General features: G+C 59.0%; 48 protein-coding genes (2 of these 48 running past the window's edge). 20 read left to right on the plus strand and 28 right to left on the minus strand.

The window, feature by feature from the left end:
* A protein-coding gene (locus GGD50_RS22620) for a GlxA family transcriptional regulator (protein ID WP_183939554.1) crosses the window boundary here: on the minus strand, window positions 1-648 show its 5' portion. Its footprint begins 303 nt before the window's first position; only the first 648 of its 951 coding nucleotides appear in the window; its start codon is at window positions 646-648; the stop codon falls past the left edge of the window.
* 86 nt (window positions 649-734) lie between these two features.
* Here GGD50_RS22620 and GGD50_RS22625 point away from each other — a divergent pair, with 86 nt between their 5' ends.
* The 3 genes from GGD50_RS22625 (at window position 735) to GGD50_RS22635 (ending at window position 3,257) form a co-directional block, all read left to right on the plus strand.
* Window positions 735-1,424 carry a DJ-1/PfpI family protein gene (locus GGD50_RS22625; protein ID WP_183939557.1) on the plus strand — a complete coding sequence of 230 codons (690 nt, stop codon included), beginning with the start codon at window positions 735-737 and terminating at the stop codon, window positions 1,422-1,424.
* Window positions 1,425-1,596: 172 nt separating this feature from the next.
* Window positions 1,597-2,013 carry a hypothetical protein gene (locus GGD50_RS22630; protein ID WP_183939560.1) on the plus strand — a complete coding sequence of 139 codons (417 nt, stop codon included), beginning with the start codon at window positions 1,597-1,599 and terminating at the stop codon, window positions 2,011-2,013.
* 230 nt (window positions 2,014-2,243) lie between these two features.
* On the plus strand, window positions 2,244-3,257 hold the full coding sequence (locus GGD50_RS22635; RefSeq protein ID WP_414125011.1) for an alpha/beta hydrolase: 1,014 nt from the start codon (window positions 2,244-2,246) through the stop codon (window positions 3,255-3,257).
* A gap of 125 nt (window positions 3,258-3,382) precedes the next feature.
* Here the strand turns inward: GGD50_RS22635 and GGD50_RS22640 are convergent, their stop codons facing one another.
* A complete protein-coding gene (locus tag GGD50_RS22640; protein WP_183939567.1) occupies window positions 3,383-3,670 on the minus strand; it encodes an Sf3a2-prov protein in 288 nt (95 codons plus the stop codon).
* A gap of 168 nt (window positions 3,671-3,838) precedes the next feature.
* Complete coding sequence (locus GGD50_RS22645) at window positions 3,839-4,012, minus strand: hypothetical protein (protein ID WP_183939570.1); 174 nt, start codon at window positions 4,010-4,012, stop codon at window positions 3,839-3,841.
* 224 nt (window positions 4,013-4,236) lie between these two features.
* Between GGD50_RS22645 and ku the strand changes: the two genes are divergently transcribed.
* Complete coding sequence (ku, locus tag GGD50_RS22650; RefSeq protein ID WP_183939573.1) at window positions 4,237-5,088, plus strand: non-homologous end joining protein Ku; 852 nt, start codon at window positions 4,237-4,239, stop codon at window positions 5,086-5,088.
* Window positions 5,089-5,091: 3 nt separating this feature from the next.
* Window positions 5,092-7,647 carry a DNA ligase D gene (ligD, locus tag GGD50_RS22655; protein ID WP_183939578.1) on the plus strand — a complete coding sequence of 852 codons (2,556 nt, stop codon included), beginning with the start codon at window positions 5,092-5,094 and terminating at the stop codon, window positions 7,645-7,647.
* Here the strand turns inward: ligD and GGD50_RS22660 are convergent.
* The 6 genes from GGD50_RS22660 to GGD50_RS22685 form a co-directional block, all read right to left on the minus strand.
* On the minus strand, window positions 7,631-8,206 hold the full coding sequence (locus GGD50_RS22660; protein WP_343070005.1) for a LysR substrate-binding domain-containing protein: 576 nt from the start codon (window positions 8,204-8,206) through the stop codon (window positions 7,631-7,633). The two genes, ligD and GGD50_RS22660, sit on opposite strands and share 17 nt — an antisense overlap.
* A gap of 195 nt (window positions 8,207-8,401) precedes the next feature.
* A complete protein-coding gene (locus GGD50_RS22665) occupies window positions 8,402-11,059 on the minus strand; it encodes a nitrate reductase (protein ID WP_183939584.1) in 2,658 nt (885 codons plus the stop codon).
* Window positions 11,060-11,105: 46 nt separating this feature from the next.
* A complete protein-coding gene (gene nirD / locus GGD50_RS22670; protein ID WP_183939587.1) occupies window positions 11,106-11,456 on the minus strand; it encodes a nitrite reductase small subunit NirD in 351 nt (116 codons plus the stop codon).
* 4 nt (window positions 11,457-11,460) lie between these two features.
* Entirely contained in the window at window positions 11,461-13,911 is a 2,451-nt protein-coding gene (gene nirB / locus GGD50_RS22675; protein WP_183939590.1) for a nitrite reductase large subunit NirB, read from the minus strand.
* Between the two features lie 19 nt (window positions 13,912-13,930).
* A complete protein-coding gene (locus tag GGD50_RS22680; protein WP_183939593.1) occupies window positions 13,931-15,202 on the minus strand; it encodes an MFS transporter in 1,272 nt (423 codons plus the stop codon).
* A 407-nt stretch (window positions 15,203-15,609) separates the two neighbouring features.
* The gene (locus tag GGD50_RS22685) at window positions 15,610-16,401 is read right to left on the minus strand and encodes a phenylalanine 4-monooxygenase (RefSeq protein ID WP_183939596.1); all 792 of its coding nucleotides are present in this window, start codon (window positions 16,399-16,401) and stop codon (window positions 15,610-15,612) included.
* Between the two features lie 121 nt (window positions 16,402-16,522).
* On the opposite strand from GGD50_RS22685, the gene GGD50_RS22690 reads away from it, so the two are divergent.
* A complete protein-coding gene (locus tag GGD50_RS22690) occupies window positions 16,523-16,984 on the plus strand; it encodes an Lrp/AsnC family transcriptional regulator (protein ID WP_183939599.1) in 462 nt (153 codons plus the stop codon).
* A gap of 34 nt (window positions 16,985-17,018) precedes the next feature.
* Here GGD50_RS22690 and GGD50_RS22695 read toward each other — a convergent pair whose 3' ends face one another.
* The gene (locus GGD50_RS22695) at window positions 17,019-17,519 is read right to left on the minus strand and encodes an Lrp/AsnC family transcriptional regulator (protein WP_028752075.1); all 501 of its coding nucleotides are present in this window, start codon (window positions 17,517-17,519) and stop codon (window positions 17,019-17,021) included.
* Window positions 17,520-17,651: 132 nt separating this feature from the next.
* On the opposite strand from GGD50_RS22695, the gene hppD reads away from it, so the two are divergent.
* The 5 genes from hppD to GGD50_RS22720 all read left to right on the plus strand — a co-directional run bounded on the left by hppD (window position 17,652) and on the right by GGD50_RS22720 (window position 29,456).
* Window positions 17,652-18,761, plus strand: coding sequence for a 4-hydroxyphenylpyruvate dioxygenase (gene hppD, locus GGD50_RS22700; protein ID WP_183939602.1), 1,110 nt, complete (start codon window positions 17,652-17,654; stop codon window positions 18,759-18,761).
* A gap of 59 nt (window positions 18,762-18,820) precedes the next feature.
* Window positions 18,821-20,182, plus strand: a complete 1,362-nt coding sequence (hmgA, locus tag GGD50_RS22705; RefSeq protein ID WP_183939604.1) for a homogentisate 1,2-dioxygenase — start codon at window positions 18,821-18,823, stop codon at window positions 20,180-20,182.
* 37 nt (window positions 20,183-20,219) lie between these two features.
* Window positions 20,220-21,245 carry a fumarylacetoacetate hydrolase family protein gene (locus GGD50_RS22710; RefSeq protein ID WP_183939607.1) on the plus strand — a complete coding sequence of 342 codons (1,026 nt, stop codon included), beginning with the start codon at window positions 20,220-20,222 and terminating at the stop codon, window positions 21,243-21,245.
* Window positions 21,242-21,874, plus strand: coding sequence for a maleylacetoacetate isomerase (maiA, locus tag GGD50_RS22715; RefSeq protein ID WP_183939610.1), 633 nt, complete (start codon window positions 21,242-21,244; stop codon window positions 21,872-21,874). Before GGD50_RS22710 ends, maiA begins: the two co-directional genes overlap by 4 nt.
* A gap of 307 nt (window positions 21,875-22,181) precedes the next feature.
* Window positions 22,182-29,456, plus strand: a complete 7,275-nt coding sequence (locus GGD50_RS22720) for a hypothetical protein (RefSeq protein ID WP_183939612.1) — start codon at window positions 22,182-22,184, stop codon at window positions 29,454-29,456.
* A gap of 69 nt (window positions 29,457-29,525) precedes the next feature.
* Here GGD50_RS22720 and GGD50_RS22725 read toward each other — a convergent pair whose 3' ends face one another.
* The 13 genes from GGD50_RS22725 to GGD50_RS22785 form a co-directional block, all read right to left on the minus strand.
* Window positions 29,526-30,509 carry a Tim44 domain-containing protein gene (locus tag GGD50_RS22725; RefSeq protein ID WP_183939615.1) on the minus strand — a complete coding sequence of 328 codons (984 nt, stop codon included), beginning with the start codon at window positions 30,507-30,509 and terminating at the stop codon, window positions 29,526-29,528.
* 476 nt (window positions 30,510-30,985) lie between these two features.
* The gene (locus GGD50_RS22730; protein ID WP_183939617.1) at window positions 30,986-31,774 is read right to left on the minus strand and encodes an ABC transporter ATP-binding protein; all 789 of its coding nucleotides are present in this window, start codon (window positions 31,772-31,774) and stop codon (window positions 30,986-30,988) included.
* A gap of 7 nt (window positions 31,775-31,781) precedes the next feature.
* Complete coding sequence (locus GGD50_RS22735) at window positions 31,782-32,816, minus strand: FecCD family ABC transporter permease (protein WP_183939619.1); 1,035 nt, start codon at window positions 32,814-32,816, stop codon at window positions 31,782-31,784.
* 2 nt (window positions 32,817-32,818) lie between these two features.
* Window positions 32,819-33,796: a FecCD family ABC transporter permease gene (locus GGD50_RS22740; protein WP_183939621.1), complete on the minus strand. Its 978-nt coding sequence runs from the start codon at window positions 33,794-33,796 to the stop codon at window positions 32,819-32,821.
* Window positions 33,797-33,846: 50 nt separating this feature from the next.
* Entirely contained in the window at window positions 33,847-34,767 is a 921-nt protein-coding gene (locus tag GGD50_RS22745) for an ABC transporter substrate-binding protein (protein ID WP_414125012.1), read from the minus strand.
* Between the two features lie 250 nt (window positions 34,768-35,017).
* The gene (locus tag GGD50_RS22750) at window positions 35,018-36,421 is read right to left on the minus strand and encodes an MATE family efflux transporter (protein ID WP_183939807.1); all 1,404 of its coding nucleotides are present in this window, start codon (window positions 36,419-36,421) and stop codon (window positions 35,018-35,020) included.
* Between the two features lie 13 nt (window positions 36,422-36,434).
* Window positions 36,435-37,502, minus strand: coding sequence for a PLP-dependent cysteine synthase family protein (locus GGD50_RS22755; protein WP_183939625.1), 1,068 nt, complete (start codon window positions 37,500-37,502; stop codon window positions 36,435-36,437).
* Window positions 37,499-38,833 (minus strand): type III PLP-dependent enzyme domain-containing protein, encoded by a 1,335-nt coding sequence (locus tag GGD50_RS22760; RefSeq protein WP_183939627.1) that lies wholly within the window; start codon window positions 38,831-38,833, stop codon window positions 37,499-37,501. The genes GGD50_RS22755 and GGD50_RS22760 overlap by 4 nt, the downstream gene beginning before the upstream one ends.
* Window positions 38,824-39,819 (minus strand): ornithine cyclodeaminase, encoded by a 996-nt coding sequence (locus GGD50_RS22765; RefSeq protein ID WP_210318944.1) that lies wholly within the window; start codon window positions 39,817-39,819, stop codon window positions 38,824-38,826. Before GGD50_RS22765 ends, GGD50_RS22760 begins: the two co-directional genes overlap by 10 nt.
* 129 nt (window positions 39,820-39,948) lie before the next feature.
* Entirely contained in the window at window positions 39,949-40,389 is a 441-nt protein-coding gene (locus tag GGD50_RS22770; RefSeq protein ID WP_183939629.1) for a ParB N-terminal domain-containing protein, read from the minus strand.
* 337 nt (window positions 40,390-40,726) lie between these two features.
* The gene (locus tag GGD50_RS22775) at window positions 40,727-41,614 is read right to left on the minus strand and encodes a DUF3313 domain-containing protein (RefSeq protein ID WP_414124971.1); all 888 of its coding nucleotides are present in this window, start codon (window positions 41,612-41,614) and stop codon (window positions 40,727-40,729) included.
* Between the two features lie 144 nt (window positions 41,615-41,758).
* On the minus strand, window positions 41,759-43,096 hold the full coding sequence (locus GGD50_RS22780) for a sensor histidine kinase (protein WP_183939631.1): 1,338 nt from the start codon (window positions 43,094-43,096) through the stop codon (window positions 41,759-41,761).
* Window positions 43,096-43,767, minus strand: a complete 672-nt coding sequence (locus GGD50_RS22785; RefSeq protein ID WP_183939813.1) for a response regulator transcription factor — start codon at window positions 43,765-43,767, stop codon at window positions 43,096-43,098. Before GGD50_RS22785 ends, GGD50_RS22780 begins: the two co-directional genes overlap by 1 nt.
* A 429-nt stretch (window positions 43,768-44,196) precedes the next feature.
* On the opposite strand from GGD50_RS22785, the gene GGD50_RS22790 reads away from it, so the two are divergent.
* Complete coding sequence (locus GGD50_RS22790; RefSeq protein WP_183939633.1) at window positions 44,197-45,186, plus strand: potassium channel beta subunit family protein; 990 nt, start codon at window positions 44,197-44,199, stop codon at window positions 45,184-45,186.
* A 188-nt stretch (window positions 45,187-45,374) separates the two neighbouring features.
* The gene (locus tag GGD50_RS22795; protein ID WP_414124973.1) at window positions 45,375-45,701 is read left to right on the plus strand and encodes a hypothetical protein; all 327 of its coding nucleotides are present in this window, start codon (window positions 45,375-45,377) and stop codon (window positions 45,699-45,701) included.
* Window positions 45,702-45,907: 206 nt separating this feature from the next.
* Here GGD50_RS22795 and GGD50_RS22800 read toward each other — a convergent pair whose 3' ends face one another.
* A complete protein-coding gene (locus GGD50_RS22800) occupies window positions 45,908-46,153 on the minus strand; it encodes an SMc00767 family acetate metabolism repressor (protein WP_183939637.1) in 246 nt (81 codons plus the stop codon).
* Window positions 46,154-46,176: 23 nt separating this feature from the next.
* On the minus strand, window positions 46,177-47,466 hold the full coding sequence (gene aceA, locus GGD50_RS22805; RefSeq protein ID WP_183939639.1) for an isocitrate lyase: 1,290 nt from the start codon (window positions 47,464-47,466) through the stop codon (window positions 46,177-46,179).
* 195 nt (window positions 47,467-47,661) lie between these two features.
* Here aceA and GGD50_RS22810 point away from each other — a divergent pair, with 195 nt between their 5' ends.
* Window positions 47,662-49,074, plus strand: coding sequence for a helix-turn-helix domain-containing protein (locus GGD50_RS22810; RefSeq protein ID WP_183939641.1), 1,413 nt, complete (start codon window positions 47,662-47,664; stop codon window positions 49,072-49,074).
* Between the two features lie 75 nt (window positions 49,075-49,149).
* On the opposite strand, the gene GGD50_RS22815 is transcribed toward GGD50_RS22810, so the two are convergent.
* Window positions 49,150-49,926 carry a DUF899 domain-containing protein gene (locus GGD50_RS22815; RefSeq protein ID WP_183939643.1) on the minus strand — a complete coding sequence of 259 codons (777 nt, stop codon included), beginning with the start codon at window positions 49,924-49,926 and terminating at the stop codon, window positions 49,150-49,152.
* Between the two features lie 321 nt (window positions 49,927-50,247).
* On the opposite strand from GGD50_RS22815, the gene GGD50_RS22820 reads away from it, so the two are divergent.
* Complete coding sequence (locus tag GGD50_RS22820) at window positions 50,248-51,081, plus strand: universal stress protein (RefSeq protein WP_183939645.1); 834 nt, start codon at window positions 50,248-50,250, stop codon at window positions 51,079-51,081.
* Between the two features lie 39 nt (window positions 51,082-51,120).
* Here GGD50_RS22820 and GGD50_RS22825 read toward each other — a convergent pair whose 3' ends face one another.
* Window positions 51,121-51,846, minus strand: coding sequence for a response regulator (locus GGD50_RS22825; protein ID WP_183939647.1), 726 nt, complete (start codon window positions 51,844-51,846; stop codon window positions 51,121-51,123).
* A 217-nt stretch (window positions 51,847-52,063) separates the two neighbouring features.
* Here GGD50_RS22825 and GGD50_RS22830 point away from each other — a divergent pair, with 217 nt between their 5' ends.
* From GGD50_RS22830 to GGD50_RS22840, 3 genes are all read left to right on the plus strand, one after another.
* The gene (locus GGD50_RS22830) at window positions 52,064-52,363 is read left to right on the plus strand and encodes a hypothetical protein (protein WP_183939649.1); all 300 of its coding nucleotides are present in this window, start codon (window positions 52,064-52,066) and stop codon (window positions 52,361-52,363) included.
* A gap of 8 nt (window positions 52,364-52,371) precedes the next feature.
* On the plus strand, window positions 52,372-52,797 hold the full coding sequence (locus GGD50_RS22835) for a universal stress protein (protein WP_183939651.1): 426 nt from the start codon (window positions 52,372-52,374) through the stop codon (window positions 52,795-52,797).
* A gap of 326 nt (window positions 52,798-53,123) precedes the next feature.
* Window positions 53,124-53,480, plus strand: a complete 357-nt coding sequence (locus tag GGD50_RS22840; RefSeq protein ID WP_183939653.1) for a hypothetical protein — start codon at window positions 53,124-53,126, stop codon at window positions 53,478-53,480.
* Between the two features lie 733 nt (window positions 53,481-54,213).
* On the opposite strand, the gene GGD50_RS22845 is transcribed toward GGD50_RS22840, so the two are convergent.
* On the minus strand, window positions 54,214-54,726 hold the full coding sequence (locus GGD50_RS22845; protein ID WP_183939655.1) for a DUF995 domain-containing protein: 513 nt from the start codon (window positions 54,724-54,726) through the stop codon (window positions 54,214-54,216).
* A gap of 602 nt (window positions 54,727-55,328) precedes the next feature.
* Here GGD50_RS22845 and GGD50_RS22850 point away from each other — a divergent pair.
* Window positions 55,329-56,516: a helix-turn-helix domain-containing protein gene (locus GGD50_RS22850; RefSeq protein ID WP_246451443.1), complete on the plus strand. Its 1,188-nt coding sequence runs from the start codon at window positions 55,329-55,331 to the stop codon at window positions 56,514-56,516.
* A gap of 373 nt (window positions 56,517-56,889) precedes the next feature.
* Window positions 56,890-57,671: the 5' portion of a UDP-glucuronic acid decarboxylase family protein gene (locus GGD50_RS22855; protein WP_425503994.1), read on the plus strand. 232 nt of this gene lie beyond the right edge of the window; the window shows 782 of its 1,014 coding nt (coding positions 1-782); its start codon is at window positions 56,890-56,892; its stop codon lies beyond the right edge, outside the window.

Genomic DNA, 57,671 nt, shown 5'->3' on the forward strand with positions numbered 1-57,671 from the left:
AAAACGATCGCCGCTTTCCTGCAGCGAGAGCATCGTACTGAACTGAGCCTGGCCGCCCGGTCGCTTCAGAAAGACGACGAGTTCGCGGGCAACAGCGAGCGCCAATTTGCGGCCGAGATCCGCCTCGACCAGCGCGAGTGCCAGATCGATGCCGGCAGTGACGCCTGCCGACGTCCATATGTTGCCGTCCTGGATAAAGATCGGATCGGGTTCCAACCGCACATTCGGGAAGCGCTTGGAAAACTCCTTGCATCGGTGCCAATGCGTTACCGCGCGCCGCCCATCCAAAAGTCCGGCTTCCGCAAGAAGAAAGGCGCCGCTGCAGACGGAAGCGATCCGCCTTGCCCTGGCTGACCGCCGGCGGATCCAGTCGACAAGGGCCGTATCCTCACACGCCTTATTGACGCCGATGCCGCCTACGACCATCAGGGTATCGATCGGCTCATCGTCATCGGGCAGCAACGCCGTCGCAAGCGACAAGCCCGAGGTCGTTCCGGTCTGCTCGCTCCTTGCAACTGCGATCGCGTCATAGGGCTTCGGCTGACCGGCTGCGAGCGCCTCTTCGTTGGCGCTCGTAAACACCTGCAATGGCCCGGTTATATCGAGCAGTTGGGCATTTTCGAAGGCGAGGATTTCAATACGGCGCATGGTTGGCTCAAAACGAGGGGACTTTGGCAAATACGCCAGATAGTGATCGCGTAGGCTTGCCGGAGTCAACCATTTGGAGATGCACCATGACCATTCGCTTCGGACTGCTCGTCTTTCCCGGTATTCAGCAACTCGATCTGACAGGCCCCTATGAGATCTTTGCCTCGGCGGAGGGCGCGGAGGTCCATCTGATCTGGAAGGACACTTCGCCCGTCATTTCTGCAACGAAATTGGTCCTTCAGCCGACAACGACGTTCGACGAATGCCCTCAGCTCGATGTCATCTGCGTGCCCGGCGGTGGCGGCATCAATCCATTGCTTGAGGATGAGATCGTACTGTCTTTCATTCGCGCACAGGCAGCGCAGGCGCGCTTCATCACCTCGGTCTGCACCGGCTCTCTGGTGCTGGGCGCCGCCGGCTTGCTCAAGGGCAGGAAGGCGACGACGCACTGGAATGCCCACGATTTTCTCGCAAGCTTCGGTGCTGTCCCGACCACGGGCCGCATCGTCCGGGACGGCAATCTCATCACCGCCGGCGGTGTGACGGCCGGCATCGATTTCGGGCTGGCGGTCGTTGCGGCCCTTTTAGGCCAAGAGGAAGCGGAGACGGTTCAGCTTTCGTTGGAATATGCGCCCACGCCACCGTTCCATTCGGGCACACCCGAGGAGGCGACGGCCGATGTGATCGCGAGGACGAAGCGGCGTCTTGCCGGTTCACGGACGGCGCGAGAGGCCGTCATCGCCCGCCTGATGGCCTCGCAGCGCGAGCCGGTGTAGGCGCGCATCCGCAAAACCACCCGAGAACAATCTCGGCTTGCCGCGTCGCCGGCGGCTTCCTCCCTTCGATTGGAAGGTTCGAAGCCGCTGGCGATGTCACCTGGATGCAATGGATTGCAGATAATGATCGGGCAGGACAATTGATTTTCCAGACACGTTTATCGAGGTTGCGATGAGTATTCGGGCAAACAAGATACTTCCCCACCATCGGTTTTCACATTCACTCGGCGCACCCCTGGCTCGGGTTCAAGGTGTAATAGCGCATGTGTTCGAGGCTCCGGAGAACCACCACGGTGCAAACCACCAGCATTTCACGGTGAAGATTGAAACGGTTCTGAAGTTCGACGGCGGCGATGATGATATCACCGGCCAGACCGTCTTCGTTGCCGTGCGTTTCGGCGACAATGAAGGGCTCGACCACGAGATCCCCGACCTGAAGGCAGGGGAAGCAATCGAGCTGCTGGGCGAGTATATTTCCGTCGCGTCAGCCTATCCCACCGAAGACAACAGTAACCCGGTATTGCCGGTCCTCCACTTCACGCACCATCCAGTAGGCTATGTGCTGTATGAAGGTGTGCACTATAGCTGAGCATCGAATTCAGGGTTTTACCGCGCTTTTAAGCCCGGAATTTGCTGCACTCATAGGGCTGGAAGTTCGGGAACGGGCTATCCAGCCGCTGCAGTTTCCAGGAGCCCCTTGGCCGACTTTCCTACTCTACCCGCCATGCTTGACTCAGACATCAATTCTGCGACGGTGAGACGTCTGGTCTCCACGGCAGAAAGGCTAATCGTATGAACGGATTTTGGTTTTTTCGCTTCATGCGCCTTTTTGCGACGGCGTCGGTGGCCACCGTCGCCCTTGCTGTTTCGCCGGCGCTGCCGGTATCAACGGCCTATGCGCTTGATGCCGCTTCGCAGACGAAAGCCTCGAACAATCAGATCGACAAACTCATCGAGGCCCTGCGTCCGACCTATGCCGCTCAGGACCTTCGCCAACGGCGCGCCGCTTTCGAAAGGCTTATGGCGTCAACTCCGGATCCCACACGCGTTCAGATCCGCCATGTCGATGCCAACGGGGTTGATGCCGACCTGATATGGCCCGCCCGACTGCACCATCCGATCGGCAGGCGCGTGATACTCTATCTCCATGGAGGCGGGTTCTACAGCGGCTCCCTCAGGACGCATCGGAATATAGCGGGTTCCCTTGCGAAGGCTGCGTCTGCCGATGTTCTCCTGGTCGACTACCGCCTGCTGCCGGAGAATAGGGTTCCGGCGCAGATCGATGACACTCTGGCCGCCTATCGTTGGCTGCTGGCCTCAGGATACAGGCCTGAGAACGTGGTGATCGTCGGAGAGTCCGTGGGTGGCACTCTGGCCATCGAAGCGACCCTCAATCAGCTTCGGATCAAGGGACCTTTGCCGGCGGCCGTGGTCGCGATGAGCCCGGTGACTGATTTTGCCGCAACCGGTGAATCCATTACCACGAATGCTGACAATGATCCGTTCATGGGCAAGGCCGAGCTGGAGGTGATCCGCAACATCTATATCGGCGACAAATCTCCGGTTGAACCCGCGCGGTCGCCGCTTTACGCCGATCTGACCGGTTTTCCGCCCCTGCTCTTGCAGGTCGGCTCGCGTGAGACGCTGCTCGACGACACACGCCGGCTGGAAGACAAAGCACGCAAGGCCGGTGTCGATGTTACCGCTGAGGTTTGGCCGGGCATGATCCATCAGTGGCAGATCTTCCCCTTCTGGATCGAGGATGCGCGCAAATCGAATAGAAAGGTCGCCGAGTTTGCTGTCTCTCACTTTGCCGACAGGCCCGAGGAATAGGCAAATCAATGGCTGACCGGCGACGCTGCCTTATGGGACGTCGCTGAAATACAATGCGACCTAAATCGGGCCGCAACATGCTGTTCGGCCCGTGGCGTCCACGAAAATCGTTTAAGGGTGCGATTTCAATGCGGCGGCTTGTCGTCGCTCCTTATCTTCTGCCCATCCAGATAGCCGTGCTCATAGGACTTGGCGAGACTGCTTCCCTCGGGATAGGGATTTTTCTCGGCCTCAGTCTCCCTTTTGCCGGCTTCGACGCCGCGCGCATACGCGGCTTCATCATCGTCTTCTGCGCCAGTACCATTTCCCACATTATCTATTTTGGGTGGTTCTGCCGATTGCGGCTGTATGGGATTGGGAAGCCCCGTTTCAGGAGCCGGGACCGGGGGTGATGTTGGATCATATTTTGCCATGGCATTGTCCTCCGATGAGAGAACGCCATCACCCCCTCGCGGTTCCCCGAGCGATCCCAATTCCGCTTGGCTATACTGCCACTCGTTCGGCCTAAAGGCAGCTTACGTCGCGGATATCCATCATCGCAGAGGCAACCGGCTTAAATGTCCTGATCGCCCATCGCGGCATCATCGATCCAAGTTGAGGGAAAGCTGCACAGCGCGCGGCAAGGGCGGTAACGGTCGGCTGATATCGACGCGGCGCTTCCAGGCGGCGCGCCGTTCCTGTTCGCGTTCGCGCAGCGCTTTCGAGACTGCGACAAAGGTCATGGCTCGTTCTATGACTTGTTCGGTTTTCGTCATGGATACCTCCATTTGTTCACTATATGTTCTCATGATTGACCGAAGTAGTCAAGCCGTTGGCAAAGTCTGGCGGAAATGGAAGCCCGCCTGTTGATTGGATTGCATTGCGTTTGCGCCGCCATCTCTTTTGAAGGGAAGGCGCTGGCGAGCAAAATTAACTGACCTGCCGGAACAAAGCCCGCCAGATATCGTTCAATTCCATTGATTCACCGGAGATTTGTCGGATGTCGCCGCGTGCGCAGTGGAAAGGCTATTTGCAATTCGGTTTGGTGACTTGCCCCGTTGCGCTTTATACCGCGACGTCGACGTCCGAGCGTGTCTCTTTTCACACCATTAATCGAGCCACGGGCAATCGCGTCCGGCGTGAATTCGTGGATAGCAGCACCGGAAAACCCGTGGGGCGCGAGGATCAGGTCAAGGGCTACGAAGTCGGCAAGGACGACTATGTGATCTTTGAGCCCGACGAAATCGCCGCCGCAGTCCCTGGAAGCGACAAGACCCTTCATCTCCAGGCGTTCGTCGCATCTTCGGATATCGACGACGTTTATTTCGACAAGCCCTACTATCTCTCCCCGAGCGATCGTGGCGGCGAAGGGGCCTTTGCGCTGATCCGCGACGGTATGCAGAAAAAGAAGGTCGCGGCCATCGCGCGGACCGTGCTTTTCCGGCGTTTGCGGACCTTGTTGATCCGTCCCTACGATAAGGGCTTGCTCGCGACGACGCTGAACTTCGACTACGAGGTCCGCTCTGCGGACAAGGCTTTCGAGGATATACCAGACATCAAGATCAAGGGCGAAATGCTTGATCTTGCAAAACATATCATCACCACGAAAAGCGGTACGTTCGACGCCCAGACATTTGATGATCGCTACGAAGCAGCCCTCACCGAGCTGATCAAGGCAAAGCTCGAAGGCCGCAAGATTACCGTGCGCAAGGAGCGCAAGCCGGAAAAGGTCGTCGATCTCATGGAAGCACTTCGCCAGAGCGCCGGCGTCCAAACCGGTATCAAGGGCGAAAAGAAGCAGACGCCGAAACGAGCCGCCTCCAATGCCTCCCGGCAGCGAAAGGCAGGCTGATCCATGGCGCTTGAGACCTATCGCGAAAAGCGGGATTTTTCGAAGACATCCGAACCCAGGGGACGCACGCGCAAGACTGCCGGGCATAACAGCTTCGTCATCCAGAAGCATGCAGCCAGCCATCTGCACTATGATTTTCGCCTGGAACTTGACGGCGTTTTGAAGAGCTGGGCGGTTGCAAAGGGTCCAAGCCTTGTTCCGAGCGACAAACGTCTGGCAGTCCAAGTGGAAGACCATCCGCTCGACTATGGCGATTTCGAAGGCACTATTCCCAAGGGCGAATATGGCGGCGGCTCGGTGATCGTCTGGGATCGCGGCACCTGGGAGCCGGATGGCGATCCGCACAAGGGCTTCCAAAAGGGGCACATCGAACTCGAGCTGCATGGCGAGAAGCTTCACGGCCGCTGGCATCTGGTCCGCATGGCAAGACGTGCCCGAGAAAAGCGGGACAATTGGCTGCTTATCAAAAGCGACGATGAGGCGGCCCGTCCCGAGGGTGCGGATGACATTCTCGAGGAGCGACCAGAATCCGTAAAGACCGGCCGGTTGATCGAAGAGCTTGAAGGAGAAAAGCCCGGATGGTCCTCGAAGACGGGCAAGATCAAACAACCGTCGGGCAGGGGTAGGCAATCCCGACCGTCCGCACTGAAAATTCAGGTTGATCCCTCGTCCGTGAAGAAGGCTAGAAAATCGGCTTTGCCCGATTTCGTGCCGCCGACATTGGCGACACTGACAAAGACGCCGCCGAGCGGGAAGCAATGGCTCCACGAGATCAAGTTCGACGGCTATCGCCTGCAGGCCCGCATCGAGGATGGGCACGTCAAGTTGCTGACGCGCAGCGGCCTCGACTGGTCTGACAAGTTCGGGAAAACGCTTCTGGCCGAATTGGCCGCTCTTCCGGTCAAAACGGCGCTTGTGGACGGCGAACTGGTGGTCGAGACCAGTTCCGGTGCATCGGATTTCTCAGCCCTGCAAGCCGATCTCAGCGATGGCAGGGGCGATCGTTTCGTCTTCTACACCTTCGATCTCCTCTATCTCGACGGATATGATCTTCGCGACGTGCCGCTGGTGGAACGAAAGAAAATACTGGAGAAATTCATCCCCTCGGGGAATGGCAAACTCCGCTTCAGCAGCGATTTCGATGCCGATGGCGAGCTGATGCTGGAGCATGCCTGCCGCCTGAGTCTGGAAGGTATCGTGTCGAAACGCGCTGACGAACCTTATCGCTCCGGCCGCGGCAAAGGTTGGCTGAAATCGAAGTGTTCCTTCCGGCAGGAGTTCGTGATTGCAGGCTATGTACCGTCATCGACGGCGCGCAAGGCGATCGGTTCCCTCGTTCTCGGCATTTTCGACAAAGGCAGGCTAAAACATGTCGGTCGCGTCGGCACCGGGTTTACCAACAAAGTCGCCGAAGATCTCTATTCTCAACTCGAAGGCATGCGGGCCGATGACAGCCCGTTCGACAAACGTCTTGCCGCCGACGAAGCGCGCGGCGTTCGTTTCGTTCGTCCGGAACTGGTTGCCGAAATCGAGTTCCGAACTTGGACGGGGGATGGACTCTTACGGCACGCAGCATTCCGAGGTCTGCGCGAAGACAAGCCGGCGACCGAAATCGTCCGAGAGACCTCAGCCGCTTCGGCTACGGAAGCCGAGCAGCCGAAGCGGACTGTTGTTCTCACGCATCCCGACCGCATCTACTGGCCTGATGAGGGCGTTACCAAGGAAGGTCTCGCCGATTATTACACCGATGTCTGGAAATACATGGCGCGCTTCGTCGTCCAGCGGCCATTGGCGCTGCTACGCTGTCCCGATGGCATCAACGGCCAGAGCTTTTTCCAAAAGCATGCGTGGAAAGGCCTGAACAAGAACATCGTCCTCATCCATGATCCGAAGGAAAGGGATGAGGAGCCGCTGGTCAGTATCGATGATCTCGATGGCTTGCTTGGTCTCGTGCAGGCTGGATCGCTGGAACTCCACCCCTGGGGCATCACGGTCGCCGATTGGGAGCATCCCGATATGATCATCATGGATCTCGATCCCGGCCCCGGCGTGCCCTGGGAGCGGGTGATCGAAGCGGCGGAAGAAACGCGCGATCGCATGAAAGAGGCTGGGCTGGAGGCCTTCATCAAGACGTCGGGCGGCAAGGGGCTGCATGTCGTGTCGCCATTGAAACCATCGGCAGATTGGCCGGCCGTCAAAGCCTTCACAAAATCCATTGCCGATCAGATGGCAGCCGACAGCCCCGAGCGCTACGTTTCCACCATCACGAAATCGAAGCGCCACGGCAAAATCCTGATCGACTATCTGCGCAATCAGCGCGGTTCGACGGCAGTGGCCCCCTATTCGACGCGAGCGCGGCCGGGCGCCGCAGTCTCGATGCCGCTCGCCTGGGAGGAACTTAGCCCCGCGATCGGGCCAGCCTATTTCACCGTCAACAATACGCCCACCCGTCTCGCCGCACTTCGCTCCGACCCTTGGGCAGATTTTCGAACAGCCGCGGCACCTTTGGAAAAAGCAAAATGCAAAAGGAGCAGAGTGCGCGCTAAAGCCGAGCCTTGATGTAATCGCGGAATGCCTTTGTGCGCGCGGTCATCTGCCGTCCGGGCGCGCTGATCGCGTGGAGTGTCAGACCGGACCAACTCCAATCGGGCAGGACGCGGACGAGCCTGCCGGCCGACATCGAATTGGCAACGATAATTTCGGGAAGAGGTGCTATCCCAGCGCCTGCCTCGGCGAGTTTCAATACGCATGCGAAATCGCTTGCTCGCACGTCGGCTCGCAGGGAAACTTTCTCTTCTCGCGCGCCATTGGAGAGCGCGAGGTACGCAACGCCCGGTCGCTCGCGCGGCAGAACCAGCGCATGTCGCTCGAGATCAGCCGGAACCTCGATCGGACCGCTCCCTTGCAGATAGGATGGCGCCGCGAACATGCCGACTCTCATTTCCGCGATGGGAAACGCCTGAAACTGCATGTCGGGCATTTGCGCCAAACCCACTCTCAGTGCGAGAGAGCTGGGGATCAAGCATCTTCGCATTCTGATCGATCCGAGCGCGTCGCTCACGCAGTCGCGAGCATCCGCTGAAGCGCCGCTGCCGCTATACGGCAGATCGTGTCCCATGGAGTGGTGTAGCTTAGACGACCACGGCTCATCCCAGAGTGCCGGATGAGTGTCAGCTTGCTGCTGGCAGGCTGACGAGCGAGAGTTTGAGATAACCTTTCCAGAAGGAACGCGGCGCCATCTATCGATCTCCCGATTCCAACACGAACGGGAGGCATGACGCTTTGTTCCATGCCCGGCTGCTCTTTGAGCCGTTTATTCGGCCGCGGTCGCAAGGCACCCATCGATGATCCCGCGGATTTCGGCGCGGCAGGAGCCGCAATTGGTTCCGGCGTTCAGCGCTTTTCCGACGGCCTCGACGCTGTGGCAGCCATTGCGAACCGCACCGACGATCTGGTTGACGCCGACGCCGAAACACGAGCAGACGGTTGCACCGGGATCAGGCGTATTGGCGCCCGGCCGGCCGGCGACGAGGGCAAAGCGTTTGCGCATGTTGCCGTGCGATGCGGACAGTTGCGCGATTGCCCAGTTGCGGGCGACGGCCACCGGCTGGCGGGCCAGAAATAGCGCCGCGAGAAGCCTGTCTCCGTCGAAGAAGGCCAGGCGCAGATCACCGGAGGTTTGATCGGCATAGCCGAGCGGCTCGACATCTGGAGGAATGTCGAAGGTGGCGCGGCACCAGTCCGCCCAATCTTCCACGGCATCGTCGAATGCCAGTTCCATCCGCCATCCGCCATCGGCCTTGGCGAGAGCCCAGTAGGCGGCTTCCAGATGCTGTGGCTTTGCCACGGAAACGGCAAAGCCATAATACGATGCCTTGAAAGGACGTGCGGCAACAGCGACATTTTTCGAGGCTGGCTGGCCGGAGAAGGGATCGGTCACGGGCGCGACGACGGTATCGATGCGCGCCTTGGCGGCGAAGCTGTCATTCCAATGCATCGGCACGAACAGGCTGCTGCGCGCCTGTCGTTCCGTCACCAATGCTCGAACGATCACCTTGCCTTGCGGGCTTTCGATCTCGATCAGGCTGGCATCGCTGACGCCGATTTCGATCGCATCGCGGGGATGGATTTCGGCAAAGGGCTCGGCAATATGCGATGATAGCCTGGCGCTTTTGCCGGTGCGGGTCATCGTATGCCACTGGTCGCGGATACGGCCCGTATTGAGCGTGAACGGGAATTCCGCACTCGTGCGGTCCGAAACCGGCATCTTGATGGCCACGAAACGGGCCTTGCCGTCGGCGTGAAAAAATCCGCCTTTGGCGAAGAAGCGCGTCGTCTGCGGCGCGGTTCCCGCAGGCTGCGGCCATTGGAACGGCGAAAGCGTTTCATAGTCTTCGGCCGCTATCTGCGAGCAGGCGCCGATATCGAAATCCCGGCTGCCGATATTTTCAAAGCTGGAAAGGGCAGCATGTTCGGCAAAAATGCCGGCTGGCGAGTGGAAGGAGAAGGCCTCAGTGAAGCCCATCCGACGACCAACTTCGGCCATCTGCCACCAGTCCGGTTTCGCCTCGCCGGGCGAGGGGAGAAAGCCGCGTTGCCGGGAAATCCGGCGTTCGGAATTGGTGACGGTGCCATCTTTCTCGGCCCAGCCGATAGAGGGTAGCAACACGTCCGCATGTCGTGCCGTATCCGTCTGTTTCAGGACGTCGGAAACGACGACGAACGGACAGGCCTTGATCGCTGCTTCGACGGCATCCGCATCCGGCATCGAGACCACTGGATTGGTCGCCATGATCCACAGGGCTTTGACGCGGCCATCGGCAACGGCGCGAAACATGTCGACGGCCTTCAGCCCTGGTCGCTCGGCGATGACGGGGGATTTCCAGAAGCGCTGCACACGATCCCGATCGTCCGCGTTCTCGATCGCCATATGGGCGGCAAGCATATTGGCGAGCCCACCGACCTCGCGTCCGCCCATGGCATTGGGTTGGCCGGTCAGGGAGAAAGGCCCCATGCCGGGACGGCCGATGCGTCCCGTAGCGAGATGGCAATTGAGGATGGCGTTGACCTTGTCGGTACCGGAGGACGACTGGTTGACGCCCTGGCTATAGCAGGTCACGACCTTTTCCGTCGTTTCGAACAGGCGGAAGAACTCGCGCAGTTGCATCGCCGGCAGACCGGTCTTGTCGAGCAGATCGCTGAAGCTTAGCGCCGAGGCTTCAGCGAAAGCGTCCGAGAAGCCTTCGGTATGGGTCGCGATGAAATTCTGGTCGATGGCGGAGCCCTGGGCCAGGCGGGCAAGCAGACCCGTGAATAGAGCGACATCGCCATCGGGACGGATTGCCAGATGCAGGTCGGCGATATCGGAGGTCATCGTACGGCGCGGATCGATGACGACCACTTTCATTCCCGGACGTTCGGCCTTGGCGGCAGCGAGGCGCTGGTAGAGGACCGGGTGACACCAGGCGAGATTGGAGCCGGTGAGGATCACCAGATCGGCCAGCTCGATGTCCTCATAGGTGCCGGGCACCGTGTCCGAACCGAAGGCGCGGCGGTGGCCCGCAACCGAGGATGACATGCAGAGGCGCGAATTGGTATCGATGTTGGCCGAGCCGATAAAGCCCTTCATCAGTTTGTTGGCGAGGTAATAATCTTCGGTCAAAAGCTGACCGGAAACGTAGAAGGCGACCGAATCCGGGCCATGCGCGGCCACGGTTTCGGAAAAACGCCTTGCCACCAGATCGAGGGTTTCGTCCCAGCTCGCACGTTCACCGCCGACTTCCGGATAGAGAAGGCGGTCGTCAAGATCGATCGTCTCCGCCAGCGCCGACCCCTTGGAACAGAGCCGCCCGTAATTGGAGGGATGATCGGGATCGCCTTTGACGGAAACCTTGCCGTCATCATCGATGCTGGCGATGACGCCGCAGCCGACGCCGCAATAGGGGCACGTCGTTTTGGTCTCAGCGGACATCGAGCTGCCCTCCAAGAGCCGAAGATAGAGCCGGGTGCAAAACCATCTATTCCGCCGCCATCATGAGGCTATCGAGCCCGATCGACAGCACTCCGTCCTCATTGCGTACCGGGATGGTCCGAACCGAACCTTCATCCGCTCCGAGTGCCTTACCGGTCTCAAGCGAGATGACCCAATTGTGCAGCGGGCAGGTGACGGCGGCGCCGTGCACGATCCCTTGCGAAAGCGGTCCGCCCTTGTGCGGGCAATGATCCTCGATGGCGAAGACTTCGTTTTCGGCGGTACGGAAGACCGCGATCTTGCCCTGCGGGGTCTTCACGCAGCGTGCGCCGCGCAGAGGGATGTCCGAGATGTCGCCGATTGGATGCCAGTTTTCATTGGGCCAGTTCATGTCCATCTCCTTACTCGGCGGCCTGCGGGTAGCCGATCGTCGCCATCGGCTTGAACTCATGCTTGTCCTTGCCGGAGACGCGCTCCGACCAGGGATCGACCTGGGCGAATTTCTGGCTGAAGACGAAGCGTTCGTAGAAAGCCTTGCGCTTTTCGCCGTCGTCCACGATCTGGCGGCGGATCTCGTCGAGGCCAATGCGCTTCGCCCATTTGTAGATGCGCTCGAGGTAACGGGCCTGCTCGCGGTACATCTGCGTCAGCGCCACGATATGCTCCAGCGCCTCGTCCTCGGTCTTGACGAGGCCGAGCACTTCCGTGCCCTTGATGTCGAGACCGGCAGCGCCTGCGAAATGGATTTCGAAGCCGCTGTCGACACAGATGACGCCGATGTCCTTGCAGGTCGCCTCAGCGCAATTGCGCGGACAGCCGGAAACCGCCATCTTGAGCTTTGCCGGGGTCCAAGAGCCCCACATGAACTTCTCGATGCGGATGCCGAGGCCGGTGGAATCCTGCGTGCCGAAGCGGCACCAGTCCGAACCGACGCAGGTCTTCACCGTGCGCAGGCCCTTGGCATAGGCCTGGCCGGAGATGAAGCCCGCCTTGCCGAGATCGGCCCAGACAGCGGGCAGGTCTTCCTTCTGCACACCGAGAAGGTCGATGCGCTGACCGCCGGTCACCTTGACCATCGGGATCTCGAATTTGTCGACGACATCGGCGATGGCGCGCAGCTCGTTCGAACTGGTCACGCCGCCCCACATGCGCGGCACGACCGAATAGGTGCCGTCCTTCTGAATATTGGCGTGAACGCGCTCGTTGATGAAACGCGACTGATAATCGTCGGCATATTCATCCGGCCAGTCGCAGACGAGGTAATAGTTCAACGCCGGCCGGCATTTGGCGCAGCCGCAGGAGGTCTTCCATTCCAGCTCCTGCATGATGGCGGGGATGGTCTTCAGCCCCTTGGCCTTGATCAGCCGGCGCACATCGTCATGGCCAAGCTCGGTGCAGGCGCACATCGGCTGGACGGCGGCCGGGTTATAGCTTTCGCCAAGCGTGATCGACATCAGTTGTTCGACGAGCCCTGTACAGGAGCCGCACGAGGCGGATGCCTTGGTATGGGCGCGCACCTCGTCCAGGGATGTCAGGCCCTTGGACGTGATTGTCGAGGTGATTTTGCCCTTACAGACGCCGTTGCAGCCGCAGATTTCCGCATCATCCGGCAAGGCTGCAACGGCCGCCATAGGGTCCAGCGGGGACCCTCCCTGGTAGGCCTGGCCGAAGATGAGCGTCTCGCGCATCTCCGAAATATCGGTCGCCTTCTTCTTCAGATCGTTGAACCATGCGCCGTCAGCCGTTTCACCATAAAGCACGGTGCCGATGATGCGATTGTCCTTCAGGATCACGCGCTTGTAGACGCCGGCTGCGGCATCACGCAGCACGATTTCCTCGCGATCGTCGCCGTCTGCGAAGTCGCCGATCGAAAAGAGGTCGATGCCGGTGACCTTGAGCTTGGTCGGCGTGTCGGAATGCACGAAGCCGGCAGTGGTGTCGCCGGCAAGCTGCGCGGCAGCAACGCGCGCCATCTCATAAAGCGGCGCCACCAGACCGTAGACCTGACCACCCACTTCGGCGCATTCGCCGAGTGCGTAGATATCGCCGTCGGAGGTGCCCATACCGGCGTCGACGACGATGCCTCTGTTGACGGCGAGGCCGGCATCCTTCGCAAGGCCGGCGCTCGGACGGATGCCGGCTGCCATGACCACCAACGTCGCCGGCACGATGGTGCCGTCGGCCAATTCCACACCTTCGACTTTGCCGTCGCCGACGATCGCCTTGGTGTTGGCTTTGGTGATCACCTTGATGCCGCGTTCCTCGACGGCCTTTTGCAGCAGATAGCCGGCGGCGGGATCGAGCTGGCGCTCCATCAGCGTCGGCATGACATGCAGCACGGTGACGTCCATGCCGCGCGAGCTGAGACCTGCCGCGGCTTCGAGACCGAGCAGTCCGCCGCCGATGACGACCGCCTTGGCGCGGGACTGTGCGGCAAGCAGCATGGCGTTGACGTCGTCCAGATCGCGATAGGTCAGGACGCCCGGCAAATCGTTTCCGGGAACAGGAATGATGAAGGGCACGGAACCGGTGGCGATCACCAGCTTGTCGTAGCTCTCGGTGACGCCATGATCCGAGGTGACGGTCTTCGCGGCGCGATCGATGGCGACGATCTTGTGGCCCTTATAGAGGGTGATGTTGTTCTTGATGTACCAGCCATCGCCGTGGATGATGATCTGCTCGTAGTCCTTTTCACCCGAAAGGACCGGCGACAGCATGATGCGGTCGTAATTGACGCGCGGCTCGGCGTTGAAGATCGTCACTTCATACTGGCCGGGCGCTTTTTCGAGGAGGTGTTCCAGCATGCGGCCGGGCGCCATGCCGTTGCCGATGATGATGAGTTTCTGGGTCATGATGGAAGTCCGATCCAAATTACTGGGCAAAAACGCTGGCGTTTGCGGTCGATGCGCTGTTCCGCTGCAATTGGCGGATGGAGAAATGCATCCATACCAGCGAGATAGCGACGATCGCGAAGAGCAGCATGAAGCAGCTCGACCACAGGCCGGTCATGTCCTTGAGCAGGCCGAAGGCGATCGGCAGGATGAAGCCGCCAAGGCCGCCCATCATGCCGACGATACCGCCGACAGCACCGACAGCGCCGGGATAGTAAGCGGGAATGTGCTTGTAGACCGCCGCTTTGCCGAGGCTCATGAAGAAGCCGAGAACGAAGATGACGACGATGAAGATCGCCGGCGTAATGCCGAAGGCTGGGCCTGCTGCTGTGGCTGCCGGCAACGAAAGGATTAGGGTTGCTACAGCCGATACAGCCAGCATCGTGTACATGACGCTTCGGGCGCCCTTTTTGTCGGAAAGCATGCCGCCGAAGGCGCGGAAGATGCTGCCCGGGATGGAATAGGCCGCAGCGACCATGCCGGCAGTCTCAAGGTTGAAGCCGTAGACGCCGACCAGATAACGGGGCAGCCACAGCGACAGGGCGACAAAGCCGCCGAATGCGAAGAAGTAATAGAGCGAGAAGCGCCATACCTGCACGTTCTTCAACGGTGCGAATTCCTGCAGGAGGCTTTTGGATACGCCGCCGCCGTTGCGACGAGCGCGGAAGGCCGGATCATCGGTCGTGGTGAACCAGAAGACGACCGCCATGGCCGCAAGCACCAGCGCCCAGATCTCGGCGACAGCCTGCCAGCCCCATGCGAGGAGGACGAAGGGGGCCGCGAACTTAGTCACCGCTGCACCGACATTGCCGGCGCCGAAGATGCCAAGCGCCGTTCCCTGCTTTTCCGGCGGGAAGAAGGGCGAGACGTAGGCGACACCGACCGCGAAGGAGCCGCCGGCAAGGCCGACGCCGAGGCCAGCGATCAGCATCTGCGTGTAGGTATGGGCATAAGAGAGCAGGAAGGTCGCCAATGCGGCGGCCAGCATGGTGAGCGTGTAGACAAGCCGGCCGCCGTAGCGGGTGGTCCAGATGCCGAGAACGATGCGGACGATCGAACCCGTCAGGACCGGCGTGCCGACCAGCAAGCCAAACTCGGCCTCGTTCAGGCCAAGCTCCTGTTTGATACGGATGCCGATGATCGCGAAGATCGTCCAGACCGCAAAACAGATGGTGAATGCGAGTGTCGATATCCACAGCGCGCGTTGCGGTGCGTCAGAGGACGATGTCGGCGTTTGGTCAAAAGCAGGCATAGCTACTCCGTGCGCGACAACGTCGCGCTTTCCTGGGTTCGAATTGAAACAAAAAAGCTGCTGGCCAGGGTTCGCGCACGCTGGGAGCGCGTTCGTTAATCCTGATCAGCAGCTTTGCCTGGGGCGCCCCACGTTGGACGCCAAATATGTGAGCCTTGTGGGCCTCGAAAATAAGAAAGCAAGTTGCGTGCCAAATTCAGTGCGCCAAAAAATCTAGCATTATCAATGGGGAAGGAGAACGATAGCCCGGTGACGGAATGGTCAAATCTTGTGCGGCCTTTGCTGCGGTGCACATTAATCGAGCAAGAGCGTCTTTGGTGAAGCCGAAAGAGCGACGCCGCCGGATGGCGGCGTTTGGGATAAGTTGCCAAAGATTGGACGTAAGCAGGTAGGAGGCAAGTGCCTGTTCACGATGCCTTGGCTTCGAAAGTGGGCGGGAAATCACCCAGCGACTTCGCCTTGAGGATCTGGCCCTCGATATCCTGCTCGACGATCGCTTCAAGGTCGGCGAAGCTGTCGATGACATAATAGATCGGCTGGACGATATCGATCCGATATGGCGTTCTGAGGACGCTGAGCAGGTCGAACGGCCGAAATTCGCACGCTTTGCCTTCCATTGCGGCCTTCGTTTCGCTCGGCGAGGAGACGATGCCGGCGCCGAAGCAGCGGCGGCCTTGCGGCGTGTTGATCAGGCCGAATTCGACGGTAAACCAGAAGATGCGGAACAGATGCCAGGAATAGCCTTTGCCGAGGCGCACGGCGGTTTCGCCGAAATGCCGCACGAAATTGGCATAGCTCTGGTTGGTCAGCAGCGGGCAATGGCCGAAAACCTCGTGGAACAGGTCCGGCTCCTCGATATAGTCGATATGCTCGCGACGGCGCAGGAAGGTTGCCAGCGGGAATTTGCCCAGCGACAGAAGTTCGTAGAAGCGCGAGGGCGGAATAAGCGCCGGCACGCCTTCGACGCCGAAGCCGGTGGTCTCGCTCAGGCGACGGTTGACGTCGAGAAGTTGAGGCACCTTGTCCGACCTCAGCCCCAGGGTTTTGACGCCGTCCAGATATTCGCGGCAAGCCATATTGGCGAGCAGCTTCATCTGACGCTCATAGAGCTCGCCCCAGATCGCGTCCTCTTCGGTGGTGTAAACGTATAAACCGTCCGGGCCGGGCAGTTTGGCGGTGTAGCTGCTTTCCTTGGTCATGCCGATCCTCCCAGGCACTGCGGTATTCTTGCAATTATGCTCCAAGCTTTGAGGATTTTCTTTTCTTTTGTGCTGATTATCGTCATATTGATGGGAAATCTTCTCGAATATGGCGCTGAAAATGAAAGAAAATGGGAGTTTTCATCGCAAGCTTCTGCAACTCATCCAGGCCGATGGCAGTCTTTCGCTGGCTGAGTTAGCCGAAAAGGCCGGCATGTCGCAAAGTTCGGCTTGGCGGAAGATTCAAGAGTTGGAGTCTGACGGTGTCATCCGCAAGCGCGTAACATTGCTGGATCCGGGAAAACTCGATCTCAAACTCTGCGTGATTGCGCATGTAACGCTGGAGGATCACCACGAAGAGGCGGTGGCATCTTTCGCTTCGGTAGTATTGGAGCGACCGGAGATCATGGAGTGCTACGCATTGTCCGGCGCCTTCGACTATATGCTGAAGATCCGGGCGAAGGATGTGGAAAGCTATGAGGCCTTCATGACCCGCTACCTCATGCGCAACCCCCATGTGCGTACGGTCGTGTCGAGCTTTGTGCTGCGCGAGCTGAAATTCTCGACCGAACTGCCGATCTAGCGCCTGCCGAGCTGGATTCGTGCACGCAGACAATTCAACGTGCACTATCGCCATGCCAACTATGCGGCATGAGCACCGGAAACCCCTCGAATGTCTTGAGCGTGTCGAGGACAATCGACGTCTTCACATGCTGCACCGACTCGTGGGGCAACAGAACGTCGTTGACGAACCTTGAGAGGTCGTTGAGCCCGCGGGTTGCCACCTTCAAGTGATAGTCCATTTCACCCGTCAGCGCATAGGCTTCAAGAACTTCCGGCAACCCGTTGATCAGTTGGGAAAATCTGCGGGCATTGTCCCGGTTGTGGGTCGCGAGTGTTACGGAGATGACCACCAGCATATCCAAGCCCAGCTTCTGCCTGTCCAGGTTGGCCTGGTAGCTGCGAATATATCCTTCCGCTTCCAATCTCGTCCGCCGGCGCGAGCATTGCGAGGGTGAAAGCGCGATCCGCTCGCCCAATTCGTTGTTCGTCAGCCTGCCGTCTTTCTGAAGCTCCTGGAGCAGGCGCAAATCCAATTTGTCGAGCTGTTCATCCACTGCGCAAAATCTCAAAAATCCTCACAATCCGTGCATAATATCTTCTTTGAGCATGAAGAATGCAAGAACTTTGCGCGCGTTTTGGGCCACACTTTGCATAGTCAAATTCATCTTCTCTAGAGGAGAAAGAAAATGGGTCCTTTCCCGCACGATGCGCCGCCTTCGGAAATAACCGCCGACAATCCGGCCGGCACCGACGGCTTCGAATTCGTTGAATTCGCTCATCCTGAGCCCGAGAAACTGCGCGAACTCTTCACGCGCATGGGTTACGCTCCGGTCGCCAAACACAAGACGAAAGACATCACCGTCTGGCGGCAGGGCGATATCAACTATATCCTGAACGCAGAGCCCGGCAGCCATGCCGCTCATTTCGTTGACAAGCATGGTCCCTGCGCCCCGTCGATGGCCTGGCGCGTTGTCGATGCCAGGCATGCGTTCGACCACGCGGTGTCAAAAGGCGCCGTTCCCTATGAAGGGAATGACAAGGCGCTCAATGTTCCGGCGATCGTCGGCATCGGTGGTTCGCTGCTCTATTTTGTCGAGACCTACCGGGCAAAGGGATCGGCTTACGACGCAGAGTTCGATTGGCTTGGCGAGCGCGATCCGTATCCCGAAGGCGTTGGCTTCTATTATCTCGATCATCTGACGCACAATGTCTTCCGCGGCAACATGGACAAGTGGTGGGATTTCTATCGCGAGCTGTTCAATTTCAAGCAGATCCACTTCTTCGATATTGATGGGCGCATCACCGGTCTGGTGAGCCGCGCCATCACCTCGCCCTGCGGCAAAATCCGAATTCCGCTCAATGAATCGAAGGACGACACGAGCCAGATCGAGGAGTTTCTGAAGAAATACAAGGGCGAGGGCATCCAGCACATCGCGGTTGGAACGGAAGACATCTACAGCGGCACCGACAAGCTTGCCGCCAACGGCCTCCGTTTCATGCCGGGTCCGCCGGAGACCTATTACGACATGTCTTATGCCCGCGTGAATGGTCATGACGAACCCATCGAACGTATGAAGAAACATGGTATCCTCATCGACGGCGAAGGTGTGGTGAACGGCGGCATGACGAAAGTCCTGCTTCAGATCTTCTCCAAGACGGTCATTGGTCCGATCTTCTTCGAGTTCATCCAGCGCAAGGGCGATGAAGGCTTCGGGGAGGGCAACTTCCGTGCTCTTTTCGAGTCGATCGAGGCGGATCAGATCAAGCGCGGCGTCATCGGCACCGCGGCTGAGTGATCTCCAGGCTATCCGGCGCAAGGCCCCGGATAGCCGGCATTTTCGGGAGGAATGGAGCGATGGACCAGACGATATCTAAGACTTCCGACAGCCAGGCGACGGCGGCGGAGACGCTGCAATACATGCCGGGCTTCGGCAATGACTTCGAAAGCGAGTCGCTTCCCGGCGCTCTGCCACAAGGCCAGAACAGCCCGCAAAAATGCAATTACGGTCTTTACGCGGAGCAGCTTTCCGGCTCGCCGTTCACCGCCCCCCGTGGAACGAACGAACGGTCCTGGCTCTATCGCATCCGCCCGAGCGTGCGTCACACCCGCCGCTTTTCGAACGCCTTCTATCCACTCTGGAAATCCGCACCCTGTCTCGACGAGCATTCGCTTCCTCTCGGCCAGCTTCGCTGGGATCCGCTGCCCGCGCCGACTGAGCGGTTGAATTTTCTGGAAGGGATCCGCACGATCACGAGCGGCGGCGATGTCATGACCCAGACGGGCATGGCGTCGCACGCCTATGTCTTCAACGAGGACATGGTGGATGATTATTTCTTCAATGCCGATGGCGAGTTGCTCATTGTGCCCCAGGTCGGCGCTATCAGGGTGTTTGCCGAAATGGGCATCATGGACATCGAGCCCTTGGAAATTTGCGTCGTCCCTCGCGGCATGATGGTCAAGGTGCAGCGCATTGGCGACGAAAAGGTCTGGCGCGGGTATATATGTGAGAACTACGGCGCGAAATTCACGCTGCCGGATCGCGGGCCTATCGGCGCGAACTGCCTGGCAAACCCGCGCGACTTCAAAACCCCCGTCGCCGCCTTCGAGGACAAGGAAACGCCTTGCCGCGTGCATGTCAAATGGTGCGGAAAGTTCTACGTCACCGAAATCGGCCACTCACCCCTCGATGTGGTCGCCTGGCACGGCAACTATATCCCTTATAAATACGACCTGCGGACATTTTCCCCGGTCGGGGCGATCCTGTTCGACCATCCCGATCCGTCGATCTTCACCGTACTGACCGCTCCGACCGAAAGTGCCGGCACGGCGAATGTCGATTTCGTGATCTTTCCGCCGCGCTGGCTGGTTGCGGAACATACTTTCCGCCCGCCCTGGTATCATCGCAACATCATGAGCGAGTTCATGGGCCTGATCCATGGCCAATATGATGCAAAGGAGCAAGGTTTCGTGCCGGGCGGCATGAGTCTGCACAATATGATGCTCCCGCATGGACCGGATGCCTCGGGCTTCGAAAAGGCATCCAATTCCGAGCTCAAGCCCGTGAAACTGGATCAAACCATGGCTTTCATGTTCGAGACCAGGTTTCCGCAGCAGGTGACGAAATACGCGGCCGAGCTTGAAACGCGGCAGGACAATTATCTGGAATGCTGGGACGGCCTGGAACGCAAGTTCGACGGAACGCCGGGCATCAAGTGAGGTCCGGCCAAGCATCCTCCGACACTGGGATTGGGACATGAAGCTTGCGACACTGAAAGACTCCACAAGAGATGGCCGGCTCGTCGTCGTCTCCCGCGACCTTACCCGCTGCTCCGAGGTCGGTCACATTGCCCGCACGCTGCAGGCAGCCCTCGATGATTGGGAGCATGTGGCACCCAGGCTTGCTTTGATCGCGGAAGGTATCGAGACCGGAGCCCAGCCGACAATCCGGTTTCACGAACATGAAGCCGCCTCGCCTTTACCGCGGGCCTATCAGTGGGCCGACGGCTCGGCCTACGTCAACCATGTGGAGCTTGTGCGCAAGGCGCGCAACGCCGAGATGCCGGCCAGCTTCTGGGTCGATCCGCTGATGTATCAAGGGGGATCGGACAGTTTCCTTGGCCCCCGAGACCCGATCGTGATGGCTGACGAGGCTTATGGGATCGACATGGAAGGCGAGGTTGCCGTCATTGTCGGCGATGTTGCCATGGGTTCGACTCCGGAGGCTGCCCGCAGCGCCATCCGCCTGCTGATGCTCGTTAACGACGTATCGTTGCGCGGCCTCATCCCGGAAGAGCTGGCAAAGGGATTTGGTTTTTTCCAGTCCAAGCCGGCATCGACATTTTCTCCGGTCGCGGTGACGCCGGAGGAACTTGGAGACGCCTGGGATGGCGGCAAGGTGCATCTGCCGCTGCTCGTGACTTTGAATGGCAAGAAATTCGGCAAGGCAAATGCGGGCGTCGATATGACATTTGATTTTGGCCAACTGATCGCCCATGCCGCCAAGACCCGCAATCTCGTGGCCGGGACGATCGTCGGCTCGGGAACGGTTTCCAACAAGCTCAACGGCGGGCCGGGCAAGCCGGTTGAAAACGGCGGAGACGGTTATTCCTGCATCGCCGAGATACGGATGATCGAGACAATTGAAACCGGATCGCCGAAGACCCCCTTCATGAAGTTCGGAGACCAGGTCCGGATCGAGATGAAAGATCGGACCGGGCATTCAATCTTCGGAGCGATCGAGCAGACGGTCGAAAAATATGAAGGGTTGAAGCCGCGATGAATGAGGTCGTCCTCTACGACTACTGGAGATCATCGGCGAGCTACCGTGTCCGCATCGCGCTCAACATGCTTGAGATCGACTATAAAACCGTGTCGATCAACCTGTTGGAAGGTGAGCAGAGAAGTAGGGATTATCTGGCGCTCAACCCGCAAGGGTTTGTGCCGACGCTGGTGATCGATGGAAAGACGCTGACGCAGTCGCTCGCAATCATCGAATATCTGGCGGAGCTTCGGCCGGAGTATGGATTGCTGCCGCCGGATATTGCTTGCCGGCAACAGGTACGAGCACTTGCTTATGCGGTCGCCATGGACATCCACCCCATCTGCAACATGCATGTCGCGGCGCATGTCATAAGCATAACGGGCAAGGCTGAAGCCCGCGAAGAATGGACAAAGCACTTCATTGCGGACGGCCTCGGCAAACTGGAAGCAATGCTCTCTGAATTCAATGGAGAGTTCAGCTTTGGAGATCAGCCGACGATGGCGGATCTCTGCCTTGTTCCCCAAGTCTATAATGCCCGCCGATGGGGAGTTGATATCACCGCTTTCAAGCGCATCGTCGATATCGATGGCAATTGCGCCAAACTGCCCGCTTTTCAGGCGGCGCATCCCGATCGCGCGAAACCATAACGGCAAATCTCAATCATAACAGAGTTTGAGAAGCTGCTGCGGCCTCTTACCCGCTTCAGAGGGATCAAGTCTGGTCCGGCATTGAGGAGCGCCTCGATCTGTTTGGTTTTGCGATGGAAAATCGTCCAGAGACCATCTGATAGAGAGATCGGCGAGCGTCGGTCAACTTCAGGTTCAGGCAAGCCCCTTTTCGTACTCAGCATTTACAGGATGACGGACTCGCTTGGCCGATGCTCATTCAGAGCTTGGGCAGATGGACCGCCGTCGGTTGTTGAGACGTTGGATTTCACGTTTAGGATTTGCGGGCATGACTTCGATCAGTTCTTCCCTGAGTGTCAATCAGATCAGACTTCTGTCGACGGCAACGGTCGCGGCTTGGTCCACCGAAGATGTGGCGTCGCTTTCCACGACTCAGATCGCAGCGCTTTCTTCGGCTCAGGTCGCAGCTCTGGATACGGAAGATGTCAAAGTTCTCGACTCAGAGCAGTTGGGCGCCATTTCGCAAGGTGCCATCATCGGTCTGACGCTGGATCAGTTGAGCATTCTCGACAAGGTTGCCATCGAAAGTCTGAACTCGGGCCAGGTTTCCGCGCTCACCACGACGCAGCTTCATGCGCTGACGACAGATCAGGCGGAGGCACTGACCACGTCTCAAGTCGGCGCCCTCAAAGCGTCGCAACTCGCGGCCCTCACTGCGGATGATGTAGCGACGTTTTCGACCGAGGACATCGCGGCGATTGCCAGCAAAGCCATGTCGGGCCTGAGCACGGGGGCGATCGCGGCGCTCTCCTCCGGTCAGCTCGCTGCATTGACAACGGCCCAGGTCAACGCCCTCAAAACGACGCAACTCCAGGCCCTCGATAGCGATCAGCTCGAGTCCTTGTCGACCGATCAGATTGCTGCCTTGAATACCGGGGCAATTGCAGGCCTGACGTCCGCTCAGATCTCCGTCTTCAGCACCGATCAGGTCGAGGCTTTGACGTCGGCGCAGGTGAAGTCGCTGAGTTCTGTACAGCTCGCAGCCCTCAGTTCGGACGATATCGCGACGTTCTCGACTGCCGATATGGCGGCGATCACGAGCAAGGGCATCTTGGGCTTGAGCACGGCCATTCTGGCAGGGCTCAGCACCGGCCAGATCGCCGCTCTGGGTACCGGTGCGATCGCAAGCCTGACGACCGATCAGGTCGTGGCTTTGAGTGCCGATCAGGTCGAAGCACTGTCGTCGACGCAGGTCAAAGTATTGAGTTCCACGCAGCTCGATGTTCTTGGTACGGATGACATAGCGACATTCTCCACCGCCGATGTGGCCGCGATCACGAGTAAGGCCGTGCATGGCTTGAATGAGGATATGATCGCAGTCCTCACCACAGATCAGATCGCAGCCCTGAGCACCGCCGCGGTTGCAAGCCTGGCGACCTATCAGGTCGCGGCTTTGAGTACTGATCAGGTCGACGTCCTATCGACGGCACAGATCAAGGTGTTGAGTTCAACGCAGCTCTCGGCTCTGAGTTCGGAGGATATGGCGTCGTTCTCGACCGCCGATATCGCGGCGCTCACGAGCAAGGCCATCCCGGGCCTGGGCGTGGACATTATTGCGGCGCTCTCCACCAGCCAGGTCGCCGCACTGACGACGGCTCAGGTCGCCAGCCTCACGACGACGCAGCTCGCGGCCATGGACACGGATCAGGTTGAAACCTTGTCGTCGGCACAAGTGGCGGCGCTGACTTCGACGCAGCTTTCTGTCTTAGGCACGGAGGACATAGCGGTGTTCTCGACCGCCGACATGGCGGCGATCACCAGCAAAGCCGTGCCGGGACTGAGCACGGACATTATCGCGGCGCTCTCCTCCGATCAGATTGCCGCGTTGACGACATCCCAGATCCACGCCCTGAAAACAACGCAGCTCCAGGCCTTGGATACCGATCAGTTTGACGGCCTGACGACTGCTCAGGTTGCTGCTTTGAGCACCGGTGCGACGGCAAGCCTGACGACCGATCAGATCGCGAGCATGAGCACTGCTCAGATCGAGGCCCTGACAACGGCGCAGGTCAAAGCCCTGTCCTCGGTACAGCTTGGCGCGCTCAGCACGGATGACATAGCGACATTTTCGACCGCCGACATGGCGGCGATCACGAGTAAAGGCATCTCGGGCCTGGGTACAGCCGTCATCGGAGCCCTCACCACCCATCAGGTCGCGGCTCTGAGCACCGTCGCGATTCTGGGCCTGACGACCGATCAGGTCGCAGCTTTGAGCACCGATCAGGTCAAGGCTCTGTCCTCGGTACAAGTGAAGTCGCTGAGTTCGCTACAGCTTCAGGCTCTGGGCACGGATGACATAGCGACGTTCTCGAGCACGGACATCGCCGCGATCACGACGAAAGCCTTGCCGGGCCTGAGCACGGACGTTGTCGCAGAACTCTCTACGAAACAGATCTCCGTCTTGTCGACGCTGCAGATTGCTGCCCTCAAGACAGCGCAGCTCGCTGCCATGACCACGAGCCAGGTCGAAGCCCTGTCGTCGACACAGGTGAAGGCGCTGAGCTCGACACAACTGGCGGCCCTCAGCGCGGAGGACATAGCGACGTTCTCGACCGCTGATATCACGGCGATCGCCGGCAAAGCCGTGCCGGGTCTGAGCACGGAGATTGTTGCGGCCTTTACCACGGGTCAGATCGCCGCATTGACGACGGCCCAGGTCGCTGCCCTCACAACAGTGCAACTCCAGGCCTTGAGCACCGATCAGGTCGAAGCCCTGACGCCGACACAGGTGAAGTCGCTGAGTTCGACGCAACTTGGGGCTCTGGGCACGGATGACATCGCGACCTTCTCGACCACCGATATCGCGGCAATCACCACCAAAGCTCTGCCGGGTATGAGCGTCGACACTGTTGCTGCGCTTAGCACCGATCAGATCGCTGTGTTGACGACGCTTCAGATGGCAGTCCTCCAAACGTCGCAAGTCGCAGCCTTGAGCACGAGCCAGGTCGAAGCCCTGTCGTCGGTACAGGTGAAATCACTGACTTCGACGCAGCTTGGAGCCTTGACCGGGGAAGATATAGCAACCTTTTCCACCGCGGATATCGCAGCGATCACGAGCAAAGGCATCTCGGGTCTGAGCACGGACACCGTTGCGGCTCTTACCGCCGATCAGATCGCAGTATTGACGACCGCCCAGATTAGCGGCCTCAAAACGGTGCAACTTCAGGCCTTGGACGCCGATCAGATTGAGGCCTTGTCGACCGCCCAGATTGCTGCCTTGAGCACCAGTGCGGTTGCAAACCTGACGGCGGATCAGGTCGAGGCTTTGAGCACCGATCAGGTCCAAGCCCTGACCACGACACAGGTGCAGGCGCTGGGTTCGACGCAACTTGCTGCCCTGAGTGCGGAGGACATAGCGACCTTCTCCACCGCGGACATCGCAGTGATCACGAACAAGGCCATGCCGGGTCTGAGTGCGGATGTTGTCGCCGCTCTCACCACCACCCAGATCGCCGCGCTCAGCACCGGTGCGATTGCAAGCATGACGGACGACCAGATCGAAGCTCTGAGCACCGGTCAGGTCGAAGCACTGTCAACGGCACAGGTGAAGGCGCTGAGTTCGACGCAACTTGGGGCTCTGGGCACGGATGACATCGCGGTGTTCTCGACCGCCGATATCGCGGCGATCGCGAGCAAGGGCATGTCGGGCTTGAGCGCGGATGCTATCGCCGCTCTCACCACAGTTCAGCTCGCTTCGCTGAGCACCAGCGCGATCGCAAGCCTGACCACCGATCAGATCGATGCCTTGAGCACCGTTCAGGTCGGTCTCCTGTCCGCCACGCAGGTCAAGGCGTTGAGTGCGGCACAAGTCGCCGCCTTGGGCGACGATGTTGCAGTCTTGTCTACCGACAAAATTGCCGTGTTGAGCACGTCGGGCGTTTCGGGCCTGACTGCCGATCAGATTGCTACTCTCAGCTCCACTCAGATCGACGCCTTGACCAGTACCCAGATCGGCGCCCTCAATTCGACGCAGATCGCGGCACTGACAACGGGCGACATAGCAACGCTTTCAACGACCCAGATCGCGGCTCTGAGCACCGGCGGCGTCGCAGGACTTTCGACCAGCCAGATCGCTGCTCTCAGCACCGGCCAGATTTCGCTCTTGTCGACCAAGCAGATCGCAGCGCTGAGTTCGGCACAAGTTGCAGCCTTGAGCACAGGCGACATAGCGGCTCTTTCAACGGCGCAAATTGCCTCCCTGAGCACGGGCGGCGTTGCGGGATTGAGCTCCAAGCAGCTTGCAGTCCTCAGCACCAGCCAGGCGGAAGCCCTGACCAGCGCCCAGGTCGGCTCCCTCAGTTCATCACAGATTACCGTGCTGAGTGCGGACGAAATAGCGACCTTCTCGACCAAGGACATTGCGGCGATCAGTTCCAGTGCTATTCCAGGCTTGGCGACAGCGACGATTGCGTCCTTGACGACCGCCCAGATCGCAGCCCTGAGTACGCAAGGCATCAGCGCTCTGAGCACCACGCAGATCGCTGCCTTAAGCACGGTTCAGGTGGAGGCCTTGACGAGCACCCAGGTCGGTGCGCTGAGCTCGCGACAGATTGCCGTCCTCAGCGCCGACGACATAGCAACCTTCTCGACCAAGGACATTGCGGCGATCAGCTCGAATGCCATTGCCGGCTTGTCGACGGACACGCTCGCCTCCCTGACGACTGCCCAGGTCGCGGCGTTGAGCACGATAGACATCAATACGCTGAGCACCAAGCAGATCGCGGCGCTGAACACTGCTCAGATGGAGGCTTTGACCAGCGCGCAGATCGGCGCTCTCAGTTCCGCACAGCTTACGGTGCTGGGAGCTGACGACATCGCAACCTTCTCGACCAAGGAGATTGCCGCGATCGGTTCGGCCGCCATCCCCGGCTTGTCGACGGATGTGATCGCCGCCTTGACGACGGCTCAGATCGCGGCTCTGAGTACGCAGGGCGTCAGCGGTTTGAGCACCAAGCAGATCGCGGTGCTCAGCACCGATCAGGTGGACGCTCTGACCAATTCCCAGGTCGGCGTGCTCGGATCGAGACAGATCGCGGCCCTGAGCACGGGCGAGATCGCTTCGCTTTCGGCAAGCCAGATAGCCTCTTTGAGCACCGCGGGCATAGCGGGTCTGAGCACGGATCAGATCGCAGCGCTAAGCACCGATCAGGTCGAGGCGATGACCAGCACCCAGGTCGGCGCGCTCAGCTCGAAGCAGATTGCCGCCCTCAGCGCGGAGGATTTCGATACTTTCACTGCCGCGGAGATGGCCGCGGTCGGTTCAACTGCGGTCTCCGGCCTGTCTACGGCAACGATCGCCTCGCTGACTCCGACCCAGATCGCAGCGCTAGGCACGGCAGGCATATCGGGTCTAACCACCGATCAGATTGTCGTCCTCAGCGCGGATCAGGTGGATGCCCTGACGACCTCGCAGGTCGGTGCTCTCACGTCGAAACAGATTGCAGCCATGAGCACGGCCGACGTCGCTTCGCTTTCGGTCGAGCAGGTCGCGGCACTTGGCACGGCGGGCATCGAGGGTCTGACCACGGATCAGATCGCTGTGCTCAGCACCGATCAGGTCGAGGCAATGACCAGTACTCAGGTCGGCGCGCTCAGCTCGAAGCAGATTGCCGTCCTCGGTACGGACGATCTGGATACCTTCACGACCGCCGAGATGGCAGCCATCGGTTCGAGCGCGGTCGCCGGCCTGTCGACGGCAACGGTCGCGTCGCTGACGCCAAGCCAGGTCGCAGCCCTGGGTACGGCGGGCATAGTGGGGCTGACCACCGATCAGATCGCCGTCCTCAGCACGGATCAGGTGGATGGCCTGACGACGGCGCAGGTCCATGCTCTCTCCTCGAAACAGATCGCAGCTATGAGCACTGGCGACATCGCTTCGCTTTCGCTGGATCAGGTCGCGGCACTTGGCACGGCAGGCATTGCGGGCCTGAGCACCGCTCAGATCGCGGCGCTGAACACCTATCAGGTTGAGGCACTGAACAGCACTCAGATCGGTGCGCTCAGCTCGACGCAGATTGCCGCCCTCAGCGCAGACGATCTGGATACGTTCACCGCCGCGGAGATGGCCGCGATCGGTTCCAGCGCGGCCTCGGGCTTGTCGACGGCAACGCTTGCCTCTCTGACGCCGACCCAGATCGCAGCTTTGGGCACGGCGACCATATCGGGTCTGACCAGCGACCAGATCGCAGTCCTGAGCACAAGTCAGGTGGATGCCCTGACGACGGCCCAGGTCGGCGCTTTGACCTCGAAGCAGATTGCGGCCATGAGTACAGGCGACATTGCCTCACTTTCGACAGAGCAGATCGCGGCACTTGGCACGGCGGGCATCGCGGGCCTGACCACCGCTCAGATCGCAGCGCTCAGCACCGATCAGGTCGAGGCATTGAGCAGCGTCCAGATCAGCGCGCTTAGCTCGAAACAGATGGCTGCTCTCACGACGGACGATTTGGATACCTTCACGACCGCCGAGATAGCCGCGATCAGTTCGAGCGCGGTCTCGGGCCTGTCGACGGCAACGGTCGCCGCGCTGACGGCGAGCCAGGTCGCAGCTCTGGGTACGGCGGCCATATCGGGGCTGACCACCAACCAGATCGCTGTCCTCAGCACGGATCAGGTGGACGCTTTGACGACGGCTCAGGTTGGCGCTTTGACCTCAAAGCAGGTTGCGGCCATGACTACGGTCGATATCGCCTCGCTTTCGGATGCGCAAATAGCCGCTCTGGATCCGAAGGCTGTTGCAGGCCTCGGCAGCCTGCAGGCCGGCGCCTTGAGCATCGAGCAGGTCGAAACACTCTCGACCGCTCAGATAGCGGGATTGAGTTCGGACGGGCTTAAGGGCCTGACCACGGATATGCTGGACACCTTCTCGGCGGAAGAACTTGCCGCAATTAGCTCAGGCTCGATAAAGGGGCTGTCCACGGACTTCATCGCGACGCTCTCTGACGATGAGATCGCCGCTTTGAGCACTGGAGGCATCTCTGGATTGACGAGTGATCAGGTCAAGATTCTTAGCGAAGAGCAGATCGAAGCGCTCTCCACCAGCCAGATAGCCGCAATGAGCTCCTCTGGGCTCGCCGGGTTGACCACGGCGGATCTGGAAACCTTCTCGACCGACGAACTTGCTGCGATTAGCTCGACGGCGATCAGGGGATTGTCCACGACCGCCATCGCGTCCCTATCCTCCGGCGATATCGCGGCTTTGACGACGAGCCAGGTTGCTTCGCTGAGCTATGTTCAGGTGGCGGCAATGACTACCACGCAAATCGGAGCGCTGTCGGCATCGCAGGTCAACTCCTTCGACGTGATACAGGCCGCCGCGCTGAGCGGGGATGATCTGTCAGCGTTTTCCGACGAGCAGATCGTCTCCCTGACGACGAGCGCAGTCACGGGATTGAGCACCAGTGCGCTCGCCTCCCTGACGACCTCCCAGGCCGAAGCGTTTACTCCGGCTCAGATTGCCGCCATGACGTCGGCGCAGGTCGACGCGTTGGCGACGAGCAGCTCCGATAGCGCGGCAGACACTTTGTCTTACCTGACAGTCTGACGTGCGGCGGTGACACCGGCCGATCATCAATCGCCGGTACGATGAGACATTGAGCCTGCCGAGGCAGGCTCAAGCGTGACGGAGTTCCGTTCCCTGGATAGCCGAAAGCTTCCAGTCCGAACCGGGCTTGCGCACGAACGTCCAAATCTCGGTGGTCTCAGACGCATTGCGATCGTCGCCGTCGACAACCCGGCCCGTCGTGCGGTCGAGCAGCGCATCGACGCTCGAGTAACGCATGGCGAGAGTAGCATATTCGGCATTGGCCTCGCGCCAGGCTTCCGAGATATCGCCCTGCAGCAGACGCACATTGGTGACGCTGTTGCGCACGCCCTTGGTCGCGTTTTCTCCAAGCTCTTCGGCAAGATAGGACATCGCCTCCGGCGTGGTGAGACGGCGCAGGCTATTGTAATCCTCGGCGCCATAAGCCGACTGGACTTCGGTCAGAAGCTGTTCGAAACGATCGAGATCGGCTTGCGTGAGCCCGATTTCGTCATTGGCCTTTCTTTGCTGCGCGGGGCTTGCAGCTCCGCCGCCGATCGCCGGAATAGAGAAGGAGGAAGGCCGAGACCCGTTCATATTGTAGGACGCGTTCGATCCCAATGCGGAATAGGAGGTTTGCTGCCGATTTGCGAAAAACCGCATGGCGAAGCTGATGGCCGCAATGATCAGGCCGATCTGCAGCAGCAGGCCAAGGAAGCCAAAGCCGCCGCCGAAGCCATGTCCGAGCAGCATGCCGAGAAGACCGCCCGCAATCAATCCGCCGATCATTGACCGGCCGAAACCATTGAAGAGGCTAGGACGTGGCTGCGTATTGATCGGCGATTGCGTTTCGGTCTGCGGCCGCGGCGTCATGGTCCGCTCGATGGGAGCGGCCTGGGTCGGAGCGGTGCGCGTTATCGCCGGAGCGTCATAGGTCCGCGTTCCGCGGCTGCCAAATCCACCGAAACCGCCAGCGCGACGCGCATCGGCGTCGCCGAAGCTCGCAAGGGTGGTGGCGAGGGCGAGAGCGACGATGACTGCAAGCTGAGTGAAACGCGGAACTGCACTAAGCATTGTTTCTCCTGTCCTTAGGCAGAAAGATGATTTGCAGTTCTATATAGGAACCGTTACTTGCGATTAAAAGCTGGCGGGACGCTTCCCTTCTGGAAGGTGCAAGCCGGCGGCGCGTCGATCGTCTTGTGCCACGACCATCAGACCGTCACTTTCATGCCTCTATCAGCAGCCTTTCCAACGGGAAGAGGTGGCATGGAGCATGGAGGAGATCAGAGCCTTCTCGCGAAGGTTGCTTATCTCGGCATCCGCCAATTCTGTGCATTGAAACTCACCGGCGCCTGCCGCCAGACTAGCCGCTGAGATATTTCCGGATTCCTTTTCTGGAACGGTGCGAACACGCGGTTTACCCAAAAGCCACTGAACCAAACGCATGCGAAATAGAAGTCCAGCCAAGGAACCCTGGGAGGATGTGTTCGGATCATGATCTTCCGGATACATTTCCGAGACCACCCAAAGCCAGCGCGACTCCGCTCGTCCTAGTGATACCGATGTGCAAGCTCGACGTCGAAATGCGGAGGCGCATCGGAGGTGATCGGCACAAAACGCCCCTTCACCCGGAAGACCTTTTCGATCAGCCCCGTGTCGGCCAGTACCTTTGGGTCACCGTCAAAGACCAGATTGCCCCTATCGAGCAGTGAAATCTGGTCGCAAACGGACATTGCCTGATTGAGATCGTGGATCGCCATGATGATGGTGACACCTTTTTCCCGGCTGAGCCGATAGACGAGATCAAGGACCTCCACCTGATAGCCGATGTCGAGGAACGACGTCGGTTCGTCGAGAAGCAGGATCCGCGCTTCCTGTGCAATCGCCGCCGAGATCCAGGCCCGCTGGCGCTCGCCGCCGGACAATTCCCGAAGGCTCCTTTCGGCGAAGCTTTGAAGGCCGGTGCTTTCCAGCGCCCAGCGAATGGCGTCTTCGTCCTGAGGGCCATAGTTCCGGAACAGGCCGACATGCGCGAAGCGACCTTGCCGGACCAGTTGCGCCACGGTCATCTCATCAGGCGCAGCCGGTTGCTGCGGCAGAAATGCGAGGTGCTTGGCCAATTGTCTGCGCGACATGGATGTGATCGGCCTGCCGTCGATCTCCGTGTTTCCTCCCGCCGGATTGATCAGACCGGAAAGGGCTTGGAGGGCCGTACTCTTTCCGGAGCCGTTGGGTCCGATCAGCGCGCGGATCTCGCCTGGCCTGAAGGAGAGATCGAGGGCGTTCAGCGCTCTTCGAGCACCGTAAGCGACGGATAGACGGGAACACGACAGCAGCATGGCATCCTCACGGGGTTTTGCGCAGAAGCGCGATAAGCACGGGAACGCCGCAGATCGCCGTGACGATGCCGATCGGGATTTCGTCGGCTTGTCCGATGAGCCGACCGGCAAGATCTCCCAGGGTCACAGTCACGGCGCCGAGGGCGATCGTCAGCGGCAGGACGAGGGTGCTACGCCTGCCGGCAAGAAAGCGGGCAAGGTGAGGGACGATGAGCCCGATGAAGACGATCGGGCCGACCGTGCCAACCGCACTTGCCGCAAGCGCGCAGGATAGAAGCAGCGCAAGAGAAAATTGCCGCCGGTAGGAAAGCCCGAAGGATCGGGCCGTGGAAGCATCGAAGCGCAGGAGTTCCAGCGGCCTGCGGATCATGGGCAAGACAGCGAGACCGACAACCGTATACGGAAGGAGGAAGGCAGTATGTTCCCAACTGCGCGCGTAGAGACTGCCGGAAAGCCATTCCAGTAGCACCTCGACCCGCGCGGAGCCCCAGCCTGCGATCAATCCGATGGCGAGGGCCTGCAGCACGGCTCCCACGGCAATGCCGCAAAGCGTGATGCGAAGCGGCCCAAGGTCGAGGCGAAACGCAAGCACATAGATAATGCCGCCCGCAAGAAGACCACCCACCGTGCCGACGGCCGGCAGCCATTCCAGCGGGAGTTCGGCGACCGTCGTCGATCCGCTATAGTGAATATAGACCGTGAAGAGCAGGAAGATGGTGACTGCAAGCGTTGCCCCCTGAGAGACGCCCATAATCGATGGGTCGGCGAGGGGGTTGCGGGTAATACTTTGAAGAATAAGGCCGGCAACAGCGAGATGAATGCCAGCCAGTATTCCCGTCACGATGCGGGGCAGGCGAATATCCATGATGACCGATTGCGCCTGTTGCGAACCGTGTCCCGTGAACACAGCAATGACATCCGAGGGCGGGATATCGGCCACGCCCACAAACACCGCCAGCACGAACGAGAGGAGCGCGATGACGGCGAAGGCGAGCAAGAACCCGGTGCTGCCGGTGTTTCGGAGTGACAAGGAGGTGGCCATGGTCACGCTTCTCCCTTGAAGGAGAAGTTGCGGCTTTGGACGAGGTAGATGAACAACGGTCCTCCTATCAGCGCCGTGACGAGGCCAACCGGAAGTTCTTGGGGAGCCGCAACGCTTCGCGCAATCACGTCGGCGGCAACCACCATCAGGCCGCCGATGGCTGCGGTAAGCGCAATCGTCCATCCCTGGCTCTTTGGCCCCAAAAGCCGGGCGATATGCGGTGCTGCCAACCCGACGAACGCGACGGGACCTGCCACCGGCGTAACGCCCGCCACGGGGAGAACCGCGAGAAGAAGCAGCAATGGTTTCCAAAACGAGAGCTGCAATCCCATCCCGGCGGCGGCCTGTTCGCTAAGGGCGAGGAGACCGATCACGCGCTGGCATGCCAATGCGCCGGCGGTGCCGAGAAAAACCCATGGGGACATGTATGCGAGCTGCGTCCAGGAACGTCCCTGAAAGCCGCCGGCCAACCAGAAAAGCAATGACGGCACCTGCGGTCCGCTCAAAAGAAGGATGTAGGTCGAGACTGCGCTGAGGAACAAAGAAATGCTGACGCCGCCAAGGGCCAGATGCAAAGGACGTCCTCTGCCCCCGCGCGAGACCCAGAAGGTCAACAGCGCAGCCGCTAAACCGCCCGCCAGTCCGACCAAGGGATAATATGCGGATGAGAGCCACGGCATGAAAACGAAACAGAAAACGATTGGTGTCACCGCTCCGGATGTCACGCCGGTCAGACCCGGTCCGGCGAGCGGATTGCGGGTCAGTGTCTGCAACAGATAACCGGAGACGCCGAGACCGGCGCCTCCGATGAAAGCCGCTAGGCTGCGCGGCAGCCGCAATGTCCATACGACAATGGAATCGATCTTCCCGTCGGGTTCGAACAGAACCGTCCAAAGAGCGCGCGGCTGAAGCGGCTTTGCGCCGACCAGAAGCCCGCCGACAATCACGGTCGCGGCAACGGCCACGATCGTGATTGTCATCACCAGCGATCGAAGATCATTCCGTGGCCGCATAGCGGCCGCACTCCTCATCAATTTTGCAGCTCGGTCGGGATCAGCTTGGCCGCCTCCGCCTTGACATCGACGGCGGGGAAGGTGTCGGGGTAGAGGTAGTGCGCGGCCTCACGCAGCACCAGTTCACGGCCGATCGGACCATTGGTCTCCACCCACTCGTCGCCGACATAGTGCACGCGACCAGTCCTGACGGCTGAGAGCTGCTTCCAGATGGGATTGTTTTCATGCGGACGATCCGGGCCGCTATCATAGACGAAGATCACTTCCGGATCTTTTTCCAGCATCGTTTCGAGGCTGAGCTGTTCGCCGAACCGGCCGTCCTTTGTCATCGGGCCAACGATATTGTCGCCTCCGAGCGCTGCAACGATCGATGCTGCGGTGTTTTCGGTATGGAAGGAGAAGGGGGTATCGCCCGCCCACATGATCTGGAAACGCGGATGCGTATTCTTCGGCGCCTTCGCGGCGAAATCCTCGAGATCCTTCTTGAAAGCGGCGTTCAGTTCTTCGCCGCGCTTCGGCTGTCCGAACAGTTTCGAAAGGTCGGCGACCTCCTGATAGCTTTGGCTGAGAAGCTCCATATTGTAAGCGATATAGGGCGCGATCTTTTCGAACTGTGGGGCATTGCCGACGGTGTAGCGTTTCATGGCAATGATAACGTCGGGCCGGACTTCCGACAGCAATTCGAGATTGGGCTTCGCTCGTTGTCCGATCTGCTTCATGTCCTTCGTCAGGCCAAGAAGGAAGTCCGGTTCGCGTCCGGCCGTCATGTAAGTGGTTGCAACAGGCTTGATGCCGAGGGCAAGCGCGACATCGACCGCAAGGTAGGAAACCGAGGCTATCCGCTTCGGGTTGACCGGGGCTTCTACGGTCACGCCGCGCTCATCGACGATCGAAAGCGTCTGTTTTTCCTCGGCGAAAGCGCCTGCCGAGGTCAACATGACAATGATGCTTGCAATATTAAATACGCCCAACGCGCGCCGCCGCATGGCGATATCCTCCAGTTCAATATTTGTTACAACATAACGTTTCGTTGGCAGGCGCCTCTCCCCACCGCTTTCCTATGCAAGAAGCGGCGGGAGACGGCCTGGCCTGCAAAACTTGACTCTAGCAGTCTGCTTAGCGAGAAAATATGATGATTACAATCATCTTTTATCGCGGCATGCGGGAATATTGTTCGCGTCGGGCTTGCTAACTGGCACCTTGATATTCAGGGTTTTGCAGCGTAGCCGATGCCATTCTGAGGTCGGTTACGAAACGCCACCACAGCAAGAAGCTGGTAGCTCCGAACCCAAGGCACAGGCCGAACCAGATGCCGTAGCTGCCCCAGCCGATCCAATATCCGCAGACCGCCATGGCCGGGATGCCGATCAGCCAGTAGCCGATCAGCGTGTTTGTCAGCCCGGCCTTGGTGTTTCCAAGCCCGCGCAGCAATCCGATGCAGATATTTTGCGAACCCTTGAAGAATTGATGCGCTATGGCGAACCAGAGAAGCGTGCTCGCCGCGGCGAGCACGGCCGGATCGGCCTCGTCACCCAGGAAGGGGCGCAGCACCGCCTGCGGAAGCAAGACGTAGACAAGCCCAACAGCCGTCATGATGGAGAAGCTGATCGTGAAGGTGCGCCTCGCGATCGCACCGACTTCACTGGTTTGGCCCTTTCCGGCCGTGCGGCTCACCAATATCGAGGAGCCTTGCGACAATCCGATATTGGCCTGGTAGACGATATAGGCGAGTTGGTTGACGATATTGGAAGCAGCGAGAGCGACCGGACCGAACGTACCCATGAATACCGTCGCGATAGAGGTAATTGCCGCTTCGGAACCATAGGTCAAAGCGATCGGCGTTCCCATCCTGGCGATTTTTTTTATCGTCGCGGGCTGTGCCCGAAATCCATACAGCGCGAGGAGGGTGTTCAGCTTTTCATCCCGCTGGACTGCTCGCAAATAGACAAAAAAGGTCCATATCTGGACAAGCGTGGTTGCCAGACCGATGCCCGCCAGACCAAGCTTCGGCAAGCCAAGCCATCCGTAGATGAAAGCGGCGTCGAGCAGAGCGTTGACGGCGATCGAGATGATCGTAACCCGCAGGAGTGAGCCGGCGCGGCGCATTCCCACCGCAAACTGACGCAGGACATTGAGCCACAGCATAGGCAGCAGACCCGGTGCGAGGGTCAGCATGATCGGCTTCGCAAGCTCGACGACCGTGCTGCTCTGCCCGAGAAAGACCAGGCAATAGCTGAGAGCGACGAGGATGATGCCCGCGGCAATCGCGACGATCGTTGCCAGCAGCATGGAGGCTCGGAGGAGATCGCGAACTTCGTCCTGCGTGGTGGCGTCGATGGATGAGGTTCCGGTTCTCTTTTCCCCTTGTCCAACCGAAGTGGCAATCATGTTGCCAACGCCCGTCACCATGCCGACGCACATCGTGCGCAGTTGATTGTAGAGCAGGATCGCGAGGCCGCCCGCAGCAACGGCCTGAACGCTGATGAAGCCCATCATCAGCAGGTCGGTGCTGGTAAGAGCGACCTGGGCGAACTGGATGCCGGCGATGGGGGCGGCGAGCGTGATGATTTCCCGATAGTTCCGAAATTGCATTGTAGCCACGTCGTTATGCTCCCACCGCTGCCGCGGTTCGAGAGGCGAGATATATCGATTCCCGATAGGCATCGAAAAGCCGATGCAGGCGCCGATGTGCCGTCTCGTCGAACAGATGACGTTCCCGAAGCCAGTCGTCGTCGTAGATCGTGTCGAGATATTTTTCGCCTGCGTCGCAGACCAGGACCACCATCGTGCTGTTCGGCTCGATGAGGGCCAAACGTTTGAGCGCCACATGGATGCCGGCACCGGCGGTCCCGCCGACCAGCATGCCCGTTCGGCGAGCGACGACGCGGGCAGCCGTGAATGCATCGATATCGCCGACCGTCAATCCTTCATCGATCAGGGCATGATCGACATTGGGGCCGACGGTAAATCCGCCCGGTGCGCCGGCGCCGGTCTGCCAATATTTGCCGGGCTTGCCCCCGAAGATGATCGATCCTGTCGGTTCGACGCCGATGCTTGTGACCTGCGAGCCGAGGCGGCGCAACTCCCTCACCGTTCCGCATAGCGTGCCGCCGGTGCCGACGGCGCCGACGAGATAGTCGACATCCGTGCCGAGGTCACGGAGCAGTTCGGCCGCCAGGCCGACATAACCGTTGTTGTTGTTGGGGTTGTAGTGCTGATCCGGCCACAATGCGCCGGTTTCCTCGGCAATTTCGCCGGCGATGCGCCTCCGTTCGACAGTGCTCGGGCCTTCCCCCTTGCTCTCGACAAAAACGAGATCGACGCCCATGGCCCGCATCGCCCGCAGCTTGTCGCGCGATGCGTGGCTGTCGACGACGGCGGTAAACTTATAGCCCCGCTCGACTGCCGCAAGCGCCAGCCCCGTTCCGGTATTGCCCGAAGTCGGCTCGACGATGCGGCCGCCTGGCTTCAGCTTTCCGTCTCGCTCGGCTGCCAGGATCATTTCCCGCGCCATGCGAACCTTGCAGGTTCCGGTGGGGTTGAACTGTTCCAGCTTCAGTAGCAATCGGCTGCCGGATCCGGTCCGGGCAAGTTCCAGCAATGGCGTATCGCCAATCAGTTCAGAGCATGTCGTTACCACGCGTTCAGCAGGCCGGCTAATGTGTCTGGTCATTGATCCATCCTCCAGGTGAAACACTCGCCCTGCCGGGTCACAACAATTTTCGGCGGCAAGGCGAGCTGGTGAAACTCACTCTCGTTCTTGTCCATCTGATAGCCGGCTGTGTTGGGGTAGATGATTAGATCGCCATACCGAGGGGTCGCGGGAAATGCGATCTTGCGCCAGGTCAGAACGTCGTATTCCATGCAACTGGAGCCGCCGATCGCGGCGCGAACGGGCTCCTGGGGGCGGGGCGCTCCCCTCTGCACCAGAACAGGGGTCGGCAGAAACTCGCTGTTTTTCCACTGTTCCGACAAGCTCATGCTAAGGCCGGCCACGGTTACGATGCCGTGTTCTGCATTGCGCTTGAAGCCCTGCACCGGAAAGACCGTGATCCCAGCGCCGTCGAGAAGTGCTCGTCCGGGCTCGAGATACAGTTGCACCTCTGCAGCGATCAGCTTCGATGCGAGCGTCCCCTCAGCGTCCGGGCTTTGCAGGATCGCGTCGAGCATGGCGGCGCCGGTGGGGGCCTGGTAGTAGGGATAGAAGTGGTGGAAGCTCTTTCCGGCATGAAACTCGGCCGGATCGATCGTTTCCTTGAAAGCCTTCCACTCCTCTTCGTCGACATAGGCGCAGGCAAAGCCTCCGCCGATGGAAATCGCGGTGGCCGGAAAGCCCTGTCGGCGTGCTTCCAGGCATTGGTCGATCAACATCGATGCCAATTTGACGCGTGGCTCCACCGCATAACCATCGAGGTGGAAGGAAAAGCCGTCCATGATCAGGTGGCGTCTCGCCTTCGCGCAGCGCTCCAGTGCCACGCGAAGGTCATTTGAGCTCAATCCGAAGCGGCTGTTCTGCCCAGTCGGCGGCAGCACTCGCAGCAGGATGCGCAAGGGAGCGGTTTCCGCCGCGATATCGATCGCCCGTTCCAGTTCATCCAGGGCATCGATGGCAACGGTGGCGCCGTGGCGGCAAGCCAGCCAGAGGAGATCGTTGCTCTTGGCGGCGCCCGTCACGCCAATATCCTCGCCGAGGATTCCATTGGCGAGCGCATGAACAAATTCGGGCAGGCTGGCGACGTCGACCGATCCACGCAGTCTTGCAACTTCACGCAGCCATGCGCCCGCCTTGTTGGCTTTCTTGCCGAAATAAACGTGTCCTGTGACGTTTCTTTCCCGCAGAACGCGCTGGAAGGCCGCCAGATTGTCGGCGAAGCTTTCGGGATGGATGATGTGAAACGGGCCATCCGTCGCGCGGTGAATCTGGCTCAGCAGCTCAATGTCTTGTCGGACGGCAGTCGCCCAGGTCTGCTCCCGGGCGCGCATCGAATTGATCACTAGCTCCATAGTTCGACGCGCTTGCCGCGGCCGGCGGCAATCCCTCTGGTGGCCAGTGCGTGGGCGACAGGGATATCGGTGATGATCATGCCGCTGCTGAATGCGAACACCCGGTCTTCCTGAGTGTTGCGTCCGGGTTTGCGGCCACCGACGATATCCGGCAGTTCGGCATCGATCCTGGCAATGCCGTCCGGGCCGGCGAGCCGCTTTCCGGTCACGCCCAACTGGCCCTCGTTCGTCGCGATTGCATAGTCGGCATCGTGCAATGCGCCCGCCTCGACCCCTTTGCTGGCAACCGAGATCAACAGGCCACCGGGCTCGAGCCACTTGGTTTGGATTTTGGGGTGGGCGGCGCGGCCGGAGGCAGCCACGACGATATCGGATGCGGCGACCGCCTCCGGGACATCCTTCACCAACTCGATCTCGCGATCGGGAAAATACTTGGCAAATGTGGAAAGGCTCGCGGCAAGCCCATCGGGATGCGTACCGAAGAGGCGCAGGGTTTCGAGGCGGGGCAGGGCGGTTAGAAGATATGGCAGCGTATTGATGCCCTGCGCGCCTGTCCCGATCATCAGCGCCGATCTCGCGTTCTCCTTGGCGCAATGTTTGGCAATAATCGCGGTCGTGGCCGGAGTGCGCGAACCGCCGACGCGATGGCAATCCATGAACGCGAAGGGAAGTCCGGTCGTGTCGTCATAGAGGCTGATCGTGGTGTAGTATTTTTCGGCGCTTTCGCTGCCTTGGCGATAGGAGGTCTTGAAGCCGACTTGTTCGAGCGCGCCGTCAAATCCGAGCATCGAATAGGATACGGCGTCCCGCTGTTCATTCGGGAGCGGCATCATAAGCTTGGTCGGGCAACGGGACTGTCCCTCAGCATAGGACAAGTAGGCATCTTCGACGAGCCGAATGACCTCCGCTGGTGGCAGCTCGATATCCGATAAATCAGAACGTGTAAGGATATGGATGGCAGGCGTGTGCATGAACGTCTTGGTCATCGTCGATGCCTTTCGATGTTGCCGATGTGATGTGAGGGGACAAAGGGGTGCCGTTGGGCGAGCGCTCTGATTTCGCTCGTCCACTATCGCGGCGGAAGGATCCGCGCTGGGCTGTTTGGCGCTCTCGCCTTAGGAGGGAGCCATTGTATGTTTGGCGCTTGGGGCGGGGTCGGGATGCCGAAGCTCTCCCAGAGGAATGTCGCAAGCCGGCGGCGGGCCTTCGAAAATGTGGCGCGTCGTCTTGCAAGGGAATTTTCGGCCGCTACGCGCCATCTCGAAAATCATGTCGGGCGTGATTGTCTCACCCTGCCGCCATGCCTCCACCCGAACGGTGTCATAGTCCAAAAGAACGACTGGCAGGACTTTGAAGTCAAGGCGTTGCGCAATGGTGAGCCTGTGGTGTCCGTCCATGACGAACCAATCGCCCCGATGGACGGTGATCGGTCGCGTCCACCGACCGGATTGCACGATCTCCTGTTCGAGTTCGACGACTCTGTCACCATCGATTTCTTCGGTTGGAATGAGCTTCCGGGGGTCGAGAAGCTGGTATTGAACAATGCTTGTCTTCATTCATGCCTCCCCGAATCACGACCCGCGAAAAACGCGGGCCAGACCGTCTATGAGCGAGAACTTACACCCTTTTAGGCTGCAGTCAACAAAAGATGATGAAAATAATCAAGATTAGAATAGAACTAAGAATGCCTCAAAAAAACAGCGTGTTAGAATCTGGCTAACAAAATCATAACAACCATAAATAGTGTATGCGGTTGTACGAAAATGAGCCATGTCGTGGTTGGTCGCAACATCCATATTGCATGGATATGCGGCCCCGTCGATGACTTCGGGGGCCGCATGTCGTCGTTGCGTTTCAATGCCGACAGGCGCGATGCCTGCGCGCGATCATCAATCAATATGTCGCGGCCGGCTTAGGCTTTTTGTCGGTCCATTCGGGTGGCGCACCGTACTTCGCTGCCACCGCGCCTAGCAATCCAGGCGCTCGGCCAAACGCGCCACATGCGGGGTATTTGGGCTTTCCGCCGAGCCAGGATTGCATCCGCTGCTTCGAAGGAAGAGAGAGGTTCAACCCCTTCGGCTCCTTGCCTATGATCAGCATGCGGGAAAAGTCATTTCCAAACGTCGAAGCGAGGCTGTAGGCGTCCCCGACTTCCGAAACACGGGGATTGTTCTGGATCGAATTTGCCCCGCGAGCCCACACCATCGCGGCGCGTTGGGCGCCGCCGCTATCGACAGCCTCCGCCTCGACGGCAAGTCCGCCGAGACCGACGGGCAGGCGCGGCACGCTGACGGGCAAGACAAAACCGGAACCCACCGATACCGCGGTTGCCACCCCTGCCATCGCCTTGTTCGTCGGAACGATATCGGTGACGACGGATCGAATCGTCATATCGGCCGGCTGGCCGGCTGAGACCATTTGATACTTGTCGCTAAGCGCGACGCAGAGTGCCCGGTCGAGTGCGTTTGTCACCAACGAACGATCTGCTTCCGATCTGATGCGGGATGCGGCGCTGAATGTGAAAGCAGTCGGCACGATTCTGACCGTCTTGACCGCGGCAAGACGCTGTCCTTCGACGTAGATACGCGACTTGGACAACTTTCCCTTGGGCGCGCCAAGATTGCCGTAGGAGGTGAGCGTTCCGCCCTCTTTCAAAGGCACTGAGGTACATCCGGCCAGCGCCAGAGTCAGGGGTAACGCGAGATGGAGAGGTTTCAGAGAAAAGGTCGGCGCGAGGCCGGGAAGTCGGAAAAATGATTTGATCGATGGATTGCTGCGCACGCTTTAGGGCCTCCGTCACGGGTGTTTCGGAGGCGACATTGAAAGGGCGGGATTGCCGCAACATTACAGAATATTTGCAGATCGTTTCAGCGACAACATTGCGCGAGGCGCAACCTGCTGCCCGGATTATCGTGGCAGGCTCTGTCAGAGCTGAAGAGCCACCCGTGTCCCGGTCGGGCCGCTTTTGATGCTGACTTCGCCCCCGTGATTTGCGGCGACTTGCTTCACCAGGCTCAGGCCGAGACCCGCACCCTTGCTCTTGGGGGTAACGCGATAGAATGGTTCAAAAACCAGCTCTTGATGCTCGGGCGGTATACCGGGCCCTTCGTCCGCCACGTTGATCTGCCCGTCGGCCGAGACCGAGACGGTGATCATTCCCGTGTTGCCGCCGTGGTCGATGGCGTTGCGAACCAGATTGCTAATTGCCCTCGGTAAAGCGGAAGGACTGCCTTTGCGCTCGAGACTTTCCACATCGCTCTGAAAAGAAATCTGGTATCCAGCCGCTATCGCCACGGGCGCGAGATCGGCGACGACCATTCGTGCGATTTCAACAAGATCGACCGTTTCGTTGAGATCGGCTGCCTGATCATTACGCTCGAAATCGAGAAGCTGCTCGGCCGTATCAGCCAAACGCGCCACGCTGTCCGACAACCGCTTACGTTCCAGACCCTCGGGCATCCCATCGATCCGCGTTTGCATGATGGCGATAGGCGTTCTGAGCTCATGCGCGGCATCGATCAGGAAGCGCTGACGTTTTCGGGATTCACTCTCAAGCCGCTCGAGCGTTCCGTTGAAGGCAACCACCAAGGGAGCGACTTCTTTGGGGATACCGTCTGCAGGAAGGCGTGCTCCATGCCGGCGCGGTTCGATTTCCGATGCTTTGCGGGCAACGTCGCTTACACCGGTCAAAGCGCGCCTGACGATACGGGGGACCGTAAAAAAGACGGCGGGCAGAGCGATGACCAACAGGGGAGCGTAAATGGGGTAGGTCTTCGTGAGCATCACCAAAAACGTCGAACTTCTGCTGGGGTTTCCGCCATACATCACTCTGGCCTCACCGAAGGCTGTCTCGACCACGTCGATGGACGCGATCTCGCTCGTGTCCGGAGAGCCTTGTATGTCGGCACGTTTGATCAGGCGGACATAGTTGGCCAAGTCCGCATAAGGTGCAGGAACTGTACCGTAAGAGGCTGTCTTTCCATCCAGTGTGGAAACCAGAAACCAGGGCCCTTCGTTCTCTGCCTCCAATGACCTGAGACGCGGCTTGTCGGCGATAGCAAGCTTGCCTCCCGAATCCTGCGTGAGAGCTTCTTCGACTGCGGCAATCAGCCTATCCTCCATCCACTCGTTCGGTGAAAGGATTGTCGCTCCGTAGGCGCAGAGCCCAACGATCACCACGCCAACCACGGCGACGATAACCAGACTGAGCTGCCAGCTCAGCTTCCACCAAAGTGACGGGTTCAAGCTTTTCGCTTCGCGCATTATTCTTCCCTCAGGAGATATCCGACGCCCCGGATGTTGTGGACCGCGACGCCGGCGCCCGCCTCCAGCAGCCGCTTGCGCAGCCTGGAAATATGAGCATCGAGCGCATTGGACTGGATTTCCTCTTCGTAATTGTAAACTGCAGCTTCGAGCGTCGATCGAAGGACGGTCTTGTCTTTCCGTTTGGCCAGCGCCACCAAAACCAGAAGTTCGCGTCTGGGGATGTCGAACGGGATGGACCCGACGGTAACGTTTAAATGTAAGGGATCGATCACCATGCGGCCCACGGCCATTTGAAGTTCCGCCAGAGTGGGCGGTCGTCTGAGGACAGCCCGCAAGCGCGCCATCAGTTCTTCGACAAGAAATGGTTTGCCCAGATAATCGTCAGCGCCAAGATCGAGACCCTCGACACGCTCCATTGGCTCATTGCGTGCCGTCAGCACGATGATCGGCGTGTCTGATCCCGTCCGCCTCAACTGCGGGATAAAGGCCAGCCCCTCGCCATCGGGCAGGCGGCGATCGAGGAGGATCGCATCGTAAACATTCTGACGTGTCAATTCGACCGCGTCGGCAAGGTGCATCGTATGGTCGGTGACGATGCCATGTTTGCTCAGCGCAACCGACAGCGCATCCGCCAGCTCCCGCTCATCTTCTATCAGTAGAATTCTCATCGTCTTCCCGCTTTGCCCACTCTCCTCGTTTGTGCTGCAAAGGTTGCAGCAGCATTGCGGAGCTTGAAAGGCGGTCGGGTAATGCTGCCGCAATTGTCGAAGCCTAGACGTCGACATCAGCGAACAACACAATTGGAGAGCAGCAAGATGCTCTATCTCAGATCCATTCTCCCCATCCTGGCTCGGCATCTCCTGTCAGCCATCATATTGGGCACGCTTTTGGGCGGACCGCTCGTCATTCTACTTTTCAAATAGCGTCTCGGCGATTGGTCATTCCCATGTTCTTGGCGCTGACGCGGATCGCTGAACGGGCAGGATAGAGCGCAAATCCAGCGTCTTGTCCTCGACGAAGTCTGACGGGAAGGTGATTGTCTTTGTCGCCGCTGTGGGCCTATGGTGCCGCGTCCTTTGTCCCTTAGGAATTGCGCCATGGAATATCGTCGTCTTGGAAAATCTGGCCTGCAGGTCAGCGAGTTCTCGTTCGGATCATGGGTTACGTTCGGCCGGCAGGTCGAAGGCAGCGATGCCGTCAGTCTGATGGCGCGTGCCTATGACAGCGGCATCAATTTCTTTGACAATGCCGAGGGCTATGAGAGCGGGAAATCCGAAATCGTCATGGGCGAAGCCCTGAAAACCTTGGGCTGGAGCCGCGACAGCTTCATCGTTTCCAGCAAGGTGTTCTGGGGCGGTCAGAAGCCGACACAAAGAGGCCTTTCGCGCAAGCATGTCACCGACGCCGCCCACGCTGCGCTGAAGCGCCTGCAGATCGACTATCTCGATCTCTATTTCTGCCACCGGCCTGACATCGATACGCCGATCGAGGAAACGGTTCGTGCCATGCACGACCTCGTCGCCCAAGGCAAAATCCTCTATTGGGGCACGTCGGAATGGTCGGCCCAGCAATTGACGGAAGCCTATGCGGTGGCCCGCGACCTGCGCGTTACGCCTCCGACGATGGAACAGCCGCAATACAATATTTTCGAGCGCCAGAAAGTCGAAGGCGACTACCTGCCGCTTTATGACCTGATGGGCTTGGGCACCACGATTTGGTCACCGTTGGCATCGGGCATTCTGACCGGCAAGTACAACAAGGGCGTGCCCAACGACAGCCGCATGAACTTGCCCGGTTATGAATGGCTGAAGGAGAAATGGGCGAGCGAGACCGGCCGCGCCCGGCTTGTCCAAGTGGCGGAACTGGCAGATCTTGCGGAAGAGATCGGCATTTCGATCACCCATCTCGCGCTGCTCTGGTGCCTTTCTAACCGCAATGTGTCGACGGTAATCCTCGGCGCATCGCGCATGAGCCAGCTCGAGGACAATCTGGCCGCGCTGGCACACAAAGACAAGCTGACGCCGGAGGTGTTGGCTCGTATCGACGCCATCGTCGCAAACAAACCGGCTGCCCCGCAGAGATTCTAAGATCCCAGGGCAGCCGCGAAGTTTGCGATGCCCGGGACAACCATCATGACTCCTTCGAGATTTCGACTGAATGAAATCGAAACGACGCGTTCACGCCACATTCAGGCGAACATTATCATGTTTGAAAGCGTTCCTTAGCTGAGTCGAAGACTTGAATCGAATGGCGTGAGGCGTCGAAGGTGGTCATGATGAAAAAGACAATTCTCTCGGTTTTCCTTGCTGCGGCGTTTGCAAGCAGCGCATTTATCTCTGGCGGCGTCGCTCAAGCGCAGCAATATGATTGGCGGGGCGGGCCGCCGCCGCAACGTTATCACCATCGTCATCACCATGATGGAAATGTCATCGCTGGCGGCGTGGCTGCCGGGCTTATTGGCGGATTAATCGGCGGCGCCATCGCAAATGGCGGAGGCTACGAGCCTGCACCCCCGCCGCCGAGATGCTGGTATGAGAGCCGCGCGGTTCAAAACGAATATGACGACGATTATCACTACGAGCGCATGCGCGTCTGCAATTGAGAGCCTTCCTTTCGCCCCTAAGGGCATGAAGGCATAACAGTAGGCCTCTCGATTGCCGAGGCCTGCTATCGCGGCCCCAAATGCCTGTGTTATTCCATATTCCGCTTACATCAGAACGCCTCGCTTTCGGTGGTTTCACCAGAGAAAGCGAGGCGTTGCAGTATGAAGAGAGTGCCCCGTGTGCGTTCAAATGAACGCAGGGCCCTCTAGGCTGGGCGAGACGTGTTGGCGACAATGACGGGGGTCAGCAGGTCGCCCCAGTTGCCGTTGCCGCTGTGATGGCGGGCGGAACGAACCAGCTCGACAGAGACGCCCGCCTCGACCGCATCCATAACGACCTGATTGAGGCGATGCAGCTCGTTGGCCAGCATGCGGATAACAGCCTGTTGGTCTGCAGTCATGGTGGAAGACTGTTCTTCAGTGCGTTCGCTGATGCGTGCGATGGATGGCATTGTCGTTCTCCTCCGATTGATAGTTATTCCGCAGCCGGCTTGAATTGCGCGTGCTCGGTCGATTCATGCATGGCGGTAGTCGAAGACTGGCCGCCGGTGATCGCCAGCGAAACGGCGTCGAAATAGCCGGTGCCGACCTCGCGCTGGTGCTTGGTGGCGGTGTAGCCGTTGGCTTCCGCCGCAAACTCCGCCTGCTGCAGTTCCGAATAGGCGGCCATCTGGCGTGTCTTGTAACCGCGGGCAAGTTCGAACATGCCGTAGTTCAGTTGGTGGAAGCCCGCGAGCGTGATGAACTGGAACTTGTAGCCCATGGCTCCGAGTTCACGCTGGAACTTGGCAATCGTCGCGTCATCAAGGTTTTTCCTCCAGTTGAAGGACGGCGAGCAATTATAGGCGAGCAGCTTGCCCGGATGCGCCCGGTGCACGCCCTCGGCGAATTTGCGTGCCTGTTCCAAATCCGGCTTCGATGTCTCGCACCAGATGAGGTCGCAATGCGGCGCATAGGCGACAGCACGGGCGATGCAGGGCTCGATGCCGTTCCTGACCTGATAGAAACCCTCGACGGTGCGGCCGGCATCGTAATCGACGAAGGGACGGTCGCGCTCGTCGATATCGGACGTCAGAAGCTTGGCTGCCTCGGCATCCGTGCGGGCGATGACCAGTGTCGGGACACCCATGACATCAGCCGCCAGGCGAGCGGCATCAAGATTGCGGATATGGGCGGCGGTGGGGATCAGAACCTTGCCGCCGAGATGACCGCATTTCTTTTCCGAGGCGAGCTGATCTTCGAAATGAACGCCGGCGGCGCCCGCTTCGATATAGGCCTTCATGATTTCAAAGGCGTTGAGCGGCCCGCCGAAACCGGCTTCGGCATCGGCGACGATCGGCGCGAACCAGGTGTCGACCGACAAGCCCTTGCCTTCGGCAATCTCGATCTGATCGGCGCGCTGCAGCGTGCGATTGATGCGCTTTGCAAGCTCCGGCCCGGCATTGGCCGGATAGAGCGACTGGTCGGGATACATGGCGGAGGCCGTATTGGCATCGGCCGCGACCTGCCAGCCGGAAAGATAGATCGCCTTCAAACCGGCACGAACCATCTGCATGGCCTGATTGCCGGAGAGCGCGCCTAGCGCGTTGACGAAATCCTCCTCGTGCACGAGCTGCCAAAGACGGTTCGCTCCCATTTCGGCCAGGCTGTGGCGAATGGAGACTGAACCGCGCAGGCGGCTGACATCATCAGTCGTATAGGGCCGCTCTATGCCGTCGAAGCGGCCAGCAGGTGCCGATGAAACGAGTTTGTAAAAATCAGTCATAACGATTTTCCTTCTCCCAAGCTTTCGTATCGCTGATGTGACTAAATTTACATTGCAGTGCGATATGGAGCCAGTGAAAACGATGAAAACGCCGCATGAAAAGGGTTAGGATGTATTGCGCTTGACAAAGTGATGCAGTAAATTTGTTAAGATTGTAAATCTTGCGATTACACAATTTTGTAAAAGGAATGACAGATGGCTGAGCGCAAGATCTTTGCCGGGCCGCGTATGCGGCGCATTCGCAACAGCTTGGGTTTGACGCAGACGGCCATGGCGCAGGCGCTGGAAATTTCGCCTTCCTATCTCAATCTGATCGAGCGCAACCAGCGGCCGCTAACCGTACAGCTCCTCTTGAAGCTGTCTTCGGTTTATCGGGTCGATCTCGACGAACTCCAGGGCGAGGCCGGCGGCAGCGCCGGGCAGTTGCGCGAGGTCTTTGCGGATCCGCTATTGGCGGGTGAGATCCCCGGAGAACAGGAGCTGATCGAGGTTGCCGAAGCGGCGCCGAATGCCGCGAACGGCATGATCAAGCTTTACCGCGCCTATCGCGAGCAAGCGGCGCGGCTGTCTGATCTCGCAGAGCTTCTCGCGCGGGAGGGCCATATTCCGGCGCTGGCCGGTCCGCGCCTGCCGCTCGACGAGGTGCATGATCGGCTGGAGCATCGTCCGAATTTCTTCGCCGGGATCGACGATGCGGCCGAGGCTTTTCATGCGAAGCTGACGCAGGGAGACGATTTGGCGGCGGCGCTGAAGGCTTGGCTTCGCAGCGAGCACGGCATTGCCGTGCGTACGCTGCCGGTCCACGCCATGCCGAACCTGCGCCGGCGCTACGATCGCCACTCCATGCGGCTCTTTCTGTCGGAGCGTCTGTCGCCCTTCGATCAACTGCAGGAGATTGCGACCGAAGTGTCGCTGCTGGCGCTGCGCCAGCAAATCCACGCCGAGCTCGAGCCGCTATCGCTATCAACGCCGGAAGCAAGCCGTATCGCTCGCTTCGAACTGGGGCGCTACGCCGCTCATGCCCTGATGATGCCCTATGGCGCCTTCCACAACGCGGCGCAGCGTTTGCACTATGATATCGACGGGCTGCGTGCGCGTTTCGGCACGTCCTATGAGCAGGTTGCCAGCCGCCTGACGACCTTGCAGCGGCCGGGTGCGGCCGGCATTCCCTTCTTCCTGATGGAGATCGACGGGGCAGGGCACCGGCTGCGGAAGGTGGGGGCTCAAGGCTTTCCGCAGGCGCGCTTCGGCGGCGGCTGTCCCAAGCTCAATGTCCATGCGGCCTTTGCACAACCGAGCCAGATTCTGGTCGAAGCGGCTGAAATGCCCGACGGCACTGGCTTTCTGACGATCTCTCGCACGATCGAAGGTCCGCAGGCCAATTTCGGCGAAAGGGTCCGCCGCACGGCACTCCTCATCGGCTGCGATCTCGGATTTCGGGAGGAGATTGTTTATGGCAAGGCTCTTTCGGCCGCTCCGATCGCAATCGGTGCGGCCTGTCGTCTCTGCGAGCGCCAGGGTTGCCTCGCAAGGGCCGAGCCGCCAGTGACGCGGCCTCTGGGGCTCGATGAAATGGCTGCGGGGCTCAGCGTCTTCGACTTTCAGTGATGTTGGCAAGCTTCGGCGTGGCGGCCTGTCCCGGGTTCAACGGAACAGGCCTGCGCGTGGTTTCGTACGCGCTTGCTATTTGCGGAACGCCGCCTCGCCAACGTCCGACACCTCGACCCACTTCTTGTCGGGAGCTGCGTCCGCGACGTAGCTGTCGTGCCAGTTCCACCACTTGTAAGTCGGCGTCTGAGGATAGCCCTTGGGCGAATCCTCCCAGACCTCCTGGCGGCCCAGCGGCGTAATGTCGAGGTAGTTCCAGGTGCCTCCCATCTGCTCATCGCCGCGATTATTGATGAAGTAGGTGCGGAACACGCGGTCGCCGTCACGGTAGAATACGTTCGTGCCGTGCCACTCACCGACGCCAAAGTCGGCATCGAAGCTGTCCGTGACGGTAAACCACGGTATCTCCTCCCAGCCCATCCGCGCCTTCAGCCGCGCGATGTCAGCCTGAGGCGCACGCGAGACGAAGACGAGGGTGGTATCCCGCGCATTCAGGTGGGAGACATGGGCAACCTGGTCGGCCACCATGGAACAGCCCCGGCAGGCGTGGTCGGGCCAGCCGAACACTCCCGGCTCGAAAAAGGCGCGGTAGACGATCAATTGACGCCGGCCTTCGAACAGATCGAGCAGGCTTACTTTGCCCGAAGGCCCTTCGAACGCATAATCCGCCTTCACGGCCATCCATGGCATGCGCCGGCGCTCGGCGGCCAGGGCATCACGGGCGCGGGTCTGTTCCTTTTCCTTCAAGAGCAGTTGTTGGCGGGCCGCTTCCCATTCCTGTGACGACACGACCGAGGGTGTGTGCATTGAAGGCTGTCCACCATTCCGTCCGTTTTCGGCTGACGTAGTCATGGCTTCGAAATCTCCTGGGTTGGGCGAATTTCCGCGCCTGAGAGGCGTGATTTCATTCGCCGGTTAACGCTCCTTGTTCGTCGTGAGATAATCTGGCACCGGAGATCAAACAGTGTGAGTAACAAGTGTGGCAGTATTCCAATGGAGCTGCTGATCTCACCCCCAGCGCGGGCGTGAAGCACATCAAACCATTGAGGGCCAGGGCCACGAGGCGGCGCAATATTTCAGCGGTTGTTCATGTTCTTGACCAGGATCAAAGTGGAGCGCGAACATCGGGCTAAATTCGCATTGAACGGTCAATCCCAAACGCGAGGTGTGACTATGCGAGCCAAAACCGTTTTAAGCATCATAGGCATCAATCAAGACAATGAGGATCTGCGGTCGGCGATCGAACTTTGCCGTGCAGCAGGGGCACATCTTTCCGTGCTGGTGACGGCGCTGGCGATCGCGCCCGTCGGCGGATATGGCGAAATCTCTTCGTCCGCATGGGCCGAAGAACGCGAGCGCGAGTTGCAGAAGCTCGGCGAGCAGGTCGCAGCCGCAAGAACCGTGCTGCAAGCGAGCGGTATTTCGTATGATGTGGACAGCCTGTTCACGGAATACGGATGGGTCGAGAATGAAATCGGCGAGCGCGCTCGTTACGCCGATGTGACACTGGTCGGCGGCGACCTCCTGGCCCAGGATGACATGCGATGGCGCATATTGAATGGCGCCCTGTTTTACTCGCCGGCGCCGATTCTCATTGTGCCGAAAGGGTGCGAGGCCTCGCTTCGGCCACGTCGGGTGCTTGTTGCCTGGGACTCCCGCAACGAAGCAAGTCACGCCGTCCGCGCCGCAATGGAGCAATTGACGGTGGCTGAAAACGTGCATGTCGCCATCGTTGATCCACACGCATCGATCCGTGCCAATGGCGAGGAGCCGGGCGCCGATATTGCCGCCTTTCTTGCGCGGCACGGCATCCATGTCTCAGTCGATGTCTTGGCGGGCGGTGGCAGGAGCGTCGCGGACATCCTGCGGCAACATGCCGTGGATATTGGCGCCGACTTGATTGTCATGGGTGCCTATGGGCATTCGCGCATGCGGGAGCGGATTTTCGGAGGAACGACGCGCTCCATGCTCGAGGCCGCACCCGTCCCATTGATGATGACGCGATGACGCGAAACCCGAGGGTGCCGTGCCTCGAAAAAGGCCGGGTCACACCTTGCCGGTGAACATATAGCCGACCCCGCGTATCGATTTGATCAGTTGCGGATGTTTGGGGTCGGTTTCGATCTTCTTGCGCAGTCGTGCGATCTGGGCATCGATCGTTCGGTCAAAAGCCTCCAGATTGCGACCGCGCGTCAGATCCATCAGCAATTCGCGGCCCAGGACGCGTCCGGCATGCCGGACGAAGACGACGAGCATATCGAATTCGCCCGTCGTCAGTTCGACCTCGCTGCCATCCATCGCCAAAAGCTGCCGCTTTCCGATCTCGAGCTGCCAGCCGTCGAAGCGAATGATCTCGTCGCGGCTGCTCTCCGGAGCTTTGGCGACGGGCTGCCGCCGGCGAAGGATCGACTTCAGGCGGGCATGTACCTCCCTGAGGTGGAAAGGTTTGGCGATATAGTCATCGGCTCCGACCTCGATGCCGACGATCCTGTCCACCACGTCGTCGCGGCCGGTGAGCATCATGATCGGAATGTCCGATTGCGCACGAATTTCGCGGGCGAGATCCAAACCGTCATCGCCTCCGGGCAGAACCAGATCCAGCAGAATGATATCGAAATTCTCCTGCCGCAGTCGCACCCGCATTTCCGCACCGCCCGATGCGGCGCTGACGGCATAGCCCTCATCTTCGAAATACCGGGTCAGCATCTGCCGGATTCTGGGATCGTCATCCACCACCAGAACATGTTCACGTCGCTGCTCGTCGGAGGCCATCGCAAAAGATTCCAGATTTAAATGCAGGCCGAGCCGCGCTGTGACAATCCGTTACAAATTCGCGCCATTTCTAACACGCGCAGCATTCGGATGTCACTTACGGACCGTCATTTATCCAACATAGACAACATTTGAGAGCGATTGTCATGTTGCAGGCGGGTCAGGCGATCCAGACGCTGAATCCGGCAAGACCTCTCTTTAGGAGGATGGAGCAATCATGAACGCGACCGGCACGCGAACAGGCGAAGCACTCCTTGCAGCCGCGGGATATGCCTTTCCGCATCATCAGGATTGTGACTTTCGCCTCGATCCAACAGGCAACAACGAATGGCAAATCATGGTTCTGTCGCCACGCGCCTGCGAATGGGTCCGTAAGGAATTGTGCACTCCTTTCGGCCAATGCTTAAGCAACGGCTTCAAAGTGGATATACTGAGCGCGGACCAATTTTTGAAACAAGCACATGCTCTGGGATTTCGAACCGAATTTGTCGGCGGAAGCGGCAGAGATCTCTTCTGAGGTGAAATATGTACAAGACGATCGTCTGCGCCGTAGGCCTTGGGTCACGGGAAAGAGCAGAGCATCTGGTGCGCACGGCTCAGGCATTTCTCGAAGCCGACGGGACCTTGCATGTCGTTCATGTCGTGGAACGTTTTCCGTCCGTCGTTAGTCAAGGACCGGACGACTGGGCCGTCTCGGTGATCGACGAGGCCGAGAAAAAGCTGTCACAGCTCTGCAAGCAGCTACGGGTACCTGCGCTTGTCCATGTCCGCGCCGGTCGTGCCGCCGATACGATCCTGGCAATTGCCGCCGAAGTCAAAGCGGACTTGATCATTGTCGCCGCCCACAAGCCCGATGTCCTCGATCGCGTCTTCGGATCGACCGTCGACGACATTATGCATCATGCAAAGTGTTGCGTGCATATCGACCGGATTTCCGAAGCGAAACCGTGACGATTGAAAGTATCGAACGCCGATTCTTGGACCGGCTTAAAATCTGGTCTTGGAAAAGTTCGATGTAAGGATCATAGTGCCGATGCTGGATGATGGTTACGCCTGACAAGAAAGGCGGCGGCTTCTATTGCACGCTCCACTCCAGTCGCCGTCTCGCGCCACAAATGTAGGGCATGCGGATCGGCACTGTGATTACCAGTCTATCGTTCTTGATCTAGGAACGCCTACGCAAGACTGCCCATTAGAAGGCATGCTCCATCATTTTGTGCAGTTTGAAGGCCTTCGATGAGGACGCCAGTGAAAACGAATTCCACGGGAGGAAAACGATGCTGACAACAGATCGGGAATGCCGAAGAGGTGGAGAGCGATTTGCAATGCCGACTCTCGGTGAAATCGAGGGCAAACTCATTGTTTCGGAAGTCGTCGCCGCAAATTGCCTGCGACAACTCCTCGCCGGACCAGAGGCGGAACCGTTGTCCTCGATAAGGCGGGGGATCAAGCAATCGCTTCAAAAACGGTGCAAGAAATCAGGACTTTGCGGCGAAGACACCGATGCGGCGATGGAGTACGCTTTTCAGCTACTCGATGCAGCCGTAGACGCGGTCGCAAACCAACCGAAACTGGATTCCAATGGGCGTGAGACCGTCCATCAGCCGGACCGCGTGGCGGCGCCACCGCAATAGCCGACACGGAAGCAACAACAAAACGGCGACGAAATTAGCGTAGAGCAGGCGTGCGGACGTATAAACAGACGTCCGCAGCAGTATAAATGCAGCCGCCACGGATATGGATATCCTGGCTCTCATAAGCTTTGTGCAAGCTTTTATTGCCACCATACCAAAATACGCCTCGCTTCATAAGTCTTAGGTTCCGGCGGGGAGGTTCGTTAAGCGTCCTGAAATAGATGTTGCATTAAAACACTTCCAAATTATGGGGGATATTTTGGATGTTTTCTGACAGTGAAGTTGGGATTTTCCTGTCATCTGAGAGGCTTAAGAGAGAAAAAGCTAGAGCAATACAGTCCCCGAAGTCGTTCCGAGGGGCTGTGCAGCTCGCTTTGATCGTCGCAGTTTGTTCAGCCGTCCCAATGAACATGGCAGCCGCACAATCAACCCCGGCTGAGCGGGGACATCAAAACGTTGTAAAGTCGTCGGATACGAAAAAGAAGATAATCAAGAGCCAGAGCGCGTCGGCAAAATTCGCGAAGCCAGTTTATCTCGGCGGGGCGCCATATGTTTGTACGCCCAGCGGATTCGGACATACGTCAAGATGCTTCCTGAGATGAGCGGCTTGCCCATCTGAGCGCCGATCTGGCTGTTGCGACAAGGTCAGAGAAGCCATCCGTTCAGCTCCTAAGTGAGCCCAAATACAGATGGCTTCGTGATGCAGGATTGATGCCTTGCAGGAAGGCCCGATCTATTTCTTTTGCGACAACTTGATCCGCATGCGGTTGTATCCTGCCGTCGCGTAGTCTCCGGGCCGCACCTTGCTGTATTCATCGTCAGCGCTGGCCGGGCTTGTCTTGAATGCGTACCAATCCCCGTTCGGTTCGCGCTTCTGGAATATGGTATTGCCTCTCTTTCGATGACTGAAACACGTCACCGCCAAGGCATTTCCTGTCTTTGCGTACCATGTGGCCCTGAAGCAGAGTTTGCCCGGGTCCGTCACAAACCAACGACCAACGCCGTATGAACCCGTTCCCTCGCCAGACCAGGCCTTGAAGTCGCGCCCTTTCGCCGCAAAGTAACCCGCGCCGTCTTTCCAGATCCAGGTACGATTATAATAGAGCTGAAACACATCCTCAGCGGTCAGCGGTACCGATTTGGCTGGCGGTTTTGACGCCTTATTTGGTGCCGTATTGGCGGCAAAGGCGCAGGTACTGGTCACACCCAAAACGCACAATAGTAACAGCGTTCGGAATACAGTCATTGGTTTCCTCCTGTCTGTCGATTGTCTGTCGGCGAATGAATTGCTGCAGCCCGGCTTTGCAAGAATTGGAATTCTGGCCGTCTGTTGGTTGATTTGAGCAGCTTGCGGTTGATCTTGCAAGCTGCTGGTTCTTTTGCGGTAGCGTTTAATCCTTTCCCGCAACAGCGGGACACGATCCCACCCTGCATCCAGGCACGGACGGCAGAGGAGAGCGGTTCTCCAAATCACCGCCGTATTGCCGACGATTATCGTATTAGACGATAGGGACGAGCTGCCTTCCAAGATATTCGCAGAAGACGTTTTTCTTGAACGGGATATGCCTGTTCACGCATTATTTTCTTAACCCGCGGCGTTGAGCTTGGATTTGCGAGCCAAGGCGGTAGCCTCAGCTTGTCGAGCTGGTTATTCTAATGTTGCTGATGATTCTCAAAAAGGCGTGCCGGAGTTGGTGCGAAATCTCCGGCGGCGAGAGGGCATGGTAGTTTCCCCGTCAGATTGAATAGATATATGTGCCATTCATCATTAACGATTTGGTTTTAAATCATTTGCTGATGAACACTTAGAGTGGTACAAAATAGCCTTCCGAAAGTTGTGAGGAAATGTTGCCTGACTCATCCCAGAAAGGGCAATCGCCGCAGGTTCCCGTCGAAAAACAGAATGACGGGCGAGCGACCACCCACCCCACTTTCCAGGTCGAGCGCCGGCGTTGGCCTCGGCATTCGGATGCTATTCAAGAAGCAAATCCGCCTCTGCCGCCGGCCCTCACGCCGCTGCGGTTTTCTACCCACGATTTGCCGCCAAGCGATCAATTTGTAGCCTGGCAGACGTATCTGGCGCCTCTGATCGATATCAGGTTGCCGGAAGGCGTGTCGGAGGAAGCTGGCTTTCCTGCCGATCATACCGCCTGGAATCTTGGCGGCATGCTTGTCGTCCAGCAATCGGTGCCCGCACATTCCTATTCGCGCACCGCGACAAAGCTGCGGTCAAATTCGATCGACCATTGGCATGTCGTGCTGTTGCGCACCGGCCAGAGCTGGACAGAGGTTGATGGAAACGTGTCAAAGGGAGAGCCCGGACGCGTGGAACTAAGGTCCCTCGGTCATCCGTTCAGGGGAAGGGCTACCGACTCGCGAAGCCTCTCCGTCTATCTGCCGCGGGAGCTGTTTTTGGACATGCCCGCGTTCAACGAGATCAAAAGCAATACGGTATTCTCCGACACCTACGCGAAGTTGCTGATTGATTTTCTCGACAGTGTCGAGGCGAAGCTGTCCAGCATGAGTGCGCCAGACCTTCCCCGCGTCGTCCAAACGATGCACGATATGCTGGTGACATGCATTTCTTCATCGGCTGAATATTCCGGTCCCGAAAAACATCAGAGCAATTTAGCCCTGATGGAGCGCGTCCGCCGTTTCGTTCAGCGCAATTTGAGTTCGCAAGATCTCACGCCGGATGCGCTATGCCGGGAGCTCGGCATTTCGCGTACTCGACTCTACCAATTGTTCGAGTCGAGCGGTGGCGTTCTTCACTATATTCAAAAACGCCGTCTTTTTTCGGCGCACGTTGCACTCAGCAATACCATCAATCGGCAGCAGATAGTGGAGATTGCCGCCGAGGCCGGGTTTGCCTCTGCGGCCCACTTCAGTCGGGCGTTCAGCAAGGAGTTTGGTTATACTCCTCGCGAGGCTCGAAATATTGCCGCTCCGCCCTTCCTCGCACGCGCGGTTTTGCCCGTGGACGCCAAGGATGGTGCAAACCCATTCGGCGACTGGTTGAGTTCCCTCGGACATTAATAGAAGCGCGGTTGTAGTCGCAATCCGGCTGGGCGTATGCCTCAAGCCGCGCCGACGGCGTGGGTAGCCGCGCGCATCTATCTTCGATCTGACCAGATTCCCCCAACAAGCCACTGTGATCCGGTGTCTGGCCTGAAAATCGCGCCCGGTTGTATGAGCATTTGCAAATATGGACGCTGCGGCAAATTTCAGGATGCGCAGCTAACGACAGTTCATGGTGCGATAAGTATAAAAACAAGCAATACCAACGCTGCCTTACAACACTTTATCATGAAGCAAAAACGTTAAAAATGTTTTTACTTCTCGATAAGAATAGGTAGATTTTGAGGTCAGTACGATGAAAGTAATGCGTCCAACTACCGATCGCTCTGATATTAATACTCTCCTTGGTGATATCCGAATTCTCCATTCAAAACAGCAACCTCGGCACATACTAGTTGCCGGCGGCGCGGGTTTTCTTGGCTCTCATCTCTGTGAGCGGCTCCTTAAATTGGGCCACAGCATCGTTTGTGTCGACAATTTTTCAACCGGACTTGAACGCAATATCCATCATCTGCGCAGCTACAACCGGTTCAGCGTCATCAGGCACGACGTCATCGATCCGATCGACATCGAAGTCGATGAAATCTACAACCTTGCTTGCCCGGCATCACCGCCTCACTACCAGGCCGATCCGATACACACGATGAAGACATCCGTCTTCGGTGCGCTCAATTTGCTGGAATTGGCTGCCCGTACCGGTGCCCGCATTTTCCAGGCGTCCACCTCCGAAGTATACGGCGATCCGCTCGTGCACCCGCAGGTCGAGAACTATTGGGGCAATGTAAATTCGTTTGGCCCCCGATCCTGCTACGACGAAGGCAAGCGCAGCGCCGAAACGTTGTTCTACGATTTTCATCAAACATACGACGTCGAGATCAAGATTGCGCGAATCTTCAATACTTATGGCCCCCATATGCGTCCCGATGACGGCCGTGTCGTATCGAACTTCATCGTACAAGCGCTGAAGGGCCAGGACATCACCATCTATGGCGATGGCTCGCAGACGCGTTCGTTCTGCTTCGTCGATGATCTCATCGAGGGCTTCCAGCAGTTGATGGCGACCGACCCATCCTTCACTGGGCCTGTCAACCTTGGCAATCCAGGTGAATTCAC

Source organism: Martinezella paranaensis, from assembly GCF_014200235.1.
In the GTDB taxonomy this organism is placed as follows: Bacteria; Pseudomonadota; Alphaproteobacteria; order Rhizobiales; family Rhizobiaceae; genus Rhizobium; species Rhizobium paranaense.

What these genes read in the sequence shown, in the direction of transcription:
- nirD (WP_183939587.1), bottom strand. Translation starts at nt 11,456, where the DNA reads ATGGACATGAACTGGCCCAATGAAAACTGGCATCCAATCGGCGACATC.
- hmgA (WP_183939604.1), top strand. Translation starts at nt 18,821, where the DNA reads ATGGACCAGACGATATCTAAGACTTCCGACAGCCAGGCGACGGCGGCG.
- GGD50_RS22770 (WP_183939629.1), bottom strand. Translation starts at nt 40,389, where the DNA reads ATGAAGACAAGCATTGTTCAATACCAGCTTCTCGACCCCCGGAAGCTC.
- GGD50_RS22740 (WP_183939621.1), bottom strand. Translation starts at nt 33,796, where the DNA reads ATGACAATCACGATCGTGGCCGTTGCCGCGACCGTGATTGTCGGCGGG.
- GGD50_RS22710 (WP_183939607.1), top strand. Translation starts at nt 20,220, where the DNA reads ATGAAGCTTGCGACACTGAAAGACTCCACAAGAGATGGCCGGCTCGTC.
- GGD50_RS22840 (WP_183939653.1), top strand. Translation starts at nt 53,124, where the DNA reads ATGCTGACAACAGATCGGGAATGCCGAAGAGGTGGAGAGCGATTTGCA.
- GGD50_RS22825 (WP_183939647.1), bottom strand. Translation starts at nt 51,846, where the DNA reads ATGGCCTCCGACGAGCAGCGACGTGAACATGTTCTGGTGGTGGATGAC.
- ku (WP_183939573.1), top strand. Translation starts at nt 4,237, where the DNA reads ATGTCGCCGCGTGCGCAGTGGAAAGGCTATTTGCAATTCGGTTTGGTG.
- GGD50_RS22660 (WP_343070005.1), bottom strand. Translation starts at nt 8,206, where the DNA reads ATGGGACACGATCTGCCGTATAGCGGCAGCGGCGCTTCAGCGGATGCT.
- GGD50_RS22645 (WP_183939570.1), bottom strand. Translation starts at nt 4,012, where the DNA reads ATGACGAAAACCGAACAAGTCATAGAACGAGCCATGACCTTTGTCGCA.
- GGD50_RS22765 (WP_210318944.1), bottom strand. Translation starts at nt 39,819, where the DNA reads ATGACCAAGACGTTCATGCACACGCCTGCCATCCATATCCTTACACGT.
- GGD50_RS22785 (WP_183939813.1), bottom strand. Translation starts at nt 43,767, where the DNA reads ATGAGAATTCTACTGATAGAAGATGAGCGGGAGCTGGCGGATGCGCTG.
- GGD50_RS22820 (WP_183939645.1), top strand. Translation starts at nt 50,248, where the DNA reads ATGCGAGCCAAAACCGTTTTAAGCATCATAGGCATCAATCAAGACAAT.
- GGD50_RS22755 (WP_183939625.1), bottom strand. Translation starts at nt 37,502, where the DNA reads ATGACCAGACACATTAGCCGGCCTGCTGAACGCGTGGTAACGACATGC.
- GGD50_RS22780 (WP_183939631.1), bottom strand. Translation starts at nt 43,096, where the DNA reads ATGCGCGAAGCGAAAAGCTTGAACCCGTCACTTTGGTGGAAGCTGAGC.
- GGD50_RS22680 (WP_183939593.1), bottom strand. Translation starts at nt 15,202, where the DNA reads ATGCCTGCTTTTGACCAAACGCCGACATCGTCCTCTGACGCACCGCAA.
- GGD50_RS22685 (WP_183939596.1), bottom strand. Translation starts at nt 16,401, where the DNA reads ATGACCAAGGAAAGCAGCTACACCGCCAAACTGCCCGGCCCGGACGGT.
- GGD50_RS22735 (WP_183939619.1), bottom strand. Translation starts at nt 32,816, where the DNA reads ATGGCCACCTCCTTGTCACTCCGAAACACCGGCAGCACCGGGTTCTTG.
- GGD50_RS22635 (WP_414125011.1), top strand. Translation starts at nt 2,244, where the DNA reads ATGCGCCTTTTTGCGACGGCGTCGGTGGCCACCGTCGCCCTTGCTGTT.
- hppD (WP_183939602.1), top strand. Translation starts at nt 17,652, where the DNA reads ATGGGTCCTTTCCCGCACGATGCGCCGCCTTCGGAAATAACCGCCGAC.
- GGD50_RS22835 (WP_183939651.1), top strand. Translation starts at nt 52,372, where the DNA reads ATGTACAAGACGATCGTCTGCGCCGTAGGCCTTGGGTCACGGGAAAGA.
- GGD50_RS22790 (WP_183939633.1), top strand. Translation starts at nt 44,197, where the DNA reads ATGGAATATCGTCGTCTTGGAAAATCTGGCCTGCAGGTCAGCGAGTTC.
- GGD50_RS22625 (WP_183939557.1), top strand. Translation starts at nt 735, where the DNA reads ATGACCATTCGCTTCGGACTGCTCGTCTTTCCCGGTATTCAGCAACTC.
- GGD50_RS22640 (WP_183939567.1), bottom strand. Translation starts at nt 3,670, where the DNA reads ATGGCAAAATATGATCCAACATCACCCCCGGTCCCGGCTCCTGAAACG.
- GGD50_RS22815 (WP_183939643.1), bottom strand. Translation starts at nt 49,926, where the DNA reads ATGACTACGTCAGCCGAAAACGGACGGAATGGTGGACAGCCTTCAATG.
- ligD (WP_183939578.1), top strand. Translation starts at nt 5,092, where the DNA reads ATGGCGCTTGAGACCTATCGCGAAAAGCGGGATTTTTCGAAGACATCC.
- GGD50_RS22690 (WP_183939599.1), top strand. Translation starts at nt 16,523, where the DNA reads ATGAAAGAAAATGGGAGTTTTCATCGCAAGCTTCTGCAACTCATCCAG.
- GGD50_RS22725 (WP_183939615.1), bottom strand. Translation starts at nt 30,509, where the DNA reads ATGCTTAGTGCAGTTCCGCGTTTCACTCAGCTTGCAGTCATCGTCGCT.
- GGD50_RS22760 (WP_183939627.1), bottom strand. Translation starts at nt 38,833, where the DNA reads ATGGAGCTAGTGATCAATTCGATGCGCGCCCGGGAGCAGACCTGGGCG.
- GGD50_RS22845 (WP_183939655.1), bottom strand. Translation starts at nt 54,726, where the DNA reads ATGACTGTATTCCGAACGCTGTTACTATTGTGCGTTTTGGGTGTGACC.
- GGD50_RS22750 (WP_183939807.1), bottom strand. Translation starts at nt 36,421, where the DNA reads ATGCAATTTCGGAACTATCGGGAAATCATCACGCTCGCCGCCCCCATC.
- GGD50_RS22720 (WP_183939612.1), top strand. Translation starts at nt 22,182, where the DNA reads ATGACTTCGATCAGTTCTTCCCTGAGTGTCAATCAGATCAGACTTCTG.
- GGD50_RS22730 (WP_183939617.1), bottom strand. Translation starts at nt 31,774, where the DNA reads ATGCTGCTGTCGTGTTCCCGTCTATCCGTCGCTTACGGTGCTCGAAGA.
- GGD50_RS22665 (WP_183939584.1), bottom strand. Translation starts at nt 11,059, where the DNA reads ATGTCCGCTGAGACCAAAACGACGTGCCCCTATTGCGGCGTCGGCTGC.
- GGD50_RS22795 (WP_414124973.1), top strand. Translation starts at nt 45,375, where the DNA reads ATGAAAAAGACAATTCTCTCGGTTTTCCTTGCTGCGGCGTTTGCAAGC.
- nirB (WP_183939590.1), bottom strand. Translation starts at nt 13,911, where the DNA reads ATGACCCAGAAACTCATCATCATCGGCAACGGCATGGCGCCCGGCCGC.
- GGD50_RS22745 (WP_414125012.1), bottom strand. Translation starts at nt 34,767, where the DNA reads ATGTTGACCTCGGCAGGCGCTTTCGCCGAGGAAAAACAGACGCTTTCG.
- GGD50_RS22800 (WP_183939637.1), bottom strand. Translation starts at nt 46,153, where the DNA reads ATGCCATCCATCGCACGCATCAGCGAACGCACTGAAGAACAGTCTTCC.
- GGD50_RS22630 (WP_183939560.1), top strand. Translation starts at nt 1,597, where the DNA reads ATGAGTATTCGGGCAAACAAGATACTTCCCCACCATCGGTTTTCACAT.
- aceA (WP_183939639.1), bottom strand. Translation starts at nt 47,466, where the DNA reads ATGACTGATTTTTACAAACTCGTTTCATCGGCACCTGCTGGCCGCTTC.
- maiA (WP_183939610.1), top strand. Translation starts at nt 21,242, where the DNA reads ATGAATGAGGTCGTCCTCTACGACTACTGGAGATCATCGGCGAGCTAC.
- GGD50_RS22830 (WP_183939649.1), top strand. Translation starts at nt 52,064, where the DNA reads ATGAACGCGACCGGCACGCGAACAGGCGAAGCACTCCTTGCAGCCGCG.
- GGD50_RS22810 (WP_183939641.1), top strand. Translation starts at nt 47,662, where the DNA reads ATGGCTGAGCGCAAGATCTTTGCCGGGCCGCGTATGCGGCGCATTCGC.